At 70.2% G+C, this 56,647-nt stretch carries 53 protein-coding genes, 2 tRNA genes and 2 pseudogenes (2 of these 57 cut by a window edge); 23 read left to right on the forward strand and 34 right to left on the reverse strand.

All coding sequences use genetic code 11. The features are described 5' to 3' along the window. On the reverse strand, positions 1-20 hold the start of the coding sequence (gene leuC, locus AB0M36_RS34210; RefSeq protein WP_364166312.1) for a 3-isopropylmalate dehydratase large subunit. It extends 1,426 nt beyond the left edge of the window; the window shows 20 of its 1,446 coding nt (coding positions 1-20); its start codon is at positions 18-20; its stop codon lies off the left edge, out of view. Positions 21-69: 49 nt separating this feature from the next. Here leuC and AB0M36_RS34215 point away from each other — a divergent pair, with 49 nt between their 5' ends. Continuing rightward, positions 70-756: an IclR family transcriptional regulator gene (locus AB0M36_RS34215; protein WP_071807642.1), complete on the forward strand. Its 687-nt coding sequence runs from the start codon at positions 70-72 to the stop codon at positions 754-756. 8 nt (positions 757-764) lie between these two features. Here the strand turns inward: AB0M36_RS34215 and AB0M36_RS34220 are convergent, their stop codons facing one another. The 4 genes from AB0M36_RS34220 to AB0M36_RS34235 form a co-directional block, all read right to left on the reverse strand. Next, complete coding sequence (locus AB0M36_RS34220; protein ID WP_364166313.1) at positions 765-1,457, reverse strand: N-acyl homoserine lactonase family protein; 693 nt, start codon at positions 1,455-1,457, stop codon at positions 765-767. Positions 1,458-1,543: 86 nt separating this feature from the next. Further along, a tRNA-Glu gene (locus AB0M36_RS34225) sits at positions 1,544-1,616 on the reverse strand. 102 nt (positions 1,617-1,718) lie between these two features. Continuing rightward, positions 1,719-1,790 (reverse strand) — tRNA-Gln (locus AB0M36_RS34230). Between the two features lie 93 nt (positions 1,791-1,883). Further along, positions 1,884-2,585: a TetR/AcrR family transcriptional regulator C-terminal domain-containing protein gene (locus AB0M36_RS34235; RefSeq protein WP_364166314.1), complete on the reverse strand. Its 702-nt coding sequence runs from the start codon at positions 2,583-2,585 to the stop codon at positions 1,884-1,886. Positions 2,586-2,708: 123 nt separating this feature from the next. On the opposite strand from AB0M36_RS34235, the gene AB0M36_RS34240 reads away from it, so the two are divergent. Further along, positions 2,709-3,404: a DUF4386 domain-containing protein gene (locus AB0M36_RS34240; RefSeq protein WP_364166316.1), complete on the forward strand. Its 696-nt coding sequence runs from the start codon at positions 2,709-2,711 to the stop codon at positions 3,402-3,404. A gap of 43 nt (positions 3,405-3,447) precedes the next feature. Here the strand turns inward: AB0M36_RS34240 and AB0M36_RS34245 are convergent, their stop codons facing one another. Further along, complete coding sequence (locus tag AB0M36_RS34245) at positions 3,448-4,251, reverse strand: fumarylacetoacetate hydrolase family protein (protein ID WP_364166318.1); 804 nt, start codon at positions 4,249-4,251, stop codon at positions 3,448-3,450. Positions 4,252-4,394: 143 nt separating this feature from the next. Between AB0M36_RS34245 and AB0M36_RS34250 the strand changes: the two genes are divergently transcribed. The 3 genes from AB0M36_RS34250 to AB0M36_RS34260 all read left to right on the forward strand — a co-directional run bounded on the left by AB0M36_RS34250 (position 4,395) and on the right by AB0M36_RS34260 (position 6,505). After that, entirely contained in the window at positions 4,395-5,333 is a 939-nt protein-coding gene (locus AB0M36_RS34250; protein ID WP_364166320.1) for a 3-methyladenine DNA glycosylase, read from the forward strand. Between the two features lie 183 nt (positions 5,334-5,516). Then, entirely contained in the window at positions 5,517-5,834 is a 318-nt protein-coding gene (locus tag AB0M36_RS34255) for a hypothetical protein (RefSeq protein WP_364166322.1), read from the forward strand. 20 nt (positions 5,835-5,854) lie between these two features. Beyond that, positions 5,855-6,505 (forward strand): hypothetical protein, encoded by a 651-nt coding sequence (locus AB0M36_RS34260; RefSeq protein WP_364166324.1) that lies wholly within the window; start codon positions 5,855-5,857, stop codon positions 6,503-6,505. Positions 6,506-6,507: 2 nt separating this feature from the next. Here AB0M36_RS34260 and AB0M36_RS34265 read toward each other — a convergent pair whose 3' ends face one another. The 8 genes from AB0M36_RS34265 to AB0M36_RS34300 all read right to left on the reverse strand — a co-directional run bounded on the left by AB0M36_RS34265 (position 6,508) and on the right by AB0M36_RS34300 (position 13,608). Continuing rightward, positions 6,508-6,777 carry a hypothetical protein gene (locus AB0M36_RS34265; protein ID WP_364166326.1) on the reverse strand — a complete coding sequence of 90 codons (270 nt, stop codon included), beginning with the start codon at positions 6,775-6,777 and terminating at the stop codon, positions 6,508-6,510. Positions 6,778-7,032: 255 nt separating this feature from the next. Beyond that, a complete protein-coding gene (locus AB0M36_RS34270) occupies positions 7,033-7,227 on the reverse strand; it encodes a hypothetical protein (RefSeq protein ID WP_364166328.1) in 195 nt (64 codons plus the stop codon). A gap of 408 nt (positions 7,228-7,635) precedes the next feature. Then, on the reverse strand, positions 7,636-8,487 hold the full coding sequence (locus AB0M36_RS34275; RefSeq protein ID WP_364166330.1) for a helix-turn-helix transcriptional regulator: 852 nt from the start codon (positions 8,485-8,487) through the stop codon (positions 7,636-7,638). Continuing rightward, positions 8,484-8,714, reverse strand: a complete 231-nt coding sequence (locus AB0M36_RS34280) for a hypothetical protein (protein ID WP_364166332.1) — start codon at positions 8,712-8,714, stop codon at positions 8,484-8,486. Before AB0M36_RS34280 ends, AB0M36_RS34275 begins: the two co-directional genes overlap by 4 nt. Positions 8,715-8,858: 144 nt before the next feature. Next, complete coding sequence (locus AB0M36_RS34285; protein WP_364166334.1) at positions 8,859-11,366, reverse strand: ATP-binding protein; 2,508 nt, start codon at positions 11,364-11,366, stop codon at positions 8,859-8,861. A 94-nt stretch (positions 11,367-11,460) separates the two neighbouring features. Further along, positions 11,461-11,985, reverse strand: coding sequence for a response regulator (locus AB0M36_RS34290; protein WP_364166336.1), 525 nt, complete (start codon positions 11,983-11,985; stop codon positions 11,461-11,463). Between the two features lie 154 nt (positions 11,986-12,139). Further along, a complete protein-coding gene (gene arfB / locus AB0M36_RS34295; RefSeq protein ID WP_364166338.1) occupies positions 12,140-12,565 on the reverse strand; it encodes an alternative ribosome rescue aminoacyl-tRNA hydrolase ArfB in 426 nt (141 codons plus the stop codon). Positions 12,566-12,750: 185 nt separating this feature from the next. Beyond that, the gene (locus tag AB0M36_RS34300; protein ID WP_364166339.1) at positions 12,751-13,608 is read right to left on the reverse strand and encodes an EamA family transporter; all 858 of its coding nucleotides are present in this window, start codon (positions 13,606-13,608) and stop codon (positions 12,751-12,753) included. Between the two features lie 66 nt (positions 13,609-13,674). Here AB0M36_RS34300 and AB0M36_RS34305 point away from each other — a divergent pair, with 66 nt between their 5' ends. The 6 genes and pseudogenes from AB0M36_RS34305 to AB0M36_RS34330 form a co-directional block, all read left to right on the forward strand. Further along, the gene (locus tag AB0M36_RS34305) at positions 13,675-14,562 is read left to right on the forward strand and encodes a LysR family transcriptional regulator (RefSeq protein ID WP_364166341.1); all 888 of its coding nucleotides are present in this window, start codon (positions 13,675-13,677) and stop codon (positions 14,560-14,562) included. An 84-nt stretch (positions 14,563-14,646) separates the two neighbouring features. Next, positions 14,647-15,960 carry a pitrilysin family protein gene (locus AB0M36_RS34310; RefSeq protein ID WP_364166343.1) on the forward strand — a complete coding sequence of 438 codons (1,314 nt, stop codon included), beginning with the start codon at positions 14,647-14,649 and terminating at the stop codon, positions 15,958-15,960. Further along, the gene (locus tag AB0M36_RS34315) at positions 15,957-17,303 is read left to right on the forward strand and encodes a pitrilysin family protein (RefSeq protein WP_364166345.1); all 1,347 of its coding nucleotides are present in this window, start codon (positions 15,957-15,959) and stop codon (positions 17,301-17,303) included. The genes AB0M36_RS34310 and AB0M36_RS34315 overlap by 4 nt, the downstream gene beginning before the upstream one ends. Before the next feature lie 112 nt (positions 17,304-17,415). After that, the gene (locus tag AB0M36_RS34320) at positions 17,416-18,846 is read left to right on the forward strand and encodes a hypothetical protein (protein WP_364166347.1); all 1,431 of its coding nucleotides are present in this window, start codon (positions 17,416-17,418) and stop codon (positions 18,844-18,846) included. A gap of 72 nt (positions 18,847-18,918) precedes the next feature. Then, positions 18,919-19,911, forward strand: coding sequence for an endonuclease/exonuclease/phosphatase family protein (locus AB0M36_RS34325; RefSeq protein ID WP_364166409.1), 993 nt, complete (start codon positions 18,919-18,921; stop codon positions 19,909-19,911). Between the two features lie 77 nt (positions 19,912-19,988). Further along, positions 19,989-20,236, forward strand: a pseudogene (locus AB0M36_RS34330) (ABC transporter permease); the annotation flags it as partial. Positions 20,237-20,240: 4 nt separating this feature from the next. Here the strand turns inward: AB0M36_RS34330 and cimA are convergent. Beyond that, positions 20,241-21,827: a citramalate synthase gene (gene cimA / locus AB0M36_RS34335; protein WP_364166349.1), complete on the reverse strand. Its 1,587-nt coding sequence runs from the start codon at positions 21,825-21,827 to the stop codon at positions 20,241-20,243. Between the two features lie 224 nt (positions 21,828-22,051). Here cimA and AB0M36_RS34340 point away from each other — a divergent pair, with 224 nt between their 5' ends. Next, a complete protein-coding gene (locus tag AB0M36_RS34340) occupies positions 22,052-22,798 on the forward strand; it encodes a tyrosine-protein phosphatase (RefSeq protein WP_364166350.1) in 747 nt (248 codons plus the stop codon). Between the two features lie 4 nt (positions 22,799-22,802). On the opposite strand, the gene AB0M36_RS34345 is transcribed toward AB0M36_RS34340, so the two are convergent. After that, complete coding sequence (locus AB0M36_RS34345) at positions 22,803-23,900, reverse strand: branched-chain amino acid aminotransferase (protein WP_364166352.1); 1,098 nt, start codon at positions 23,898-23,900, stop codon at positions 22,803-22,805. A gap of 102 nt (positions 23,901-24,002) precedes the next feature. Beyond that, entirely contained in the window at positions 24,003-25,034 is a 1,032-nt protein-coding gene (locus AB0M36_RS34350; RefSeq protein ID WP_364166411.1) for a 3-isopropylmalate dehydrogenase, read from the reverse strand. A 351-nt stretch (positions 25,035-25,385) separates the two neighbouring features. Between AB0M36_RS34350 and AB0M36_RS34355 the strand changes: the two genes are divergently transcribed. Further along, positions 25,386-25,763 (forward strand): hypothetical protein, encoded by a 378-nt coding sequence (locus tag AB0M36_RS34355; protein ID WP_364166354.1) that lies wholly within the window; start codon positions 25,386-25,388, stop codon positions 25,761-25,763. An 8-nt stretch (positions 25,764-25,771) separates the two neighbouring features. Here AB0M36_RS34355 and serA read toward each other — a convergent pair whose 3' ends face one another. Further along, positions 25,772-27,373, reverse strand: coding sequence for a phosphoglycerate dehydrogenase (gene serA / locus AB0M36_RS34360; protein ID WP_364166356.1), 1,602 nt, complete (start codon positions 27,371-27,373; stop codon positions 25,772-25,774). Between the two features lie 77 nt (positions 27,374-27,450). Beyond that, positions 27,451-27,900: a hypothetical protein gene (locus tag AB0M36_RS34365; protein WP_364166358.1), complete on the reverse strand. Its 450-nt coding sequence runs from the start codon at positions 27,898-27,900 to the stop codon at positions 27,451-27,453. Positions 27,901-27,961: 61 nt separating this feature from the next. On the opposite strand from AB0M36_RS34365, the gene AB0M36_RS34370 reads away from it, so the two are divergent. The 4 genes from AB0M36_RS34370 to AB0M36_RS34385 are packed head-to-tail and all read left to right on the forward strand — an operon-like array spanning position 27,962 to position 31,816. After that, on the forward strand, positions 27,962-28,942 hold the full coding sequence (locus tag AB0M36_RS34370) for a YafY family protein (RefSeq protein WP_364166360.1): 981 nt from the start codon (positions 27,962-27,964) through the stop codon (positions 28,940-28,942). A 41-nt stretch (positions 28,943-28,983) separates the two neighbouring features. Next, a complete protein-coding gene (locus AB0M36_RS34375) occupies positions 28,984-29,670 on the forward strand; it encodes a class I SAM-dependent methyltransferase (protein ID WP_364166362.1) in 687 nt (228 codons plus the stop codon). Then, complete coding sequence (locus AB0M36_RS34380; protein WP_364166364.1) at positions 29,645-31,054, forward strand: hypothetical protein; 1,410 nt, start codon at positions 29,645-29,647, stop codon at positions 31,052-31,054. Before AB0M36_RS34375 ends, AB0M36_RS34380 begins: the two co-directional genes overlap by 26 nt. Continuing rightward, positions 31,055-31,816 carry a glycosyltransferase gene (locus tag AB0M36_RS34385; RefSeq protein ID WP_364166366.1) on the forward strand — a complete coding sequence of 254 codons (762 nt, stop codon included), beginning with the start codon at positions 31,055-31,057 and terminating at the stop codon, positions 31,814-31,816. It abuts the gene before it with no gap. Between the two features lie 33 nt (positions 31,817-31,849). Here the strand turns inward: AB0M36_RS34385 and ilvC are convergent, their stop codons facing one another. The 4 genes from ilvC to AB0M36_RS34405 all read right to left on the reverse strand — a co-directional run bounded on the left by ilvC (position 31,850) and on the right by AB0M36_RS34405 (position 37,766). After that, entirely contained in the window at positions 31,850-32,863 is a 1,014-nt protein-coding gene (gene ilvC, locus AB0M36_RS34390; protein WP_364166368.1) for a ketol-acid reductoisomerase, read from the reverse strand. A gap of 29 nt (positions 32,864-32,892) precedes the next feature. After that, entirely contained in the window at positions 32,893-33,408 is a 516-nt protein-coding gene (gene ilvN, locus AB0M36_RS34395) for an acetolactate synthase small subunit (RefSeq protein WP_364166412.1), read from the reverse strand. 2 nt (positions 33,409-33,410) lie between these two features. Then, entirely contained in the window at positions 33,411-35,243 is a 1,833-nt protein-coding gene (locus tag AB0M36_RS34400; RefSeq protein WP_364166370.1) for an acetolactate synthase large subunit, read from the reverse strand. Positions 35,244-35,405: 162 nt separating this feature from the next. Further along, positions 35,406-37,766, reverse strand: a complete 2,361-nt coding sequence (locus AB0M36_RS34405) for a bifunctional diguanylate cyclase/phosphodiesterase (protein WP_364166414.1) — start codon at positions 37,764-37,766, stop codon at positions 35,406-35,408. Between the two features lie 122 nt (positions 37,767-37,888). Between AB0M36_RS34405 and ilvD the strand changes: the two genes are divergently transcribed. Continuing rightward, positions 37,889-39,736 carry a dihydroxy-acid dehydratase gene (gene ilvD, locus AB0M36_RS34410; RefSeq protein WP_364166372.1) on the forward strand — a complete coding sequence of 616 codons (1,848 nt, stop codon included), beginning with the start codon at positions 37,889-37,891 and terminating at the stop codon, positions 39,734-39,736. 151 nt (positions 39,737-39,887) lie between these two features. Here ilvD and AB0M36_RS34415 read toward each other — a convergent pair whose 3' ends face one another. Then, positions 39,888-40,436, reverse strand: a complete 549-nt coding sequence (locus tag AB0M36_RS34415; protein ID WP_364166374.1) for a GNAT family N-acetyltransferase — start codon at positions 40,434-40,436, stop codon at positions 39,888-39,890. Positions 40,437-40,852: 416 nt separating this feature from the next. Between AB0M36_RS34415 and AB0M36_RS34420 the strand changes: the two genes are divergently transcribed. Further along, positions 40,853-41,323: a hemerythrin domain-containing protein gene (locus AB0M36_RS34420; protein WP_364166376.1), complete on the forward strand. Its 471-nt coding sequence runs from the start codon at positions 40,853-40,855 to the stop codon at positions 41,321-41,323. Positions 41,324-41,374: 51 nt separating this feature from the next. Here AB0M36_RS34420 and AB0M36_RS34425 read toward each other — a convergent pair. The 4 genes and pseudogenes from AB0M36_RS34425 to AB0M36_RS34440 all read right to left on the reverse strand — a co-directional run. Then, a pseudogene (locus AB0M36_RS34425) lies at positions 41,375-41,605 on the reverse strand (transposase); the annotation flags it as partial. A 179-nt stretch (positions 41,606-41,784) separates the two neighbouring features. Beyond that, positions 41,785-44,433, reverse strand: coding sequence for an EAL domain-containing protein (locus AB0M36_RS34430; protein ID WP_364166377.1), 2,649 nt, complete (start codon positions 44,431-44,433; stop codon positions 41,785-41,787). 149 nt (positions 44,434-44,582) lie between these two features. Beyond that, a complete protein-coding gene (locus AB0M36_RS34435) occupies positions 44,583-44,858 on the reverse strand; it encodes a MoaD/ThiS family protein (protein WP_364166379.1) in 276 nt (91 codons plus the stop codon). Further along, positions 44,858-45,943 carry an exo-alpha-sialidase gene (locus AB0M36_RS34440; RefSeq protein WP_364166380.1) on the reverse strand — a complete coding sequence of 362 codons (1,086 nt, stop codon included), beginning with the start codon at positions 45,941-45,943 and terminating at the stop codon, positions 44,858-44,860. Before AB0M36_RS34440 ends, AB0M36_RS34435 begins: the two co-directional genes overlap by 1 nt. 65 nt (positions 45,944-46,008) lie before the next feature. Between AB0M36_RS34440 and AB0M36_RS34445 the strand changes: the two genes are divergently transcribed. From AB0M36_RS34445 to AB0M36_RS34460, 4 genes are all read left to right on the forward strand, one after another. After that, complete coding sequence (locus AB0M36_RS34445) at positions 46,009-46,389, forward strand: PH domain-containing protein (RefSeq protein ID WP_364166382.1); 381 nt, start codon at positions 46,009-46,011, stop codon at positions 46,387-46,389. A 152-nt stretch (positions 46,390-46,541) separates the two neighbouring features. Further along, entirely contained in the window at positions 46,542-47,663 is a 1,122-nt protein-coding gene (locus AB0M36_RS34450; RefSeq protein ID WP_364166416.1) for a PQQ-dependent sugar dehydrogenase, read from the forward strand. 51 nt (positions 47,664-47,714) lie between these two features. After that, positions 47,715-49,301 carry a metallophosphoesterase gene (locus AB0M36_RS34455; protein WP_364166384.1) on the forward strand — a complete coding sequence of 529 codons (1,587 nt, stop codon included), beginning with the start codon at positions 47,715-47,717 and terminating at the stop codon, positions 49,299-49,301. Positions 49,302-49,420: 119 nt separating this feature from the next. After that, the gene (locus AB0M36_RS34460; protein ID WP_364166385.1) at positions 49,421-49,885 is read left to right on the forward strand and encodes an NUDIX hydrolase; all 465 of its coding nucleotides are present in this window, start codon (positions 49,421-49,423) and stop codon (positions 49,883-49,885) included. 14 nt (positions 49,886-49,899) lie between these two features. On the opposite strand, the gene AB0M36_RS34465 is transcribed toward AB0M36_RS34460, so the two are convergent. From AB0M36_RS34465 to AB0M36_RS34490, 6 genes are all read right to left on the reverse strand, one after another. Next, a complete protein-coding gene (locus tag AB0M36_RS34465; protein ID WP_364166387.1) occupies positions 49,900-50,562 on the reverse strand; it encodes a phosphotransferase in 663 nt (220 codons plus the stop codon). Positions 50,563-50,672: 110 nt separating this feature from the next. Beyond that, positions 50,673-51,650 (reverse strand): aminoglycoside phosphotransferase, encoded by a 978-nt coding sequence (locus AB0M36_RS34470; RefSeq protein ID WP_364166389.1) that lies wholly within the window; start codon positions 51,648-51,650, stop codon positions 50,673-50,675. Between the two features lie 238 nt (positions 51,651-51,888). Continuing rightward, complete coding sequence (gene gatB, locus AB0M36_RS34475; RefSeq protein WP_364166390.1) at positions 51,889-53,382, reverse strand: Asp-tRNA(Asn)/Glu-tRNA(Gln) amidotransferase subunit GatB; 1,494 nt, start codon at positions 53,380-53,382, stop codon at positions 51,889-51,891. A gap of 136 nt (positions 53,383-53,518) precedes the next feature. Then, positions 53,519-54,994 (reverse strand): Asp-tRNA(Asn)/Glu-tRNA(Gln) amidotransferase subunit GatA, encoded by a 1,476-nt coding sequence (gatA, locus tag AB0M36_RS34480; RefSeq protein WP_364166392.1) that lies wholly within the window; start codon positions 54,992-54,994, stop codon positions 53,519-53,521. Between the two features lie 5 nt (positions 54,995-54,999). Continuing rightward, complete coding sequence (gene gatC, locus AB0M36_RS34485; protein WP_364166394.1) at positions 55,000-55,299, reverse strand: Asp-tRNA(Asn)/Glu-tRNA(Gln) amidotransferase subunit GatC; 300 nt, start codon at positions 55,297-55,299, stop codon at positions 55,000-55,002. A gap of 153 nt (positions 55,300-55,452) precedes the next feature. After that, positions 55,453-56,647, reverse strand: the 3' portion of a protein-coding gene (locus AB0M36_RS34490) for an EAL domain-containing protein (protein ID WP_364166396.1). It continues 860 nt past the right edge of the window; only the last 1,195 of its 2,055 coding nucleotides appear in the window; the start codon falls outside the window, past its right edge; it ends in the stop codon at positions 55,453-55,455.

A 56,647-nucleotide genomic window follows, 5' to 3' on the forward strand; every position in this document is an offset into this window, starting at 1 on the left:
TTCGGAGTGACTCCCACCATCTGGACATCCTAAATTCTGGGAGGTATGTTTCGGCTTGTGGGACACAGTATGAGCGGTGTCGGCGTTCTCGACAAGGCAGTGGTCATCCTCGCGGCCTGTGTCGACGGCGCCAGCCTGGCCGAACTCGTCGAGCGCACGAAGCTTCCCCGGGCGACCGCGCACCGGCTCGCCCAAGCCCTGGAGATCCACCGGATGCTGGTCCGGGACACCCAGGGACGCTGGCGACCCGGACCGCGCCTGGGCGAACTGGCGAACGCGGCGCCCGACGTGCTGCTGACCGCGGCCGAGCCGTTGCTCTCAGCGCTGCGCGACGCGACGGGCGAGAGCGCGCAGCTCTATCTGCGCCGCGCAGACGAACGCATCTGCGTGGCGGCGGCGGAGCGGGCGAGCGGCCTGCGCGACACGGTGCCGGTCGGCTCGGTGCTGCCGATGGTGGCCGGGTCCGCGGCGCAGATCCTGCTCGCCTGGGAGCCCCCGGAGGCGGTCATGCCGCTGCTGCCGCGCTGCAAGTTCACCGGTCGCACCCTGGCCGAGGTCCGCCGCCGCGGCTGGGCGCAGAGCGTGGCCGAGCGCGAGCCCGGTGTGGCCAGCGTCTCGGCGCCGATCCGAGACAGGACCGGACGGGTGATCGCCGCGATCTCGATCAGCGGGCCGATCGAGCGCCTCGGCCGCCGGCCCGGCGAACGGCACGCGATGGCCGTGGTCCGCGCGGGCCAACGCCTCAGCGGCCTGTAGCGCGCGTTTCAGGGAGTCCACACCGCGTTGTCGTGAGCGAAGACGACCCGGGCCGGATCGAACTCCAGGAGCCGGGCCACCCAGCCCGGCGCGGCGGGCAGCGGTGGTTCCACGCCGTCGGCATGCGCCTTCCCAGCCAGCACGTCGCCGGTGAACGCGGTCGCGTGATCGTGGCTCTGCCCCGCGACCACCACGGTGCCGTCCCGGCGGCGCACGACCACCGAATGGTGCCCGGCGGTGTGCCCCGGAGTGGGAACGATCACCACCCCGGGCAGGATCTCCCCCTCGCCGTCCAGCTCGACGTAACGGGCTCCGGGCGAGTCGATCAGGTCAGGCAGGGTGTGGCCCTCGACCGTACGCGCCAGCCCCAGTTCCGTCCGCTGCGCATAGATCGGCCGGTCGGGCAGCTCCGGGTTGCCGCCACAGTGGTCGAAGTGGAGATGGCAGTTGACGATGTGCCGTACGTCATCAGGCCGGCGTCCCACGGCGGCGAGCGCCTCCACCAGCGGGATCCGTCGGGGCCGGTAGTGGGATTCGACAAAGGGATGCGAACCCATGCCGGTGTCGACGAGCAGCGCACCGGCGGGATGGTCGATCAGATAGCCGAGGCAGGGCTCGACCCGCGGCGAGCCGGTGCCGGTCTCGGAGGCGGGTCGGACGAAATAGCCGAAGTTGACGCGGCGCACCTGAAGATCGGTCACACTGACAGTGTTCCGCGTCTAACAGCGGGAAGAGCACGCTCAAAGCGAAACGGCCCGTGTCCACAGACACGAGCCGTTTGATGCTGTAGTCCCGAAGGGATTCGAACCCTCGCTACCGCCTTGAGAGGGCGGCGTCCTAGGCCGCTAGACGACGGGACCAGGTCTTGCCTTGTTGCTCTTGCTCAAATCTTCCCGCTCCAGCAACGGTGCCGAACTCTATCAGAAGTCCAGCGCCGCCGATCTCGCGGGGAGATCGTTGCGCTGGGGTACCAGGACTCGAACCTAGACTAACTGAACCAGAATCAGTCGGGCTGCCAATTACCCCATACCCCATCGGTACGGCTCGCCGTACCGAGTAGGAACTCTACCCGAGGCCGTGGTGCCCACCAAATCGGGCCGGCATTTCGCGTTTCGGTGACGCCACGGCTACGCGTCGGAGAGGTCCGCGGTCGAACTCCAACCCCGCAGCCGGAGCCGGTCGAACCCATCCAGGAGAAGGTCCAACGCGAACTCGAACTCGAACTGGTCGTCACAGCCCAGCCCGACGACGGACCCTTCGTCGTGGTCCGTTCTCAACGCGATCGCCACAATGTGGGGATACCTGGCGGACATCTGGCGGAGAGCGGCCGCCTGCACGTGCGGCTCCATGCTCGGGGCCTCGAACAGCTCCTGGGTGAACCCGAACATGCGGCTACCCAGGGCGTGCATCACGTGATGGGTGAGGTCGACGGAGAAGCCGCCGTCCCGGAACATCCCGATCATCGAATCCTGGTAGTCCAGCACGGCCGGCGTCGGCGTGGTGCGCGTCTCGAGCACGCGCGAAGCCCACGGATGGCGCAGGAGCGCTCGTCGCGCCGAGAGGATCCGCTGCCGGACGGCGGCCTTCCAGTCGACGCCGGGATCCGGCGGGCCGATCTCGCCGACGATGACGTCGACCATGCCGTCGAGGAGTTCTTCCTTGTTGGCGACGTGCTTGTAGAGCGCCATCGGCACGACGCCGAGGTCCTGCGAGAGCTTGCGCATGCTGAGTGAGTCGATCCCGGCGTCGTCGGCGAGCGCCACGGCGGCGCTGAGCACCCGGGCCCGACTCAGCGGGGCGCGGCGGGGGGTCCCCGTCTGGTGAGCCATCGATCCACCTTCCACTGCGACAGCCGCCGGCCGAGTTCTCCGCTTGACAGGCGTACAGCGTACACCTATGGTCATCGACCTCAGGTGTACGCCGTACACCTGAGGTGACGAGAGAGAGTCGACATGAGCTCAACGAGGACGACCGCGGTGGTCACCGGCGTGCTGTTCCTGATCACGGAGATCGCCGCGATAGCCGGGCTGGCGCTGTACCAGCCGGTCCTGAACGACGCGAACTACATCACCGGCGCCGGCGCCGACAGCCGCGTGCTGATGGGCGGGCTGTCCGAGCTGATCCTCATCGCCGCGGTCATCGGCACGGGGGTCGCGCTCTATCCCGTCGTGAAGAGGCAGAACCACAGTCTGGCCCTCGGCTACGTCTGCGCGCGCCTTCTCGAAGCCGCCATCATCGCCGTCGGCACCATCAGCGTTCTCTCGGTCGTGACGTTGCGACAGGACCTCGCGGGAGCCGCCTCCACAGACGACTCCACACTGGTCACCGTCGGCAAGTCGCTCCTCGCCATCCACGAGTGGACGTTCCTGCTCGGCCCCAACTTCGTGCTGGGCGCCAACAGCCTGCTGCTCGCCTGCCTGATGTACCGCTCCCGGCTCGTCCCGCGGGGCATCGCCGTGCTGGGACTCGTCGGCGGCCCGCTGATCGTCACATCGGCCACGGCGGTGATGTTCGGCCTCTACGACCAGCTCTCCGCGTGGGGTTCGATCGCCGCGCTCCCCGTCTTCGCGTGGGAGGTCAGCCTCGCCGTGTACCTGATCCTCAAGGGGTTCAAGCCATCTGGTGTCACAGCACCCGGCACCCGGTGAGCAGCCCGTGGCCGCCCACCGCGGGGCGGCCACGGAGCGGGGACTAGTCCAGTGCGACGACCGGGTTGCGCAGCTCCCCGATGCCCTGCACGCTCACCGACACCGTGTCGCCGGCGACGAGCGGACCCACCCCGGCGGGCGTGCCGGTGAGGATCACATCACCGGGCAGCAGGGTCATGACGTGGGACACGTACGAGACCAGCGCCGGCACGTCGAAGACCATGTCCTTGGTGCGGCCGAGCTGGCGTACCTCCATCTCCTCGGGGTTGGTGCCCACCTCGCACCGAACCTCCAGGTCGCTCACGTCCAGCTCGGTCTCGATCCACGGACCCAACGGGCAGAAGGAGTCAAAACCCTTGGCCCGGGTCCACTGGGGGTCGCTGCGCTGCAGGTCACGCGCCGTGACGTCGTTGCCGACGGTGTAGCCGAAGATGGCCTTCTCGGCGCCGGCGCGGTCCACCCGGCGGGCACCGCTGGCACCGATCACGACGGCCAGCTCGCCCTCGTGCTCGACCTGCCGGGTGACCGACGGGATCCGGATCGCGTCGTTGGGGCCGATCACCGAGGTCGACGGCTTGATGAAGATCAGCGGCTCCTTGGGCACCTCGTTGCCCATCTCGGCCGCGTGGTCGGCGTAGTTGCGCCCGACGCCGATCACCTTGCTGGAGAAGATCGGGGCCAGCAGCCGAACGTCGGCGATCGCCCAGCGCTGCCCGGTGAAGCGGACGTTCTGGAACGGGATGCTGTCGATCTCGGCGATCGTCAGGCCCCGGGCGCCCGGCTGCGCCTCACCCTCGACGACGCCGAAGGACACGCCACCGGCATGAACAAAACGAGCGAAACGCACGGATAACCCCATCCATCGAAAGCTTGCACGCAGCACCGAGGCTACGCCCCGCCTCCGGGGGCAAACCCCCGCGCGTCGGACCTGGCTCACACCCGGCGACGCCGAGGCTCGATCCGACTGGACTTGCTGGATACGCTGGTGTGATGGGGATCAGCGAGAGCCACGCGCTGACCACCGTGCTGCCCAGCATCAGCTGGATTCCCCTGTCCCGGGCACACGCCGAACGCGCCGACGAGATGACGGCCGGCCACCGCGCCCGCCGGGCCGCCGGCGAAAAGCACGCCATAGAGGATTTCCTCTACGACTACTACGGCACCCGCCCGGCTCAGCTCCGCCGCTGGCACCCCGGCGTCGGCACCGGCCTCGCCCCCGCGCCCGACGGCCTCCCCGAGCAGGCCACCTGGAAGTTCTACACCACCCGCCCCGACGGCGTGGTCACGCTGGACGTCGAGGCCTACATGCAGGCCCGAGGCGAAAGCGTCCGCTACATCCACGGCCTGCTCACCGCGACGGCGTCCCGCCCGGCGTTCTCCGGCTGCTTCGGCCTGCACGAGTGGGCCATGGTCTACCGCCAGCCGGAACACCGCCACTCCCTGCCGCTGCGCCTCGGCCAGGCCGAGACCGACCGCGTGGTGGAGGAACACCCGATCCGCTGCACCCACTTCGACGCGTTCCGCTTCTTCACCCCCGAAGCGGTCGGCCTCAACCGCCTCCAACCGACCCGCGCCACCCAGGTCGACTTCGACCAGCCCGGCTGCCTGCACGCCGCGATGGACTGCCACAAGTGGGCAAGCAAACTCGGCCCCGCCGTTCCCGGCGCGCTCGCCCTGGACTGCTTCGCCCTGGCCGGCGACATCCGCCTGCTCGACATGCAGGCCAGCCCCTACGACCTCAGTTCCTACGGCCAACCCCCGGTGAAGATCGAAACCCCGGAGGGCAAGGCCGAATACGTCACCCGCCAGCGAGAGTTCGCCCGCCGCGCGGCGGGGCTCCGCGCCCGCCTTATCCGCGTCTGCGACGAACTGCTCGGCCCGGCGCTCGCGGCCGAAAACCGCGAGGCCGTAGCACCCCACAACATCTGATTCCGTACGCCCGACGAGGCACCCCAACCGCACCACCGGCCCGCCGCCCTCAGGGCAAGACCACCCGTTTTCCTCCTCAAGTGCCGCAAGAGTCACCACACGCCGACTGAACGAGCCACCCCTACGACCGGCGATGCGATGGATGCGGAGCACGAGCACCGGAATCATCACAGGGTGCATGGGGTGACTTTGATCCGGTTCGCGTTCTTCGCGTCGGCCGGGCTGCAGACAACGGCGCTCTTCCTCGATCGCCGCCTGGTGCCCTACTGTGGCACCTTCGCGATGGCCGCCCTGCTCGCGATGGCCCTGTCCAGCCCGAATCCGGCAGGCGTACGCCGATGGACCCGCCACGCCGCCATCGCCGGCCTGTCACTGCTCACCCTGATCGCCCTCCTCTCGGGCTCGCGCACGGTGTCCTCCAGGTCGGCGACGAGGACCTCTACGCCGACGGATACGGCTGGCCCACCGAATTCGCCGCGGGCGACGGCGGCGCCGCCATGATCGAGCCAACGCTGTTGACCATGGCCGCGGCGGCGCTGGCGGCCGCCGTTTTGGGCCGAGCCGACCGCCTGCTCACGTGGCGGCACGTCCCCGCCGGCCTCCTCGCCCTCTTTCTCCTCCTGCGGATCGGCTACCAGGCGCTGCAACCGCCGCTATCCGAATGGGAGGCGCCGCCGGACGTCCGGGTCCGCTTCATGGCGCTGATCCCGATCGCCCTGGTCCTCGCCGCCCTCGGGCTGGCGATGAACGCCGGGCTGGCATCGCGCGGCAGGCTGCGTTCGGCCGGTGCCGGCCTGGCCGTGGTCATGGCCTTGACGCTGTTCAGCCTGACCGAGGTCGCGAACAACGAGATGCTCAAACCACGCTTCGACGCCGCCGCGCAGCATGAGTGGGAGACCACGATCCATGTCCCTCGGCTCCAACTCACGGACGTGACCTACGTTGCTCCTGGGACCCCCAACCTCTTCCATAGCCTCCCACCGAAGCCTGTCCGGGACACAAGCATCGATGCCGTGGCGGCGCCCCCATCGGGATTAACCAGTCCCTGGGAAGGCACCATCGACTGGCAGCGCTCCCGCCCGGCACTGGTGGCCGCCCTCATCCTCGCCGGCCTGGCCGCGCTGGTCACCTCGTTGTTCCGAGTCGGCCGAGACCACTGTCCCCTTAATTGAGGTCAGCCTTCCGGCTCGTCGGCGTGGCACCGCGGACCCGGCGACTGCCAGCTCACCGGGTCCGTACTCGGTCTCCCGCTATGTGCGGTAACGATCACCTGGGTCGCCTCGGCCGTGCCCCGGACACGGTTGACGACGGCGTCGCAAATCCGCAACCGGTCGGCCTTTGTTGTGCGCTCGGCCCACGCACCGACCTGCACCTCGGTGCCGTTCCACGACCACGACACCACATCGGCCGCGTCAATATCCGATTTGAGAACGCCCTCGAGCATCTTTCGATGAGCCACCTCGAGGTGCGAAGCCTCAACACCCGGACCACCAACACTCGACGGGCGCGGTCGCCCCGACGTATCAGCGCGATCCGAGGTACAGGCACCGAGAGATGTCCCGCAGCGACTCCACCCACCGCCACCGTGACCACCTGCGATCGGCTTGTCATGAACTCATTCTGAGCTGACTCCGAGAACTTCGTTGATCGCGGCGCCGCCCTCCCCGTTGAGACGTCAGTATTTTCCGCGCCTCTCGTATCAAGCCACGGGCCGCGGCTGGTCGGTCCACCCGGGGAAGCGCTCGTACAGATCGGGCGGCGGCCCGCCTGTCTCGTCTGCCCAGTCGTCGATCGCCTCGATCAGGTATGAGCCGAGCAGGACCGACAGGCCGTGCGGAACGTCTTGGTACTGCTCGCCCAGCTCCACTTTGGCGACGGCGCAGGGCCATGGCACGCCACAGGCCTTGCAGTCCCACGTGGGCCGCTCACCCTGATGCTCCGTACGAGGAACTAACACAATCCACCCCGTCCCGCTCGGCGTTCCTGCGCCGGAGTGAGCGCGCCCGCGCGGCCAACTTGGCGCAGCGGCACCGTCGGATCTGCCCATCGCGGCAATCCAGGCGCGGGGTCGCTGACAGAGGTCCGAGCACGACACACCTCGCGCCGCCGGCCTACTTCCAAACGCGCCTCGATGCACGGCCAGGGCAGGCCGCAAACGCAACGCGACCGACTCATGGATTGCCACCACTTGCGTGGACGTCTCGCGTGCATAGTGGCTCCTATTCGTCAACCCCTGTCAGTCAATGGGTTAGACGCTAGGTAGGGCCAATGTAAGCGGTCCACGATGTTGCGAAAGGTTGCGTCAGGCCAACTCCCGCGCAACGCGAGTGATGAGTTCTCTTGCTGGCTTTCCGTACCTGGCGACGCCGTGCAAGTTGTCGAACATCCGCAGATACAGCTCAACCTCGCTCGGCCGGGTGACCTCGATGCTGGCGGTCGGAGTTTCCAAAGACACCAGGGAGTCGTCATAGATCCAGAACCCCGCTGACGGCACGGCGCCCCGTTCGGTCATCAGCGGGATCACGCCGAGGGCGACGCTAGGCAGCGACATCAACGTCAGCAGGCGGTCGAGCTGGTTAGCCTGGGTCTCCGCGTCGCCGAACCAAGTCCTCAACGCCTGCTCTTCCAGGATCACGGCGAACCTCTTGCCACGCTGGTAGAGCGCCTTCTGGCGCTCCATCCGCACGGCGACAGCTTCTTCCAGGTCGTTCGGAGCATCGAGAAATCCGGTCCAGAAGGAGATCATGGCCGCGCAGTAGTCAGGGGTCTGAAACAAACCCGGTATTACGTTGTGCTCGTAGATTCGCCAATGGGTCGTCCGCTGGTACAACTCCACCGTGTTGGCGCCGACGACTCGCTTCATGCCGTCCCGAGCCGCCCTCCGGTGCTCGAGGTAAGCAGAGTCCAGAACCCGCAGCGTTGCCAGCAGATCAGAGACCTCAGCCTCGGCACCGCACGCCTGACACCACTCTCGGATGTCGGCGGCGGTCGGCCGTTGGACGCCGCTCTCCAGCTTGCTGACCCGGGTGTAGTGCTGCCCGGTGGCAGCGGCGAGTGCCCGCCCCGTGAGGCCGGCTTCTTTCCGGATCTCCCGTAGGCGGGCACCCAGCGCCTGAAGCGCGGCCTTGGCGGAGCTACCCGGGTTTGTAGTCACGGTGAGGCGTCGAGATCTTCCACACCGCCTCGAAAGCGGACCGACAAAGGTGCAGGTCTCGCCGAGCGCTTCGCGTCGGTGACCACGAAACCCTGAACCAGCCAGCTACCCCGGTCCGTCCGGTACAACGTGGGTGAGTTGGTCGGGTTGGAGTTCGGGTCCTTCGCGACGAAAGTCAGGCGCACGGCCAGCTCCCTGTCTCGGGGTTGCCAGGTGTTGCGCGCCATTTCATCGTGGTCGCCCTCTCGCTGGCGGTCAAGGTAGAACCGAACCCGATGGAGAGCGTCGTCGATCGTGCCGGGGTGAGGTTGGGGCTTGCTGATGCGCCTGCACGCCCGTCAGCTCAGGTCGACGGGCGTGGGCAGCCCCGGTCAGGCTGCGGCAGAGGTGTGGGGTAGTCGGACGATGATGCTGGTGCCTCCGTCTGGGATGTCGTCGAGGGTGACGGTGCCGTGGTGGGCTTCGGCGATGGCGCGCACGATGCTCAGGCCGAGTCCGTTGCCGGCGACCGCGCTGTGGCGGGCGTTGGAGGCGCGGTAGAAGCGGTCGAAGAGGTGGGGGTGTTCGCCGGGCGGTACGCCGATGCCGGTGTCGGTGATGGTGATGGCCACCGCGTGTTCGTCGTATGTGAGTGTGAGGGTGGTGTTGCCGCCGTCGGGGCTGTATTTGACGGCGTTGGACAGCAGGTTGTCCATGAGCTGCCGCAGGCGTTGCGGGTCACCGGTGGTGACGAGCCGCTCGGGGAGGTCGGCGGTCACGGTGACGCCGTTGGCGTCGGCGGGGGCCTGGACCCGGTGGAGGGCCTGGCCGGCGATGACGGAGAGGTCGATCTGGCGGAGGCTGACGCTCAGGTGCCCGGATTCCAGGCCGGCGAGGTCGAGCAGGTCGTCGACGATGGCGCGCAGGGTGTCGGTGGCGCGGGCGATCGCTTCGTGCAGCCGGCGGGTGTCGTCGGTGTGGGGCTCGTCGTCGGTCAGCAGCATGTCGATGTAGGACGAGATGACGGTCAGCGGGGTGCGCATCTCGTGCCCGACCAGCGACAGGAAGTCGTCCTTGCCGCGGGTGACCTCCTGGGCGAGTTGGGCGCTGCGCCGGCTGGCGAGGAACTGTCCGAGTTGCTCGCCGATCCCAGCGAGCAGCGTCGTCAGTGACGTCCGGTCGTGTTCGGGGCTGGCGGCGAAACAGGTCAGGACGCCGACGACGTGACCGTCCGCGGAGATGGGGGCGGCCATCATGGTGTGCAGGCCGGCTTCGGCGCACATTCGCACCCACGGCGCGGTGGCCGCACCGTTCAGATAGGGAGTGTCGGCCATGTTGGGGATCCACAGGGGTTGGGCGGTGGCCCAGGCGGTGCCGCTGACACCGACGCCCTTGTCGACCGGCCGGCTGAGGAACTCGCCGAAGGCGGCGCCCAGGGTGCTGTGGTGGCCGGCCAGGCGCACGGCGTCGGTCAGCTCGTCGTGCAGCCAGAGCTCGATGTGGGGCCAGCCCAGCGCGACGGCCACGGCCCGGGTGATGTCATCGGCGGAGCTGTCCACGTCGCCGGTGTAGGCCAGGGCGGTGGCCACCGCGAGCTGGCAGTCGCGGAACCGTTCGACGCGGCGTCGTTCGGTGATGTCGCGACAGGCGCTGACGGCTCCGGCCTGGGTGTCGTCGGCGGTGATGATCGGTTGGGCGTTGGTGAGCATGGTCCGGACCGGTTCGCCGGGAACGGCGATCAGAATTTCGTGGTCGCGGACGTGCTCACCGTCCAGTGCGCGCATCAGCGGCGCCTGTTCCCAGGGCAGGGATGTGCCGTCGGGACGGAACAGGTGCCCGGGGGCGACGGCGAGCAGCGCCGCCAATGGGGCGTTCTCGGGCAGGCCGTGCAGGCGGCGCATGGCCCGATTGGCGACCTGGAGACGGCCGTGGGAATCCATCGCGGCGACCGGTGCGGTGAGGCTGTCCAGCAGGGCCGTAAGGAAGCCGCGTTGGCGGCCGGCGTCGCGTTCGGCGTGTGACTGGCGGGTGAGGTCGGTGAGGAACACACCGATGAGGGGCCCGTAGCGCCCGCGCAGCGTCGACGCGACGGCGCGGGCCGGGATTTGGTGGCCGTCGCGGTGGCGGATCGGGATTCGCCCGGTCCATCCGCTCTGCGGGCCGGTCGAGGCGATCAGGTCGGGCAGGCTTCGGTGGAAGCTGTCGTGGTCGGCGTCACGCAGCAGCAGTTCGGCTGCCCGGCGGCCGTTGACCTCGGTGGCGGACCAGCCCAGCAGGCGCTGCGCGGCCGGGTTCCAGCCGCGTACGCGTCCATCGACGTCGATGGCGACAAAGGCTTCCTGCACGCCGTCGAGGACCGCGGCGGCGTCCAGCCCGGCCATCGCGTCCGCGTTGGTGTAGACCCCGTCTGGCGGTAGGCCGGCGAGCAGGGTGGAGATCTCCACCAGCAGCTCCAGTTGCTCACCCGTCCAGGCTCGGGGCACCACGTCGACGACCAGCAGCGAGCCGACGGTGCGGTCGGCGGCGTCGCGCAGCGGGACCCCGGCGAACGCCCGCGCGTCGTACTCCATCGCCAGGGCATGTGAGCGCAGGTCGGGGTCGGCGCTCATGTCGTCCACACTCACCGGATGATCGGCGCTCACGATGTACTTGCACACCGAGTACGCCACGGGCACCGGCTCCCCGGTGGTGAACACCTGCGGCAGGCCGAAGGAGCCGACGAAGTGCTCCTCCACGACGTCCGTCACCGCCACGATTGCCATTGGCGCACCGGTCACCCGGGCCGCAAGCCGGGCAATGGCATCCAGCGGCATCGCGAGCCCCGGCAGCAACCGCCGTGCCCGCCTCGCCGCCGCGAGTCGTTGCGGCTGTTCCAGGATCGATGTATCCACTTTCGGCATGCCAACCACCCACCCGGTACGGCAGGGACCTGACCGGTCCCTGAGCCTCAAACATCGAAGGACGGATGCACCGAGGTCTAGGGCAGCATTCGCTCTACCATGGTCCCCGCATCCCAGGGCCCATGAGGTTGAATCCGGCATAACCCCCCAGTCGGGGCGGCCCACCGGCGAAGCCGTTCCCGTCAGGAGCGACGGAGCCGGGCGTCGCTACATCTTTGCCCGATCTTGTATGGCTTGGTTCTGCGCCCGGGTGGGGACACGACTCGGCGGTCGTAAGGGAGTGGGCGTGCTGTATCAGGTCGGCGTTCTGCAGCGGTTTGGTCATGTAGTCGTCCGCGCCGGCTTGCAGGGCGGTGGCGGCGTCGGGGTACAGCGCCGCGGACAGTAACAAGATCGGGGTGTCGGCGGTGCGCGGGTCGGCGCGCAGCGCCCGGCAGGTGGCCGGCCCGTCGTCCTCGGGCAGGTTGAGCACCACCAGGTCCGGAGGCATGTCGGTGGCGAGGCGTATCACCTCGGCGCTGTCGCCGGCGGTGTGGACCGTGTCGCCGGCGCGCTCGAAGAGCTTCGCGAACAGGGCGCGAAGCTCTGGGACTGATTCACCGAGCAGAACGGTCGGCATCACGGCACACCCCTGGGGGAAGAGTCACGGTCGCTCTTCGTAGGCCCGGGTGGCGAGCCACCTCAAGGGGTGGGATGTCATTGCGCGGGATATATCCACCCTACGCCCATTGGCACCACTTCGTAACCACTTGCGTACGTGGTGGTGGCCCGTGTCAGTCCATCTCTCCGCGCCGGCCCCGTTTGATCTGGGCTCGGCGCTTCTTCTCGCCGATGCGGCGTTCGACCGCCCCCCGGGATGGCTTGGTCGGGCGGCGCTGGCGGGGCGGGGGTGCGATGGCCTCGCCGACTCGCGCCGCGAGACGAGCCTCGGCCGCTTCGCGGTTGCGAAGCTGAGACCGGTGCTCCGACGCGGTGATGGTCAGGACTCCGTCGATCAAGCGGCCGCCGAGCCGCTCCACCGCCCGTTCCTTCAGCGTGGGCGACAGAACGTCGGACGCCAGCAGATTCCACGACAGCTCGACTCGCGAGTCCGTCGTGTTCACGCCCTGACCGCCGGGGCCGCTCGAGCGGGAGAACCGCCACGACAGCTCGGCGGCGGGGATCACCAGCCGCTCGTTCACCAGGACGTCATCAGGCACGCCACAGCATCGCATCACCCGGCGAAACCCGCCATGCAGTTTGATCAAGGCGGGTCAGCGCCCGGGCGGTCAGGAAAACAGGCGGTCAGAAGAAGCGGGCGGTCAGAAGAAGCGGGCGGTCAGAAGAAGCGGGCGGTCAGAAGAAGCGGGCGGTCAGGAAAACAGGCGGTCAGAGAAGCGGGCGGTCAGGAGAAGGCGGTGGAGCCGATGCTGGCGAGCACCACCACGACCATCGCCGTGGCACTGACCCAGCTCAGCGGCTGGGCCAGGAGCAGCCAGCCGGCCAGCGCCGCGACCGCCGGCTCCAGGCTGAGCAGAATGCCGAACGCCCGCTCGGGCAGGCGGCGCAACGCCGACATTTCCAGCGTGTACGGGATCACCGACGCCAGCAACCCGGTGCCGAGCGCGACCAGCAGCAGATGGGGCGACGTCAGTGCCTTCTCCGCGCCGATCGCCCCACCCGGCAGCAGCACCAGCGCGCCGACCGCCATCGCTACCGCGAGCCCGCCCTGGCCCTGGACCGCCGCGCCGGCCCGGCTGCTCGCCAGGATGTAGAGGGCCCAGAACGCCGCCGCGATCAGGACGAGGATCACACCGATCGGGTCCAGGCCGGCGGCGCCGTCGGCGAAGCCGAGCATTGCCACGCCGGCCGCCGCCACGAGGACCCAGCCGATGTCGCGGGCTCGCCGGGACAGGACGGCGGCGAGGGTGAGGGGGCCCAGGAACTCGATGGTGACGGCCGGGCCCAGCGGGATGCGCGCGATGGCCGCATAGAAGAAGCCGTTCATCCCCGCCAGGGAGAGTCCCAGCAGCAGGACGGCGCGCCACTGGTGAGCCTGCCAGGCGCGGACCGCGGGCCGCGCCAGGGCGAGCAGCAACCCGGCGGCGAGGCCGAGTCGCAGCAGCGTCGCGCCCGCGCTGCCGGTCACCGGGAAGAGGCCGGCGGCCAGGGCCGCGCCCACCTGGAGCGAGACGCAGGATCCCAGCACCATGAGTACGGCGGGGCCGGGGCGGGTGGCGAGGGGCGGGGCGGCGATTGTCACCTCCTCACGATCACCAACGGAGGACTGGTTCGTCCAGCGAATGTTTCTGAGCGATAATCGTCAGATATGTTGGATGTTCACCGGCTCCGGTTGCTGCGCGAGCTCGACCGACTCGGCACCCTCGCCGCGGTCGCCCAGGCGCTGAACTACAGCCCGTCCGCCATCTCTCAGCAGCTCAGCCTGCTGGAGAGCGAAACCGGCGCGACGCTGCTCGAGCGCGTCGGGCGCGGCGTGCGCCTGACCGGGCAGGCGCGCATCCTGGTCCGGCACACCGAGGCGATCCTGGAACGGATGGAGCTCGCCGAGGCGGAGCTGGCGAGCAGCATGATCGAGGTCACAGGCACGCTGCGGGTGGCTTCCTTCCAGTCGGTGCTGCTGTCACTGGTGCCGGCCACGCTGTCGCGTCTCGCCGCCGAGCATCCCGGCCTGCGGGTCGAGTTCACCCAGGCGGAGGCCGGATCCGCCTTCGCCGGCCTGCTCGCCCGGGACTTCGACGTGGTGCTCGGCGAGGACTATCCGGGCCTTCCCGAGCCGCGGCTGCCCGGCGTGGACGAGGAGGTGCTGCTGCACGACGAGATGCGCGTCGCGGTGCCGACGAGCGGGCCCTGGCACCGTGCCCGGCTTGCCGACCTGGCGGACGCGCCCTTCGTGTTCGATCCCGACACGGTCACCCCGGGCCGGTGGGCGCGGCAGGTCTGTCGCAGCGCGGGCTTCGAGCCCGACGTCCGGTTCTCCAGCGGAGACCTTCTGCTCCAGCTCCGCCTGGTCGAGACCGGGCACGCCGTCGCGTTCGTACCCGATCTGCTCTGGACTGACCGGGCACCCGGTGACCTGGAGCTGCATCACCTGCCCGGGCGGCCACGGCGCCGGCTTTTCACCGGGGTGCGCAGCGGTTCGTCGGGCCAGCCGGCGATCCGCGCCTTCCGCGACGCCCTCCAGGAAGCCCGCGGGTGACCCGCGCCGGTGGGAGACGGGGACGCAACGGGCGAACGAAAGGCGCGGCGACCGGGATACTGGAACCCGATACAGGGAGGTTGTGTGTCTGCTCAGCCCGCGCCGGTCGCCGGAACCGGTTATCCGTGGCCCATCGAAACCGCACGCCTGGACAACGGCCTGCGCGTCGTCGTCAGCGAGGACCACACCGCGCCGGTGGTCTGCGTCAATCTCTGGTACGACGTCGGCTCCCGCCACGAGCCCGCGGGCCAGACGGGCTTCGCGCATCTCTTCGAGCATCTGATGTTCGAGGGGTCGGTGCATGTCGGCAAGACCGAGCACATGCGTCACGTGCAGGGCGCGGGCGGCTCGCTCAACGCCACCACCAATCCTGACCGGACGAACTACTTCGAGACGCTGCCGGCCGAGCACCTCGAGCTCGCCCTCTGGCTGGAGGCGGACCGGATGGGCGGCCTGGTGCCGGCGCTGACCCAGGAAACCCTCGACAACCAGCGCGAGGTGGTCAAGAACGAGCGACGCCAACGGTACGACAACGTGCCGTACGGCGACGCGTGGCTGCGCCTGTTGCCGTTGTTGTACCCGCCGGGGCACCCGTACCACCACGCGACGATCGGCTCCATGGAGGACCTGAACGCCGCGAGCCTGGAGACGTTCCAGGCCTTCCACGCGCGGTACTACGCGCCGAACAACGCGGTGCTCACCGTCGTCGGCGACGTCGTGCCGGCCGACGTCATCGCCCTCGCGGACAAGTACTTCGGCATGATCGAGGCCGTGGCGGGCATCCCGCCGGCGCCGTCGGCTCATCTTCCGGGCCCGGCCACCTCGCCGGCGCGCGAGACGGTCACCGGCACCGTTCCGGCTCCGCGGGTGTATCTGTCACACCGGACCCATCCCTTCGGCACGGCGGGATACGACGCGATCACCGTTCTGGCCACGGTGCTGGGCAGCGGCCGGGGCAGCCGGCTGTACCAGCGGCTCGCCGACGGTGCCCGGATCGCCCAGCCCGATTACGTCGGTGCGTACGGTGTGGATCTGGCGCACGCGCCGGCACCACTGATCGTCACCGCGACGGCGAAGGACGGCGTGGACGCGCAGGCGCTGAAGGCGGGCGTGGCTGACGTGCTGGACAGCATGGCCACCGAGCCGGTCACCGACGCCGAGCTGGAGCGGGCCAAGGCGCTGTTGACCACCTCGTGGTGGCGGCAGATGTCCACGGTAGGCGGCCGGGCGGACGTCCTCGGCCGGTACGCGACCCAGTTCGGTGACGCGGCGACGGCCGGCTACCGGCTGCCGCAGTGGCAGGCGGTGACCGCCGGCGACATCGCCGACGCCGCCCGCACGCTCGACCCGCAGTCCCGGGTCACCCTGACCTATCTTCCGGAAGGGACCGCAGCATGAGCCTCATCGCGACCCGGCCCGAGCCCGGCAGCGCCCGCCCCTACTCTTTCCCGGCGATCCACCGCGCGTCGGTCGCCGGCGGCGAGGTCGTCGCCGCGCACCTGCCGGGCCACCTGCTGGCGACCGCCGCCCTGCTGCTCGACGCCGGCGCGGCCCGGGAGGATCACGGCCGCGAGGGTACGGCCGCGGTGCTCGCCAAGTGCCTCGAGGAGGGTACGCACCACCGCGACTCGGCCGCGTACGCGCTGGCGCTGGAGGGTCTCGGCGCGGAGCTCAGCGTCTCCGTCGACTGGGATTCGTTCCGCGTCGGCGTGTCCGTACCCGTGGATCTGTTGCCGAGGACCGTGGCCCTCATGGCGGAGGCGACGCGCACTCCCCGGCTGGATCCGGACGACGTCGCCCGCGTCCGCGACGATGAGGCCACCTCGCTGCGGATGGAGTGGGCGCAGCCCGGTCCGCGGGCGGACGCGGCACTGCGGGCCGACCTCTTCGGCGCCGGCGAGCGGTACGGCCGCCCCCTGTACGGCGATCCCACCTCGATGGCGGCGGTCACCGTCGAGGACGTGCGGGCGTTCCACGGCAGCTGGCTGACCCGCCCCGGCGTCCTGCTGGTCGCGGGCGACCTGGACAAGCTGGATCTGCATGAGCTGGGCGCTGCGGCCTTCGCCGGCACGTCGGGCTCGCCCCTGTCCCCCGAGCCCGCGTTGGACGTGCCGATCGCCGCGACCCGGCGCGTGCTGCTGGTCGGCCGCCCCGGCTCGGTGCAGTCGACGCTGCGGCTGGGCCACCGGGCCCCGGAGCGGGCGCACCCCGACTACGTGCCGATCAGCCTGGCGGCGACGGTGCTCGGCGGGGCGTTCACGTCGCGGCTCAACCACCTGATCCGCGAGGTGAAGGGTTACACGTACGGCATCCGCGCGGACTTCGCGATGACCCGCCGGTTCGGCCGGTTCGGGGTCAGCTCGTCGGTGCAGACCGCCGTCACCGCGCCGGCGCTGGCGGACACCGTCGGCGAGATCACCCGCACGCGCGCCGACGGTGTCACCGAGGAGGAGTTGGCCGTCGCGCGGACGTGGCGGGCCGGTTCGCTGTCGGTCGACATGCAGACGCCGGGCGCGATCGCGAATGCCCTGGCCACGCTGGTGGTGCACGGCCTGCCCGACGACTACTACGCGACGCTGCGTCAGCGCCTGCTGGACGCGACGGTCGCCGAGGTGTCGGCCGCCGCCGCGGAGCATCTCCATCCGGAGGGCCTGACCCTGGTCGTGGAGGGCGACAGTGCGCTCATCCGCGACGAGCTGGCCGCGACCGGGATCGGCGAGATCCTGGACGTCGAGATCTGACCTGGGAGAAAGGGCCGGCGGCGGCCCTTTCTCTTGCCAGCGCGTGCCGGAGGGGGTTTCAATGGCCACCTGCTCCTCGGTAGAGAGCGCTCTCAGAAGTGGGGACCCGGTCATGCCCACGAACCTCACCGCCTCGTCCGCGCAATTCTCCCGCCGCCGCGCCCGCCGCCTGCCGACCCCTGCGGAAGCCCCCGGCCAGCGGGGGCCCGTGCCCGCCTCGGCCGACTCCTGCCCGCTGCGGCATCTCGCCGACCCGGCCCTGGCCGAGCCGATCGGGCGGGCCTACCACTACCTGGACCTGGTGCAGGACGCGTACGTCAAGGGCGGCGAGCCGCGGCTGCTGCAGAGCTACAACAACGAGAGCGAGCTGATGACCACCGCGTTCGTCTACGACAACGCGCTGGCCATCCTCGCCTACCTCGCCAGTCCGACCGTGGCCAACGTGCGCCGGGCCCGGCTTGTCGGCGACGCCCTGCTGTGGGCCCAGGCCAACGACGAGACCTACGCCGACGGGCGGGTACGCCAGGCGTACGCGGCGGGCCCGATGCTGTTCTACGGCAGAGGTCCGTCGTTTCCCGGCCTGAGGCGCGACGACGGCAAGGCGGCGTTCCTGTGGCCGTTCGGCTTCGGCGGCTCGTCGACGGGCGACATGGCCTGGGTAGCGCTGGCGCTGGCGCAGCTGTACGTGGACACGCGCATCACCAAGTACCTCGACGGCGCCGTCGCGCTCGGGCACTGGATCGGCGCCCGGCGGTCGCCGTACCGCTACGGCGGCTATCACGGCGGCCTGCGCCCGGACGGTGAGACGCCGCAGCGGTGGACGTCGACCGAGCACAACATCGACGCGTACGCGCTCTTCGCCCTGCTGGCCAAGCTGACCCGGGACCGGCGCTGGAAGGGCCTGGCGGCGGTCGCCGCCGCCTTCGTCCACGAGATGTGGAATCCGGCCGGCGGGCACTTCTGGACCGGCACCCGCGAGGAGGATCCGGACGTCATCAATGCCGCCAACGTGCCCGAGGACGTGCAGAGCTGGGCCCTGCTCGGCCTCGGCGACCACCGCTACGACCGGGCCGTCGACTGGGCCACCGGCAACCTGGCCACCACCGACGGCGCGGTCGCCGGCGTGACGTACAGCAGCCAGGCGAAGGTCGCCACCGGCACGGTCTCCGGCAGCGCGCTGCCCACCCACCGCGACGCGGTGTGGCTGGAAGGCAACGGTCACGTCGCCCTGGCCCTGCTCAGGCGGGGCGCGCCCGGAGACGCCGCGCGCGCCGGCCGGCTGCTGAGGGCCATGATGACGGCTCAGGAGACGCTGGGCGCGGGGCAGACGGTCGGCCTGACCCGTGACCCGTGCGGCGGTCGGCTCTCCAACCCCGGCGAGGGCGGCACCTGGACCGGCACTCCCCTGCCCGCCGCCGCCGGCGTCGTGGCCGCCACCAGCGCCTTCGACACCGGTTTCGCCTTCGGTTATTTCAGCCGGCAGCACGTGGGAACCACGGCATGGCTCCTGATGGCCGGGCAGAACTTCAACCCGTTCCAGTGACCACGGAATGTGACGTACCACCTGATCATTCGGTCTAGGTAGCCGCCGCCGGATACCGTCGCGGCCATGACCATGACGACCTCGGCGCCCGCCATCGCGAAGCCGTCCAAGCGTCGGGCCGCATGGCTGGTGCTCCTGTGGCTGCTGGTGCTGCCCGGCGCCGTCTGGGCCGTGCTACGGGTGGGCGGCTGGGAGCGGGGGCTGCTGGTGCAGCTCTTCGCCTTCACGCCGTACGTCGCGGCGTGGTCGGTCGTACCGGTGGTCGCGGCGCTCGCCACCCGGCGGTGGCTGGCCGCGGCGGTCGCGGCGTTGACCTTCGTGCTGCTTGCCGCGATGGTGCTCCCGCGGGCCTTCGCCGACGGCGATCGCGGCCCGCAGACCGGGGTGAAGATGCGCGTCATGACCTCGAACATGCTCTTCGGCGGCGCGGACGCGGCGCAGATCGTCCGGTTCGTCCGGGACAACGACGTGGCGGTGCTCGCGCTGCAGGAGTTCAGCCCGACCGCGCAGACCCGGCTCGCCGAGGCCGGCCTGGGGCAGCTCCTGCCCTATTCGTCGCTGGGCGCCGAATTCGGCGCGGGAGGCTCCGGGCTCTACTCCCGCTTCCCGATCACCAGTCCCGACGTGCGCGTCAACGGTGGATTCTTCAACCAGGCGTACGGCACCATCCAGCCGCCCGGCGCCGCCCCGCTCACGGTCGAGTCGGCGCACCCCCTGGCGCCGTTCTCGGTGGACGTCGTCGATCGCTGGCGCGCCGACCTCGAGGCGGAGCCGCGCGCCGAGCCGAAGGGCATGCCGCGCATCCTGCTCGGCGATTTCAACGCGACGCTCGACCACCAGCCGCTGCGTGAGCTGATCGACAGCGGCTACCGGGACGCGGCGGACGCCACGGGCAACGGCCTGATCGGCACCTGGGGCCCGTACGACGGGGACCTCATCCCCCCGGTGACCATCGACCATGTCCTGGTGGACAACCGCCTCGGCGTCACCGACGCGGATGTGCACGACATCGACGGCAGCGACCACCGGGCGATCATCGCCGAGGTGGTTCTCCCGGCGGCCTGACCCCGAGCAGGGCTTCGACGCCCCGGGAGTAGGTCTCGGCCGGCAGCGCCACCGGATCGATGAGGTGTTGCAGCCCGACGCCGATGTCGAGGGTGCTGGTCTTCGTCTCGCTGATGTTCTCGCCGATCAACTTTCCGGCGGAGCGGCTGCCCGGCTGGCTCCAGGCCGTCCATCACCTGCTGCCGTTTCAGTATCTGGCCCAGGCCGTCCGGGAGAGCCTGACGTCGCGGCGGCCGGAATCGCCGCGCTGCCCTATGCCGTGCTCGGCGCCTGGAGCGTCGCCGGCCTGGCCGTCACCCTGCGCGTGATGACCAGGCGGGCGTGACCGCTCAGGCCGGCGCGGTCGCGCGGGCGAGGCCGAAGGTGAGCGCGTCGGTGAGGGCCTGCCAACTCGCCTCCACCACGTTCTCGTGCACACCCACCGTGGTCCAGTCCCGGCGACCGTCGCTGGTCTCGACCAGGACCCGGGTGACGGCGTTCGTGCCGTGCGAGCCCTCGAGGATGCGGACCTTGTAGTCGGCCAGCTCGAAGTTCTCCAGCTCCGGGTAGTGCTTCGACAGCGCCGTGCGCAGCGCCTCGTCGAGGGCGTTGACCGGGCCGTTGCCCTCCGCGGTGGCGATCACGCGCTCGCCGCGTACCCGGACCTTGACGGTGGCCTCCGAGACCACCGCGCCGTCCTCGCGGTGCTCGACCTGCACCCGGTAGGACTCCAGGCTGAACGGCCGCGCGAGGGCGGCACCCGGCAGAGCGTCGCGGACCAGCAGCTCGAAGGACGCGTCCGCGGCCTCGAAGGACCACCCGACCGCCTCCAGATCCTTGACCTGGCGGGTCACTTCCGTGAGGGTGTCCGGGTGGCCGGCCAGGTCCAGCCCGAGCTCACGGCTCTTGAGCTCGATGCTGGCCCGGCCGGCCATCTCCGTTACCAGGATCCGCATGTCGTTGCCCACCACCGACGGGTCGACGTGGTTGTAGAGCAGCGGATCCACCTTGATCGCGCTCGCGTGCAGCCCCGCCTTGTGGGCGAATGCCGCGGCCCCGACGTAGGCCTGGTGGGTGTCGGGGGCGATGTTGGCGATCTCGGCGAGCGCGGTGGAGACCCGCGTCGCCTTCTCGAGGCATCCGTCCGGTAGGACCTTCAGCCCGAGCTTGAGTTGCAGGTTGCTGACGACGGCGAAGAGGTCGGCGTTGCCGGGCCGCTCGCCGTAGCCGTTGGCGGTGCACTGGAAGTGGCGTACGCCCGCCTCGACGGCGGCGATGGTGTTGGCGACCGCGCAGGCCGTGTCGTTCTGGCAGTGGATGCCGAGCCGGTCGGCGGGCACCCCGGTGCGCTCGACCACGGCCTGGACTGCGGCGGTGACCATCGATGGCAGCATGCCCCCGTTGGTGTCACACATGACGATCCGCTCGGCGCCGGCGTCGAATGCCGTGCGAACCACCGAAGCGGTGTAGGCCGGGTCGTGCCGGAAGCCGTCGAAGAAGTGTTCGCAGTCGACGAAGGCGCGGCGGCCGTTCGCGACCAGGTGGGCGACGGTGTCGCGGACCATCGCCAGGTTCTCCTCGCCGGTCGTGCGCAGGGCCCGCTCGACGTGGCGCAGGTCGGACTTGGCGACCACGCAGACCACCGGGGTCTCGGCGTCGAGCAGGGCCCGCACCTGCGGGTCCTCGGCGACGTCCACGCCGGCCTTGCGGGTGGCGCCGAACGCGACCAGCACCGCGTGCCGCAGGTCCAGCTCGGTGCGCGCCCGGCGGAAGAACTCCGTGTCCTTGGGCATCGCCCCGGGCCAGCCGCCCTCGATGAAACCGACCCCGAACTCGTCGAGCAGCCGCGCCACGGCGAGCTTGTCGGCGACCGAGTAGCTGATGCCCTCGCGCTGCCCGCCATCGCGCAGTGTCGTGTCGAACACCTGGTAGGTCATGGGGAGCTTCCTTTCGCACAAGACGGGTCGACCCAACAAAAAGACCCCCCGCGGATGCGGGAGGTCTGCGCGTCGGCGATGCGTCAGCCGGCGCGCTAGGTGCGAATAATCAGCACGGGAAGGTGGGTCACGTACGGAAGCATGCCACCGATTCTCACACCCGCGGGTCCGAAGTCCAGATTCCGGGACGGTTGTCGCCTCAGCGGGTGACGTAAATTGGAGGGGTGACCGTCGATCCGTACCCCCGGACCTTGTCCTTCTCCGCCAGCTACAACTTCCGTGACGTCGGCGGGTATGCCGGTCTCGACGGGAGAACGGTGCGCTGGCGGCGCCTGTTCCGCTCCGACTCCCTGCACCGGCTCAAGGGCGACGACCTGGCGGCGTTCGGCAAACTCGGCGTCCGGACGGTCATCGACCTGCGCCGCCTCTTCGAGATCGAGGAGCACGGCCGGGTGCCGGAGGCGGAGGGTCTCGCTTACCACAACCTGATTCTCGAGCACGTCGACTGGGAGTCGGTGCCGGAGCCGGCGGGCACCGCGCACGACCGCTGGCTCGCCGACCGCTACCTGAACTTCGCGGAGGACGGCCGGGAGGGGCTGGCCTCGGCACTCGGCTTGATCGCCGACCCCGACTCGGCGCCGGTGGTCGTGCACTGCATGGCGGGCAAGGACCGCACGGGTGTGGTCTGCGCGCTGACGCTGGCGCTGCTCGGCGTCCCCGACGCGGTCATCGCGGAGGACTATGCGCTCACCGAGGTGGCGATGGCGTCGCTCACCGAGTACCTGAGGCGGACCAGGCCCGACATGGTCCAGGACAAGTACCACATGTTCGACTGCCCGCAGGACGCCATGCACATGTTCCTCGACGACCTGCGGGACCGGCACGGCTCGGTGGAGAAGTACGTGCGCGAGATCGGCCTGAGCGCCGCACAGGTGGCCGCGATGCGCGACCACCTGTTGGAGCCGTCCTGAGGCGTCAGAGAATCTTGTGGACCCAGCCGAACGGGTCCTCGGCGCGGCCGCGCTGGATGTCCGTGAGCTGCTGGCGCAGCGCCATCGTGACCTCGCCCGGGCCGCCGTCGGCCACGGTGAACTCGCCCTCCGGCGACCGGACGGTGCCGATCGGCGTGATCACGGCGGCGGTCCCGCAGGCGAACACCTCCCGGATGCGGCCGGAGGCGGCGCCCTCGCGCCACTCGTCGATGCTGACCGGCCGCTCGCTCACGGCGCGGCCGGAGTGGGCGGCCAGCTTCAGCACCGAGTCGCGGGTGATGCCGGGCAGGATCGTGCCACCCAGCGGCGGCGTCACCAGGGAGCCGTCGTCCATCACGAAGATGACGTTCATGCCGCCGAGCTCGTCGACGTACTTACGCTCGACGGCGTCGAGGTAGACGACCTGGTCGCAGCCGTGCTCGATCGCCTCGGCCTGCGCGGAGAGTCCCGCCGCGTAGTTTCCGCCGCACTTCGCGGCGCCGGTGCCACCCGGGGCCGCCCGGGTGTAGTCGGGCGTGGCCCACACCGTCACCGGCTTGACGCCGCCGCTGAAGTAGGCGCCCACCGGGGAGGCGATGACGAGGAAGAGGTATTCCATCGCCGGGCGCACACCCAGGAAGACCTCGCTCGCGTACGCGAAGGGGCGCAGGTAGAGGCTGCCCTCGTCGCTGGTCGGAATCCACTTCTGGTCGATAGCGATGATCTGCCGCAGCGACTCGAGGAACATGGCCTGCGGCACCTGCGGCATCGCCATGCGCTGCGCCGACTGGGCGAACCGCGCGGCGTTGGCGTCCGGCCGGAACATCGTGACGCCACCGTCCGACGTCGGGTACGCCTTCAGACCCTCGAAGATCTCCTGCGCGTAGTGCAGCACGGCCGACGCCGGGTCCATCGGGATCGGCGCGCGGGCCTCGACGCGGGGCTCGTACCACCCCTTGCCCTCCGCGTAGCGCACGGTGACCATGTGGTCGGTGAAGATGCGACCGAAACCCGGGTTGGCCAGCAACGTCGCGCGGTCCGCGTCGCTGACGGGCGCCGGGTTCGGACGGATCTCGAAGTCGAGGTTGTCACCACCACCCATGGGGGCTGACCTGCTTTCTTACGCGAGCGACAAGGTATGAGCCGAGGGAGACCCCCCAGTGCTTCAGCGAACATACCTCGAACGCTCGTTAAAGCCGACCACTCAGGCGGTCGCGGCCGCGGCAACTCGCTCTCCGACCTCGGCCGTACGCAGCGGCGCCCCCGGCGTCCGGGCGGCGACCTCGGCCGCGACGGCCTCGGATACCCGCCGTGCCGCCTCCGCGTGGCCGAGGTGCTCCAGCAGCAGCGCGGCGGAGAGGATGGCGGCGGCGGGGTCGGCGATGCCCTGGCCGGCGATGTCGGGCGCGGAGCCGTGCACCGGCTCGAACGTCGACGGGAACGCCCGCTCCGGGTTGACCGAGCCGCTGGCGGCCATCCCGATCCCGCCGGTCACTGCGGCGGCGATGTCGGTGAGGATGTCGCCGAAGAGGTTGTCGGTCACGATGACGTCGTAACGCTGCGGGTTGCTCACCATGAACATGCTCGCGGCGTCGATGTGCTGGTATTCCGTCGTGACGCCGGGGAACTCGTCGGCGACCGCCTGGAAGGTGCGGGCCCAGAGGCCGCCGGCGTGGGTCAGCACGTTCGTCTTGTGCACCAGCGTGAGATGGCGGCGCTCGCGGCGCTGCGCCCGGGCGAACGCGTCCCGGATGACCCGCTCGACGCCGTGCCGGGTGTTTAGGCTCTCCTCGGTGGCGATCTCGGCGGGGGTGTCCCGGTGCAGGACCCCGCCGGCGCCGACGTAGAGGCCCTCGGTGCCCTCGCGGACGACGACCATGTCGATCTCGCCGGCCTTGATGCCGGCGAGCGGGCTGACGGTGCCGGGCCAGAGCCGCGAGGGACGCAGGTTGACGTACTGGTCGAAGTCGAATCGGAGCCTGAGCAGCAGGCCGCGCTCGAGCACGCCCGGCGGCACGCTCGGGTCGCCGATCGCGCCGAGCAGGATGGCGTCATGGCCGGCCAGCTCGTCGCGCACCGACGACGGGAGGACCTCGCCGGTGCGGTGGTATAGCCGGGCGCCGAGGTCGTATTCCTGGTAGGCGACGCCGGGGAGGACGGCCTCGATCACCGTGCGGGCCTGCGCGGTCACCTCGGTCCCGATGCCGTCGCCGGCCACCACCGCGATCCGCGCCACCGCCACGTCCACTCCCTCATCCGTTTGACGAACCGGGGCCGAGCCTAACCGGCCGTCCCGTTCTCCGGTACGCAACTCCCATGATGTGGATGAGGTGTGGCACGACGCGAACAGCCCCCGCCGATCGCGGCAACGATCGCGGGGGCTGTCACGACGAAAACGCTGGCTCGCGCCCGCCGGGGTGCACAACCGCGCGGAACGGCCACCGGCATGTCACCCGAAGACACGCCCGCGACGCCCGCGCGGCAAGGACCAACGCTAGCGATGCGGACTAATGTCGCGCAAGACGCATCCCCCGCGTGTCGCCCCGACAACGGGATCGAACGCCCACCGGTATGGCACCATGCGCCGGTGAGTTTCGACCTCGTGGTGTGGGCCATGGACAACGCGGACATGCCGGACGACGTGCGTGCCGCCAACGAGCGGTGTGCGCGCGGCGAGCACCCGCTACGCCCCGCCGACCCCCGCGTCGTCGCCTTCTATGACGCGCTGACCAGCGATTATCCCGACCGCGGCCCGCGTGCGGCCCTGGACGGCTCGCCGTGGGCGAGCGCGCCGCTGCACGCCGCCGCGGACCATATACAGATGCGCCTGGACGAGAGCTGCCCGGACGAGGTCCTCGAACGGATCGAACGCCTCGCCGGCGAACTCAACCTCGACCTGCTCGACCTGCAGGACGGCACCGTCTACCCCCCGCCGGTGAAGGCGCGCGCCGCCGTGCCCCGCTGAGGCCGGACTCAGTCCTCGTCCCGCAGATCCGCGATGCTGCCCCGGGACGACCCGATGGCGGCGGCCACCGTGGACAGCAGCTCCGCGTCGACCGACGAGTCGACCGTCAGCGCCATCAGCGCCTCGCCGCCGACCTCCCGGCGTGCCACCTGCATCGCCGCGATGTTCACTCCGGCCTCGCCGAGGATCGAGCCGATCGCGCCGACGATGCCCGGGCGGTCCGCGTAGCGGAAGAAGAGCAGCACCCCGCCGGCGTCCAGCTCCAGGTCGAACTCGTCGACCCGGGTCAGCTTGCGGGCCTCGCGGCCGCCGGTCGTGATCAGGGTGCCCGAGACGGTCACGAGACGGCCGTCGGGCAACGCCCCGCGTACGGTGACGAGGTTGTGATGCTCGGGGTCCTCGCCGGACACGACCAGCTCGACGTCGACGCCGCGGTCCGCCGCGAGCTGCGGGGCGTTGACGTAGGTGACCTGCTCCTCGACGACCGACGCGAAGAGCCCCTTGGTCGCGGCGAGTTTGAGCACCGTGACGTCGTGCGACACGATCTCGCCGCGCACCTCGACGGCCACGCTCGCCGCCACGCCACCGGCCACCGCGGTGAAGACCTTGCCGAGCCGCTCGGCCAGACCGAGCAGCGGCCGCACGTCCTCGTCGACGACGCCGCCCGCCTGCACGTTGACGGCGTCCGGCACGAACTCGCCCCGCAACGCCAGTTTGACGCTGCGCGCCACGGACAGGCCCGCCTTGTCCTGCGCCTCGGCCGTCGACGCGCCCAGGTGCGGCGTGACCACGACGTTGTCGAAGGCGAACAGCGGCGAGGACGTGGTCGGCTCAGTCGCGAAGACGTCGAGCCCGGCGCCCGCCACCCGACCCTCGGCCAGGGCATCGGCCAGGGCACGCTCGTCGACCAGTCCACCCCGGGCGGCGTTGACGATGCGGACGCCCGGCTTGACGAGCGCCAGCTCCTTCTCGCCGATCAGACCCACGGTCTCCGGAGTGCGGGGTAGGTGCACCGAGATGAAGTCGCTCTCCCGCAGCAGCTCGTCGAGCGTGACCAGGTGCACGCCGAGCTGGGCGGCCCGTGCCGGCTGGACATACGGGTCGTACGCGATCAGCCGCGTGTCGAAGGCGGCCATGCGCTGCGCGAACAGCACGCCGATGCGACCCAGCCCCACCACCCCGACGGTCTTGCCGTGCACCTCGACGCCGGTATATCTGGCTCGCTGCCACTCGCCCCGCTTGAGCGCCGCCCCGGCGGCGGCGGTGTGGCGCGCGACGGCGAGCAGCAGCGCAACCGCCTGCTCGGCGGCCGAAACGATGTTGGAGGTCGGCGCGTTGACCACCATGACGCCGCGCGCGGTGGCGGCGGGCACATCGACGTTGTCGAGGCCCACCCCGGCGCGGGCGACGACTTTGAGCCGCGGCGCGGCGGCGACGGCCTCGGCGTCGATCCGCGTCGCGCTGCGCACGATGACGGCCTCGGCGTCGGCGAGCCCGGCGAGCAGGGCGGCCCGGTCGGTGCCGTCGACCCGCCGGACGTCGAAGTCGTGGGCGAGCACCTCGAGGGCGGCGGGGGCGAGTTCCTCAGCGATCAATACGACGGGAGTCATGCGTCTCCATCTCGCGGACCTCCCGCGATCGTATGTGGACGCCGGGCGCACCGTCATGTCGATCTATGTGACCGGCCTCACACCCGGACGTACTCCATGATCCAGTTCGTCTCCCAGGTCTCGCCCCCGTCGGCCGAGAACTCCTGCTCCCACCGGGCCGAGGTGGGCGTGATCTCGGACCAGATGAAATGGGCCTTGATCGGCTTTCCGTCATGGGTGTCGTCACCGTAGAAGTCGCCGCGGCCGCCCGCGAAGGTGCCGTGCACCGGCGGGTACAGCAGCCCGGTGCGGCTGCTCGACCAGTAGATCGACCACCGCTGACGTTCGACGTCGAACAGGCGCACGCTCAGGCCGCGGCTGGGAAGCGTCGGAAAGACGATCTCTTCGGTGGTGCCTCCACCGTCGAAGATCGGCCGGCAGGTCGCCGAGCCGGGGAAGGTCTCCCAGTCGTCGGCGCCGGCGAGGAGGGTCTTGAGCCTGCGGTTGGAGACCGTCCAGGACCCGGTGAGGAAGTCGAAGTCGTTCATGACGTCGATCTTGGTGGGATACCCCTGACATCCAGTGTCAGGGGTCTGGCAGACTTCCGCGATGCGAGCGAGCCGCCTGGTGTCCCTGCTGTTGTTACTGCAGAACCGGGGACGGCTGAGCGCCTCGCGGCTCGCCACGGAACTGGGCGTCACCGCCCGGACCATCTACCGTGACGTCGAGGCTCTCGCCGCGGCGGGCGTGCCGATCTACGCCGAGCACGGACCGACCGGCGGCTACGAGCTGATGGACGGCTACCGCACCCGGCTGACCGGGCTGACCGCCGACGAGGCCGAGTCGCTGTTCCTGACCGGGCTGCCCCAACCGGCCGCCGAACTCGGCCTCGGCGCCCAGGTGGCCGCCGCCGAGCTCAAACTGACGGCAGCGCTGCCGACGTCGTACCGGGACGCGTCGACGCGCATCCGGCACCGGTTCCACCTCGACGCGCCCGGCTGGTTTCGGGAACCCGATCCGGTGCCACACCTGCTCGCCGTCGCCGAAGCGCTCTGGCGGGACCAGGCCGTCGAGGTCCGTTACCGCCGCTGGGCGCCCCGGCCCGGCGAGGTGACGCGGCGGCTGCACCCGCTGGGACTCGTTCTCAAGGCGGGCACCTGGTATCTCGTCGCCACCGGCGAGCGTGGCCAACCCCGCGCCTACCGGGTGTCATCCATCCTGGACGTGCGGCCGTTGCCGGAGTCCGTCACGCGGCCGGACGGTTTCGACCTCGCCACCTACTGGCAGCGACACGTCGAGGAATACGAGAGCGCGCGAAACGCCGAGGTCGCCACCGTGCGGCTGACCGCCCGCGGCGTCGCGGCCCTTCCCGACGTACTCGGCCCGAAGGCGGCGCGGATGGCGCTTCGGACTCTGACTCCCGCCGACCCGGACGGCTGGCAGCAGGCCACCATCCCGCTCGAGAGCGTGTCCCACGCCGCCATGACCCTGCTGCGGCTGGGCCCGGACGTACGGGTGCTCTCCCCGGCCACCCTGGTCGCGCACCTGAGGAACACCATCAGGGCGATGGCCGATCTCTACGTCGCATGATGGGAGAATGGCAGGCACCAAACGCTATCGATGGGACGCCGTTGCCTGACATCCGTGCGACGCCCGAGAAATGGTCGCTGGGCGATCTGTTGGCGCTCCAGTCGCTGCAACCGCTCATCTCGCAGTACATCCCGTGGACGTCCTGGTCGATGCGACCCGCCGCGTTGGCCAGCGTGGTCAACGACCTGGTGCTGCGGGAACGGCGCACGGTCGTCGAGCTGGGCGCCGGTTCGTCCACGCTGGTGCTGGCCCGGGCGGTGCGACTGACCGAGGGCCGGCTGGTCAGCGTCGAGCACGACGCCGGCTTCGCCGAGGCGATGAACCGGCGGTTGCGGGCCGCGGGCCTGGACGATCGAGCCACCGTCCGGCACGTGCCGCTGACGGCCATCCCCGCCGCGAGCGTCCAGGCCGGACGCCATCGCGCGCCCAGCGAGTGGTACGACCTCGAGACGTTGCGCGCCGCCGTACCGAAAAATATCGACCTGCTGGTGGTGGACGGCCCGCCGGCGGGCGAGCAAGCCGACGTTCTGGTGCGCGAGCCGGCGGTGCGGGTTCTGCGGGACCGGCTCGCCGCCTCCTTCTCCATCTATCTGGACGACGCGGAGCGGGAGCCGGAACGAGAGATCCTCGCGATGTGGGAGAGCCAGCTGGGGATCCCGTTCACCATTGTGGAGCGGATATCCGTTGGCGTAGGAAGTACGGATGGTGGTTTCACGCCCACGCTCTGAATCCGTCGTGCGGGACCCCTGCCTGCACTTCGACATCCAGGTCACCGAGCCCACCGAACTCCGCTGGACGTGCGGCTCGCGGCTGCACATGGAGAAGACGATCTTCACCCGGGCGACGGACATCGACCATCCCGCCCTCGGGACGCTGTCGACCCTCGGGGAGACCGAGGATCTGCACGACACGCAACTGTCCACCGTCGGCCCGGTCCGGGTGGAGATCGACCTCGAACCGCACCGCGGGCCGCGCCACGGCACCCTGCCCGGGACGGCCGAACAGCAGCGGCGCGTCGTCGGCATGCTCACCCGGTGGGCCTGGGGCGAGGACGCGGCCGACCTCACCGACCTGGTGTTGCAAGCGCCCACGCCGGACAACTCCTCGGACCGGCCGCCGCTGTCCGACCGGCTGCGGGAGCACGGCTGGGACGCCACCGACATGTGGCTGCTCACGTCCCTCGCGCCCAAGATGATGGAGCACCGCACGCCGTGGTGCCTGCGGGCCGTCCGCGTGGTCTACGGCAGCGCCGGCACGCTGATGGTGTGGCACCCGATCGCGGAGGACCACAACTGGAATCCGAACGAGCCGCTGCCACCCGGCAAGCGGTATCTGGTCCCGTTGCCGGAATGCCGACGGCGGCACGGCCAGCTCACCGCCATCGCCGGCACCGACGGCACGGCCGAGGCAGGGCGCCTGGTGCAGGACATCATGCAGCACCACGACTGGACCGAATGGCAGCTGACCCAGCGGGTGGAGCGCTGGGAGCGGCAGTTCTTCGCCCTCGCCCGGGACGGCGCCTTCGAGGCCCATCTGGACGCCCGCCATCTCGGCGTGGCGCTCGACGAGACGCATCAACTGCTGGGGATGCTGCGCCGGATCAACCGGGACATGGCCCGGCGCGGGCGGCTGGGCTGGCTGCCCCAGCCCGAGGCCGCCCCGATCGAGGAGTCGGTGACGTCGCTGCGAATCGAGGTGCAGCGCCGGACCACCCGGGTGGAGTCCCGGCTGGATCAGCTCAACGGCAGTCTGCGCGAGGGGTGGACGCTGCTGTCCAGCGCGGCCGGCGGCGCCCGGCTCCAACTGGACCGGGAGACCTCGGAACGGACCCAGGGCTTCCAGAACGCCGCCGGTCTGGTCGCCGCGCTGGTGCTCGTCCCCGGCCTGGTGCTCAGCCTCTACGGCGCGGAGGTCAAGGGCCTGCCCGGCATGGACGGCTCGTTCGGGCTGGTCGCCATGGCCGCGTACGCCGCCGTCGGCGCGCTGTCCACCTTCTCGACCCTGCGCGCGATGGCCTACCGCAGGCGCATGGTCGCGGTGCTGATCCTGGTCGGGGGCTTCTTCGCGTTGGTGCTGACCACAGTGCTGCTGATCACGTTGGGATGGGACTAGATGACGGACGTCGCTTTCCTCACCGGAGCCACCCGGCCCGAGCTGCTCCGGGGCTTGCACGAGTCGCTCAGCGCGCAGGACCTCGACTGGACGTGGTGCGTGCAACTGGACGGCGACGCGATCGGCTGGGAGCCGTCCGAGGCCGACCGCGACGGCTGGCTCCACGACCCACGGGTGCAGCTGGAACGCAATCCGAAGCCGCTCGGCTCCGGGACCACCCGCAATCTCGCCCTGATCCGCGGTTCCGCGCCCTACGTGCTCTGTGTGGACGACGACGACCTGCTCTATCCCGGTGCGATCGCCTCGCTGCTGGAGGTGGCCGAGAAGCAGCGGAAGTGCCTCGGGGTGTGGGGGCGTACCGATGTGATGCACGATTCGGCGGTCCCGCCCGACGCGGCGACGGCCGAGGTGTTCAAGTCATGGCCGGAGCCCGGCCTGATTCCCGCCGGCACCATCGGCGCGCAGTTTCAGGCAACAGGCAGGTTCGCGGTGCATGTCGGCGCGTTGCTGTGGCGGCGTACGCATCTGGTCGCCTTCGGCGGCTACGGCGCGCTGCCCCGGTCGATCGACACGCACCCGTTCATCTCGGCCGAGGCGCTGTTTCCCTGCTGGTACGAAGACGTGCCGGTGTACCGCTATCTGATCCACCCGGGCCAGATGACGAAAACGCCGTACTACCAGGCGATCAAGACGCGGGTGCAGGGCCACACGTTCCAGCGGGCCGAGCTGCTGCGCCAGTTGCTCCAGGCGCGGGAGGAGTAGCCGGGGCGGCCGAACGGGCCGCCCCGGGCCGCCTCAGGCCGTCTCGGTGATCGGCCGGTCCACCCAGCTCATCATGCCGCGCAGCTTCTTGCCGGTGATCTCGATCGGGTGCTCGGCACCCTCCTTGCGGAACTGCTGCAGGCGCTGGCCTCCGGCCTCGTCGTCCGCGATCAGCGTCTTGGTGAACTCACCCGACTGGATCTCGGCGAGGATCTTCTTCATCTCCTCCTTGACCGACGCGTTGATCACGCGCGGGCCGCTGACATAGTCGCCGAACTCCGCGGTGTCGGAGACGCTGTAGCGCATGCGGGAGATGCCGCCCTCGTACATGAGGTCCACGATCAGCTTGAGCTCGTGCAGGCACTCGAAGTAGGCGATCTCCGGCGCGTACCCGGCCTCGGTGAGCACCTCGAAGCCGGTCTGCACCAGCGCCGCCGTGCCGCCGCAGAGCACGGCCTGCTCGCCGAAGAGGTCGGTCTCGGTCTCTTCCTTGAACGTGGTCTTGATGACCCCGGCGCGGGTGCTGCCGATCGCCTTCGCATACGACAGGGCGAGCGCCTGCCCGCCACCGGTGGCGTCCTGCTCCACCGCGATCAGGGCCGGCACGCCCTTGCCGTCGACGTACTGCCGGCGGACCAGGTGGCCGGGGCCCTTCGGGGCGACCATCGCGACGTCCACGTCGGCCGGAGGCTTGATCAGCTCGAAGCGGATGTTGAGGCCGTGGCCGAAGAAGAGGGCCTTGCCGGCGGTCAGGTTCGGCTGGATCGACTCGGTGTAGATCTTGCGCTGCGCGGTGTCCGGCGCCAGCACCATGATCACGTCGGCCCAGGCGGACGCCTCGGCCGGGGTGGCCACCCGCAGCCCCTGCTCCTCGGCCTTGGCCCGGCTCTTCGAGCCCTCCTGCAGGCCGACCACCACGTCGACGCCCGAGTCGCGCAGCGACAGCGAGTGGGCGTGGCCCTGGCTGCCGTACCCGATGACGGCGACCTTGCGGCCCTGAATGATGGACAGGTCGGCGTCGTCGTCGTAGAACGTTTCGGCGGTCATTGCTTTCCCTTTCACAAGAAATCTCAAAGTCAGGCGGCGCGCAGCGCCGGGCCGGTGGTGATGGAACGGGAACCGCGGCCGATGGCCACGAGGCCGGACTGCACCATCTCCTTGATGCCGAACGGCTCGAGGTCACGCAGCAGCGCGTCGAGTTTGTCGGGATTGCCGGTCGCCTCGATCGTGAGGGTGTCCGGAGCGACGTCGATCACCTTCGCCCTGAACAGCTCGACCGTCTCGAGAACCTGCCCGCGGATGGCGCGGTCTGCGCGCACCTTGACGAGCAGAAGCTCGCGCTGGACCGACTGCTGCGGGTCCAGCTCGACGATCTTCAGGACGTTCACCAGCTTGTTGAGCTGCTTGGTCACCTGCTCCAGGGGTGAGGAGTCGGCGTTGACCACGATCGTGATGCGGGAGACGTCCGGGTTCTCCGTCTCGCCCACCGCCAGAGAGTCGATGTTGAATCCCCGCCGTGAGAAGAGGCCACTCACCCGGGCGAGCACGCCGGGCTTGTTCTCGACCAGCACGGAGAGCGTGTGCTTGTTCATAGTCACAGGTCGTCCTCGTCGAAGGCCGGGCGCACGTCCCGGGCGAACATGATCTCGTCGTTGCTCGTGCCGGCCGCCACCATCGGCCACACCATCGCGTCCTTGCCGACGGTGAAGTCGATGACCACCGGGCGATCGTCGATCTCCATGGCGGCCTTGATGGTGGCGTCCACATCGGCCTTGGTCTCGCACCGCAGGCCGACGCAGCCGAGCGCCTCGGCCAGCTTCACGAAGTCGGGGATGCGGTGCTTGTGGGTGCCCAGCTCGGTGTTGGAGTAGCGGCCCTCGTAGAACAGCGTCTGCCACTGCCGGACCATGCCGAGGTTGCCGTTGTTGATCACCGCGACCTTGATCGGGATGCCCTCGAGCGCGCAGGTCGCCAGCTCCTGGTTGGTCATCTGGAAGCAGCCGTCGCCGTCGATCGCCCAGACCTGCAGGTCGGGCTTGCCGACCTTCGCGCCCATCGCCGCCGGGACCGCGTAGCCCATGGTGCCGGCGCCGCCCGAGTTGAGCCAGGTGGCCGGGTTCTCATACTTGATGAACTGCGACGCCCACATCTGGTGCTGGCCGACGCCCGCCACGTAGACCGCGTCCGGGCCGACCAGCTCGCCGATCCGCTCGATCACGTACTGCGGGGCGAGGGTGCCGTCGGTGGGCTCGTCGTAGCCCAGCGGGTAACGCTTGCGCAGGTCGTTGAGCTGCGCCCACCACGGCTCGTACGCGGACGCGCCATCCGCCGTGCCGGAGACCGCGGCGATCAGCTCGTCGATCACGTGCCGGGCGTCGCCCACGATCGGCACGTCGGCGTGCCGGTTCTTGCCGATCTCGGCCGGGTCGATGTCGGCGTGCACGACCTTGGCGTCCGGGGCGAACGAGTCCAGCTTGCCGGTGACCCGGTCGTCGAAGCGCGCCCCGAGGGTGACCAGCAGGTCGGCCTTCTGCAACGCGAACACGGCGGGCACCGTGCCGTGCATGCCGGGCATGCCCAGGTGCTGCGGGTGCGAGTCCGGGAAGGCGCCGAGCGCCATCAGCGTGGTGACCACCGGGATGCCGGTCAGCTCGGCGAGCTTGCGCAGCCCGTCGGTGGCGCCGGCCTTGAGCACGCCGCCGCCCACGTACAGCACCGGGCGCTTGGCCGCCGCGATCAGCCGGGCCGCCTCCCGGATCTGCTTGCCGTGCGGGTGCAGCGTGGGCCGGTAACCGGGCAGGTCCAGCGTCGGCGGCCAGGAGAAGATGGTCTGCGCCTGCAGGATGTCCTTGGGGATGTCGACGAGCACCGGGCCGGGCCGGCCGGTCGACGCCAGGTGGAAGGCCTCGGCCATCACCCGCGGAATCTCCTCGGCCGTCTGGATCAGGAAGTTGTGCTTCGTGATCGGCAGGGTGATGCCCTGGATGTCCGCCTCCTGGAAGGCGTCCGTGCCGATCGCGGGCCGCGGCACCTGACCGGTGATGGCCACCATCGGCACCGAGTCCATGTAGGCGTCGGCGATCGGGGTGACCAGGTTGGTCGCGCCCGGGCCGGAGGTGGCGACGCAGACGCCGACCTTGCCGGTGGCCTGCGCGTAGCCGGTGGCGGCGTGCCCCGCACCCTGCTCGTGGCGCACCAGGATGTGCCGCACCTTGGAGTCGTAGAGCGGGTCGTACGCCGGCAGGATGGCGCCGCCGGGAATGCCGAACGCCACGTCGACGCCGAGGGCCTCGAGCGATCGCACGAGCGAGCCGGCCCCGGTGACGGGGGTCGGCGAGACCGCGGTGGCGGCCGGCGCGCCGGCTGCGGCGGCGACGGTGGCCGGGGTGGCACGGTGGGCGAGGGTCTCGGGCGTGGGTCTCGTCATGGCGATTCAGACCTTCGTTCGGGTTCGGGCGTCGTTCTCGCTTACTGGAATCAGTGCAACAAAAAAGGTCCTCGTGCTAAGCACGGGACCTGGCGCACTGCCCAAAGGGATCGGGGGCAGCGCGCTCAACTAAGTACTACGAGAAACGACGAACACATGCGGCTAAGACTGCCCCATCTCACGAGGTGCGTCAACTGATCTCACATCCTGGTCACCCGAAAAGGCCGGGTCGGTCGGCAGCACCGCCCGAACCTGCCGCATTCCGGGGCCCAGCATGACGATCTGGCTCCGGGCCGGGGCGCTCGGCGCGATCGCCGCCGGCCGGTTCCGGGGCGCGGGCACCGGCCGCGAGCACGACCGTCCGGCGCGCAGCTGCGCCTCCAGGTGCTCCGCCGGCACTCCCCAGCCGAAGAGGGAACCCTGGCCCAGCCGGCACCCGGCCGCCTCGACGACCTCGCGCTGGGCGGGCGTGCCGATGCCCTCGGCGAGCACCTCGAGGCCGAGCCGGTGCCCCAGCCGCACCACCACGTCGACCAGCGGCGCCGCCGTGCCGGTCCGCGACTCCGGCTCCGCGACCAGCGCGTGGTCGATCTTCAGGATGTCGACCGGAAGGTTGCGCAGCTGCCCGAGAGACGAGTAACCGGCGCCGAAGTCGTCGAGCGCGATGCGGACGCCGGTGGACCGCAGCTCGACGAGGCGGCGGATCAACTCGTCCATGTCCGTCGCCACGGCGTGCTCGGTGACCTCGAGCACCAGGCGCTGCGGCGGCACGCCGTACTTGTCCAGCACCGCCGCCACCTGGCCGGCGTAGTCGGCGGCGTGCAGCTCCTTGGGCGACAGGTTCACCGAGACCCACACGTCGTGCCCGGCGGTCAGCCACTGGGCCAACTGGCCGCACGCCTGGTCGAGCACCCAGGCGCCGAGCATGCCGATGAGACCGGACTCCTCGGCGACGGGGATGAACTCGTCGGGACGCACGGCGCCGAGGTCGGGGTGGTGCCAGCGCAGCAACGCCTCCGCGCCCACCGGACGCACCGAGGGCAGCGCGACCACCGGCTGGAAGACCAGCCGCAACTGGTCGCGCTCGATCGCGTGACGCAGCTCGTTCTCCAGCACGCTGTGCCGGCGCAGCAGTTCGTCGTAGCGCTTCTGATAGCGCTCGACCCGGTTCTTGCCGCGCTGCTTGGCGTAGCGCAGGGCGAGATCGGCGTCGCGCATCAGCTCGCCGGTGTCGCCGGGCGTGAGGGAACCCGCGACGCCGACGCTCGCCGACAGGAACACCGAGCCGTCCTCCGTCTCGTACGGTTCGCAGAGCACCGCGAGCAGCCGCCGACCCACCGCCATCGCCTCGTCGGGGGTGGCCCGCATCAGCACCGCGAACTCGTCGCCGCCCAGCCGCGCCGCCACGTCCCCGTGGCCCAGGTGGGCGCGCAGCCGCTCGCCGACCTCGGCCAGGACCGCGTCGCCGACGTCGTGCCCCCGCATGTCGTTGACGTTCTTGAAGCCGTCGAGATCGAGCCCGACCAGGGTGCGGGGCCGACCCGGCACGGCCGGCTCGCGCAGCGCCCGGACCAGGCCCCGGCGGTTGGCCAGACCCGTCAGCGGGTCGGTGTGCGCCAGCTCGCGGAAGTGCGCCTCCCGCTGGCGCAGCTGAAGCGTGTAGCTGCGCACGTCGCCGAGCGCCAGATATTGCCGCCCGACCAGCGCGAAGCCCTCGACGCTGGCGCCGAGGAAGCCGAATCCGGCGAACTCCCCGCCGGCCAGGATGTGACACGTGCCCGCGATCACCATGGCGGCCATCGGGACGAACGCGTACCCGGTGCCGCGATGGAGGACGTCACCGGAGACGGTGACCGGGCGGTCCGCGACCTTGACCGCGTGCGCCACCACGACCAGCCCGGCCGGCAGCAGCAGCGCGCCGAGCAGGACCACGATGGGCCCGCCCTGGCAGATGCCTCCGGGAATCGCGGTGGCCGAGATCGCGACCAGCGTCACTCCCGCGGCGACCCGGACCGTGACATGCCGCGGCCGGTGCGCGTGCACGGCCAGGATCGTGGTCAGCCCGGTGGCGATCGTGGCGACCCCGGCGCCCAGCAGCACCGACAGGCAGCGCACCGGCGTCAGCGAGCCGAGGATGCGGGTGGGATCCGACACGAGCGTCCAGCCGACGAACCAGAGCGCGGCCGCGATGACGAGCCCGTCCAGCAGGTGCCGCAGCGCGGCCCGGCGGCACTCGGCGGCGCCCGGAAGCATCAGGGTGCCGGTCAGCAGGGTCAGCGTCCCCAGCGCCATCGCCACCGCGACGGCCTGACCCAGGGTCCGCACGTGCTCGCGCATCTCGTCGTGCGCCATGAAGAGGGCGCTGACCAGCCCGGCGAGCGCCGCACCCGTGGCGACGGCCCCACCCGCGGCGAGCAGGAGGTGAGCACGCCGGGCGGCACCGGTATGCCGACGGCCGGAGTTTCCTAGCAGCGCGACGGCCGGGACCGCGACCAGGAGGCTCGCCAGCCCGGCCAGCTCCACGCCGGACGGTGAGTGCACTCCGAACACTCTGCCGTACGCGCAGCGATTTCTCTATCCCGAGGGATGGACATGCGCGGCTCCGGTTCACCCTCGGTCCTTACCGACGGTGGCAGTATGTAGTGATGCCTGAGCTGCGCTCCCGGACCTCGACCCACGGTCGGACAATGGCCGGCGCGCGCGCCCTGTGGCGCGCCACCGGCATGACCGACGACGACTTCGGCAAGCCCATCGTGGCGATTGCCAACAGCTTCACCCAGTTCGTACCCGGGCACGTGCATCTGAAGGACATGGGCGGTCTGGTCGCCGACTCGATCGCCGCGGCGGGCGGGGTGGGCCGCGAGTTCAACACCATCGCGGTCGACGACGGCATCGCGATGGGTCACGGCGGCATGCTCTACTCGCTGCCCAGCCGCGAGCTGATCGCCGACGCGGTCGAATACATGGTCAACGCGCACTGCGCCGACGCCCTGGTCTGCATCTCGAACTGCGACAAGATCACCCCGGGCATGCTGATCGCCGCCCTGCGGCTCAACATCCCCACCGTGTTCGTCTCCGGCGGCCCGATGGAGGCCGGCAAGACGGTCGCCATCGAGGGCGTGGTGCACGAGAAGCTCGACCTGGTCGACGCGATGAGCGCCAGCGCCAACGAGAACGTGACCGACGCCCAGCTCGACACCATCGAACGCTCGGCCTGCCCCACCTGCGGCTCCTGCTCCGGCATGTTCACCGCCAACTCGATGAACTGCCTCACCGAGGCGATCGGCCTGGCCCTGCCGGGCAACGGCTCGACGCTGGCCACGCACGCCGCCCGCAAGGCTCTGTTCGAGCGCGCCGGCTCGCTGATCGTCGAGATCGCCAAGCAGTACTACGAGAACGACGACGCCTCGGTCCTGCCGCGCGCGATCGCCTCACGGGATGCCTTCGAGAACGCGGTCGCCCTGGACGTGGCGATGGGCGGCTCGACCAACACGGTGCTCCACCTGCTGGCCGCGGCCCGCGAGGCCGGACTCGACTTCAGCGTGGCGGACATCGACGGCATCTCCCGCCGCGTGCCCTGCCTGTCCAAGGTTGCCCCGAACAGCCCGAAGTACCACATGGAGGACGTACACCGCGCCGGCGGCATCCCCGCCCTGCTCGGCGAACTCCACCGGGCCGGACTCCTCCGCGACAAGGTCCGCGCGGTCCACGCCCCAACCCTGACCGCCTGGCTGGACAACTGGGACATCCGCGGTAAATCACCCCTCCCCGAGGCACTCGAACTCTTCCACGCCGCACCGGGCGGCGTCCGCACCACCCAGCCGTTCTCCACCACCAACCGCTGGTCGACCCTCGACACGGACCCGGCCGGAGGCTGCATCCGCTCCCTGGAACACGCCTACACCGTCGACGGCGGCCTGGCCATCCTCTTCGGCAACCTCGCCCCCGACGGCTGCGTGGTGAAAACCGCCGGCGTCGCCGAGGAACTCTGGAAATTCACCGGCCCGGCCCGCGTCTACGAAAGCCAGGACGCCGCCGTCGACGGCATCCTCGGCAAACAGGTCATCGAAGGCGACGTGGTGGTGATCCGCTACGAAGGCCCCCGAGGCGGCCCCGGCATGCAGGAAATGCTCTACCCGACGTCGTTCCTCAAGGGCCGCGGCCTCGGCAAAGCCTGCGCCCTGATCACCGACGGCAGATTCTCCGGCGGCACCTCCGGCCTGTCGATCGGCCACATCTCCCCCGAGGCGGCCTCCGGCGGCCTGATCTCCCTGATCGAGACCGGCGACGAAATCATCATCGACATCCCGGGCCGCTCGATCACGCTCAACGTGCCGGACGAGGAATTGGCGCAACGCCGCCACGAGCAGGAACGCCGGCCGAAGCCGTACACGCCGGTCGACCGCCAACGCCCGGTCTCGGCGGCCCTCCGGGCCTACGCCTCGATGGCCACGAGCGCCAGCGACGGGGCTTACCGGTTGGTGCCGGAATAGGTTTCTTTTATCAGTACGCCCGCACGGCTGGCCAGAAGCAGCACCGGCCGGCCCGGTCGCACCCGGAGGTCCGCGGGCGGTCGGGCTGGTCGCGCGTCCGCCGGGCAAATCCGGTGGTCCCGCAGCTCGGGCTGGTTCGTTGCGAGATCGGTCAGCGGGCGACTTGGGCCGTTTCGAGATCTGTCGCGATCATTGAGAAGACGGCCAGGTCATGCGCCTCCCCGTCGTCCCAGTCGGCCATCCGCAGCGTGCCCTCCCGCTGAAACCCGGCCTTTTCCGCGACCCGCAGAGAAGCGACGTTGTCGACGCGGGCGCGCAACTGGACCCGGCGCATCCCGCCGCTGGTGAGCGCCCATCGTCCGACCGCCCCGGCCGCCTCGGTGGCATAGCCTCGACCACGCCGATCGGCCCGCACGCCGTATCCGACTTCGCTGCGTCCCGCCTCCCAGTCGACGTCCCGCAAGCCGATACTGCCGACGATCTCGCCGCTAGCTTGTTCCACTATCGCCAGGTTCACACCCTGACCATCCAAGCGCTTCTGGTGCACCCGCTCCGCCAGCCACTCGTCCACGTCGCCAACGACCTCAGGGGAGCTCGGCGGCAGCGCCGTCCGGTCCTCGGCCGCCAAGAACGCCGCCACCTGGTCGGCGTCCCACAACCCAAACTCACGAATCTCCAACGCACCGGAGATGATCTTCACTGGAGGAAACATGGCGAGCAGCGTAAGCCCCCACCCCCGCGGTCTTACGTCGCTGTTCCCGCCATGTGGGTCATACGCATGCCGGCACACGGAAGCAAGCTAGCGAGCTCCCTCGCCACGGATCACCGGTGCTAGCCCCACGAAAGCCAAAGCGCACCCACGGAACACGCCCCCCGCGCCGGCTAAGCCCGGACATCCCACGAGCACCACGACCCCGAGTCGGGTAAGCCCGCGCGCCCCCAGAGCTCAGTTCAGAATGCCCGGTTCAAGCTCACCACCCCTTGCCCCCGTGGACGGAGGCTTGGCGTTAGGGTGGGCTACAGCGTCGCGTGCCGGTGGCAGACCGTGTCAGGCATGGAGGCGCAGGACCGAAGGGAGCACGACGATGATGATCGTCGTCCCTTCGCCCTTCACTCGTGAGTGAGGGCGAGAAGACCAGGCTGGTTGCCTGGAGTCGAGAGCTGCGCAGCGTCCATGACAGGCTGCGCCAAGCGCTGACCGTCACCCAGCAGGCCCTCGCTGACGGCGAGCCGGTCGAGCCAGCTACCCGGGACCTACTGCTGTTCTGTCACGGGTTCTGCACCGCGCTCACGGCACACCACGAGGGCGAGGATCGTCACCTGTTTCCCGCGATCGCCGAGCAGTACCCTCAGCTGCGCGACACGCTGCACTACCTACGGCAGGACCATTCGATGATCGCTCACCTGTTGGCCGGGATGCAGGCTGCCGTAGCCCGTGCCGCCGCGCCTGCCGAGCTGCACCGGCATCTGGAGGGTGTGGCAGCGATCATGGAGTCACACTTCAGGTACGAGGAACGTCAGCTGCTGACCGTCCTGGAGACACTGGCACTGGACGCCGATCCGCACGCAGTGCTGGGACCTCTGTGACCGCCGGGAGTCGCAGGTGCGCCGCCGTCCCACCGCCCCTTTGGGATCAGCTCAGCATGAGGTCATCAGCTTGCGAAGGCAGATGACGGAGCAGGCAAGGCTGAGCATGGCTTGATGGATGTCGGCGCGGCGTTCGGACCGGATGCGCAGGCGTTTGAAGGCGTGCAGCCAGGCGAAGGTGCGCTCGACGGCCCAGCGCAGCCGGCCGAGTCCGGAGCCGTAGAGCCCGCCGCGGCGGACGATGACCGGGGTGACGCGGCGCCGGCGCGGCAGCCGGCGGTACTTGTCCGGCCGAACCCGCACGTCCCATGAAGAGCTTCGGCCCTGGTGGCGTGCATCCGGTGTTGCTTTCGGCCACGGCTGCGTCCGTACCCGAAAGAAGGTTCTTGATCGGTCGAAGCGTTTCTGGATCGGTCTGAGCGGTTGTGGATTGGTGGAAGGCGGGAGCGGGCCAAAAGATCTCAGGCTCGGTGGCTGTCCAGATAGGCCTCCATGCGCTCGGCGGGGGCGGGCCGGGCCAGCGCGAAGCCCTGTCCGTAGTGGCAGCCCGCCTGCCGGGCGAGGTCGATCTGCTCCTGGGATTCGAGGCCCTTGGCGACGATCTCGAGGCCGAGTCGCCGGCCGAGGCTCACCACGACGTCGAGGACGGCTGGGGTGGTGGGGTGTTCGCTCGGCTGGTTGACCAGGGATTGGTCGAGTTTGAGCATGTCGACGGGGAGTCGGCGCAGGTGGGCCAGGGATGCCTGGCCGGCGCCGAAGTCGTCGAGGCCTGCGCGGACGCCGAGCGTGCGGAGGCCGGCGAGCGAGGCCACGATGGCCGGGACGTCTTCGGCGATCCAGGTTTCCTGCACTTCGACGACGAGGCGTTCCGGGGCGATGTCGTGGCGGTCCAGGATCGCCGCGATGCGCTCGGGGAAGCGGGCGGTGAGCAGTTCGCGGGGGGCGACGTTCACCGACAGCCAGAAGTCGCTGCCGCCGGCGGTCCAGCCGGTGAGGCGCCGGCATGCCTCGTCGAGGACCCATTCGTCGAGCTCGGCCGCGCAGCCGACAGCTCGGGCGATCGGGAGCAATTCCGCTGGTAGAACCGTGCCGAGCTTTGGGTGGCGCCAGCGCAGCAATGCTTCGACGCCGACGGGCTGGCCGTCGCGGAGGGACACCACCGGCTGGAAGACGAGGTCGAGCTCGCCGCGGTCGGCGGCGCCGAGCAGCTCGCGTTCGAGGTCCATGCGGCGGTGCAACTGGATCTCGACGTCGGTGTCATACCACTCGACGCGGTCCTTGCCGAGCTGGCGGGCTCGGCTGCGGGCCAGGTCGGCGTGGCGCAGGACCTCCTCGGAGTCCTTGCCGCCGGCGAGTTCGGCGAGGCCGACGCTGGTGTGCAGTTCGACGATCATGCCGGGCAGCTCGTAGGGCTCCATCACCGACGTGACGATGCGGGTGGCCAGCGCGTATGCGAGCACCGCGCCGTCCGGCGTGAGGACGGCGAACTCGTCGCCGCCGAGCCGGGCCGCCACGTCGTCCTCGCCGAGCAGGCAGCGGATGCGCCGGCTGACTTCGATCAGGATGGCGTCGCCCGTCTCCCGGCCGCGGCTGTCGTTGATCTCGGCCAGGCCGTGCAGGTCGATGACGAGCAGCGTGCCCTGCTGGCCCGGGCGACGCCGGAACTCGAGGAGATCGCGCATGAGGGCGCGGCGGTTGGCGAGACCGGTGAGCTGGTCGGTGTAGGAGAGGCGGTGCAGGGTGCGCTCGAGATGGCGGCGTTCGCCGACGTCACGGACGTGGACGACCAGCGCGGCCACCTCGGGCACCGAACGCTGGTCGGCGACGGTGGACTCGGTGTCGCGCCAGATGCCGTAACCGTCCAGCAGCCGGGCGTTGATCAGGGTGGGCGGCCCGTCGGCATGTTCGCCGGCGATCAGGGCCTCGATGTCGGCCTGCGCACCGGGGACGTCGTCGGGGTGGATGAGCTGGAGGAACGTTCGGCCGACCACCTCGGCGTCGGCGAGCCCGAACAGCCGCGCGGCGGCCGGCGACTGCCACCGGATGGTCAGCCGTTCGTCGAGCACGAGGGTGAGATCGGTGGCGCCGGCGACCAGTGAACGGAAGTGCGCCTCTTTCACCCGCAGCTGGGCCGTGTAACGCCGGATGTCGCTGACCACCAGCAGTTCGCGCATCGTGAGTACGGCGACCATCGAGACGCCGAGGGCGATCGCCGTGGTGTTGAAGGTGCCGACCACGAGGAGATGGATCAGCGCGGCCACGACGCCGACCGCGGCCGGCACGGCGAGCAGGGGGTAGCTCGACAGATACTGGTCGGTCTCCCGGGATTCGAGGCGCTCCGGCAGGTTACGTCGGGATCCGCCGTCGGCGGCCAGGGTCAGGCCGGCCACGATGACCAGGCCGAACAGCGGAACGAGCCGACCCGCGGGGCCGCCGTTCAGCACGAGGTTGACGATCGTGCAGAGGGCGATCAGCACGCCGATGACACCGAATCCGCAGCGCAGGGCGGCGGGGCGGTGCAGCCGGGCGCGCAGCACGATGACCGTGACGATGGAGACCCCGGCCGCGGCGATGAGCGTGTTGACCAGGGCCGCCCAGGGGGTCCGGTGCAGCGGCGTCACGAGGTACGCGGCGAAGCCCAGGCTCACGCCGAGCCCGAGCCCGTCGAAAACCCGCCGTAGTCGCACCGCCACCGTGGCGGCGGCCCCGGGCAGCAGCATCGTGCCCAGCACGGAGAACCCGGCGGCGGTGGCGAGCACGAGCGCCGCGCAGATGACGACCGCGGGCGGTTTCCACAGCAGCAGCCCGCAGGTGATCGCCGTGGCCAGCGATGCCATGCCGATGAAGCCGGCTCCGCGGCACGCCGCGTAGACGCCCTCCTCGTGGTGAATGGCGAGCGCGGTGTGCCACAGGACCGCCGTGGTGAAGAGCGCGGCCACCCCGACACCCACGACGAGGGCGATGAGAGGCGGCGCGAGCCCGGCCACCCCGGCGACCAGGACGAGCGCGCCGACAGTCGGGGCGAGCAGGAACGGCACCCGGGCGCCGGCCCGGGTGGCGGGGCGTGCGAGGGGTGGCACTGCCACGTCGGCGGAATCCTCTACGGACATCGTGGGGTGGGTAGGGCAGGGCTCGGCGCGGGGAACGCCGCTCCCATATCGGTAACGATCGTCCCTCGGACAGGTTACGTGCGGGGCGTCTGCCCGCACACCGTCAGATCGTCGGGTATGGACCTGCCGCTCCCGACGAGCCGTGACAGTCATCCCCCGGCGACCGACGGAAGCACCTGGATCTCCGCGGTTGCCGGCACCGGCGTCTCCAGCCCACCCGAGCGACGGCAGTCCTCACCGTCCACATAGATGTTCACATAGCGCCGCAAGGTGCCGCTCTCGTCGCGGACCCGTCGTTCCAGGCGCGGCCATCGCTGCGCCACCTCGTCGAGCACCGCGCGAAGGGACCCGTCGGCGACCACGTCCAACCGGGCGGCACCGCCGGAATCCGTCCGCAGCACACCCGGCACCAGCAGGGTAGGCATCAGACCCGCACCGCCCGCACACACAGCACGTCGGGCAGGTGGGCAGCGACCGTCGACCAGCTCTCGCCCTCGTCACGGCTGGCGAACACATCCCCCGCGCGCGTGCCGAAATAGACGCCGGCCGGGGTGGCGTTGTCGACGCACATCGCGTCACGCAGCACGACCGGGTAGTAGCGGCCGTCCGGCAGGCCGTCGTGCTGCGGCTCCCAGGTCGCACCGGCATCGGTCGAGCGGAAGACCCGGCACATCAGGTCGACGGGGTGGCGCTCGCCGTCGGCGGTCAGCGGGAAATTCCAGATGATGCCAGGTGACGACGGGTGGGCCACCATCGCGAAACCGAAGTCGGCGGGCAGCGTGTCGGCGATGGACTGCCAGCTGGCTCCGCCGTCGGTCGAGCGGTAGACCCCGTGGTGGTTCTGGGCGTAGAAGTGGTCGGGATTCGCGCCGTCGCGGGCCACCTTGTGCACGCACTGGCCGAACTCGGGCCACGGGTCGGGCAGGAAGTAGGCCTTGATGCCCTCGTTGGCGGGCGCCCAGGTCTCCCCGCCGTCGGCCGTGCGATAGACGCCGCCGGTGGACATCGCCACCAGCATTCGTCGCGGGTCAGCGGGGTGCGGAAGGATGGTGTGGATCGCCTGGCCGCCGAAGCCGGCACCCCACTCGGGGCGGTGCGGGTGGTCCCACAGGCCGCGGATCAGCTGGTAGGTCTGGCCGCCGTCCTCGGAGCGCCACAGCGCGGACGGCTGGGTGCCCGCGTAGACGACGCCGGGCTGGTCGGGACCCGCGGGAACGATCTGCCACACCCGCTCCACCGCGGCGCCGGCGTCGGACGGGAAAGCGAGCGGGGCGGCGTCAGGCTCCTGCCAGGTGGTGCCGAGGTCGTCGCTGACGGCCACGCTGGGGCCGAAGTGGGAGCTTTCGACCCCGGCCAGCACGCGTGGGGACGGCCCTCGGGTGTCGAAGGCTACGGAATAGACGGCTTGCATTCCGAAGTGCGCAGAGCTGACCTGCCAGCTCTGCCGGTCGTCGTCGCTGACGGCCAGGAACAGGCCTTTCTGGGTGCCGATGGCGAGCAGTTCGGTCATGCGTAGCAGTATGAGCGCCGGGTCCGACAAAAAACGTCCGTCCGCCGGGTGGGAGGATGACGAACGTGAGTCGAAAGCCCGTCCTAGCCGTCCGCAGGTCCGGCGCCCTCTTCCTGGCCGCCTTGACCGCGTTCGTCGGCACCGTGCCCATCGCCACCGTCCGCTGGCAGTTCGTCCCGCTCCTGCTGATCCCGCTGGCGATCGCGATCTGGACGTGGCGGGCGGGCACCGACGTGGACACCGAGGGACTGCGGGTGCGCGCGCTGATCGGCTCGACCACGGTCCCGTGGTCGCGGGTGGCCGAGCTCGCACCGGACCCGCGCGGACGCGTCTCGGCCCTGCTCACCGACGGCATGATGGTGCCGCTCACCGGGGTCACCACGGGCAACCTGGCAGCAGTGCTCAAGGCCGGCGGCCAAGAGGTCAGCCCTCCGGCACCTGACTGATCAGCGGCGCGCCGGCCGGCAGCTCGGCGATCCATACCATCCCGTCACCAAACCGGTCAGGGCCGCAGCGTCCGGCCCGCCCGCGGCTACCCTGGTCTGGTGAACGAGGAGGTCGTGTGATCGTGCGCAGTCGCCGCGTCCGCGCGTGTGCCGTGACGCTCGGCCTCGCGCTGACCCTCACCACCGCGTGCAGCTTCGGTCCGCCGGATCCGGACGTGGCCGGCGCACCACCCAACCTGCCCACCCCGTCGGCCTCCTCGGCCGCGCGGGGCGGCGGCGAGCGCGAGGTGGCGGTCACCGTGCTGGCCAAGGGGCTGGAGGTGCCGTGGGACATGGCGTTCCTGCCCGACGGGTCGGCGCTGGTCACCGAGCGCGACACCGCGCGCATCCTCAAGGTCGGTCCGGAGTCGGACGCCGGCGGCCTCAAGGTCACCGAGGTGCAGCGGCTCTCGGAGGCCTCCGCGGGTGGCGACGGCGGCTTGCTCGGCATCGCCGTCTCGCCCGGCTATGCGACGGATCAGACCGTCTATGTGTATTACTCGACGGCGAAGGACAACCGGGTCGCGAAGCTGAAGCTGAAAGGCAAGCCGCAGCCGATCCTCACCGGCATCCCCCACTCCCGCGACGACAACGGCGGACAGCTCGAGTTCGGCCCGGACGGCCGGCTCTATGTGACGACCGCCGACGGCACCGGCGCCCAGGCGCAGAACCCGAAGAACCTGGGCGGCAAGATCCTGAGGATCACCGCCGAGGGTAAGCCCGCACCGGGCAACCCGGTGAAGAATTCACCGGTCTGGTCGTCGGGCCACCGCAACGTGCAGGGCATCGCCTGGGACTCCGGCAAACGGATGTATGCGAGCGAGTCCAAGCAGAGCAAGACCGGCGAGCTGAACGTGATCCAGAAGGGCAGGAACTACGGCTGGCCGACCGTCGACGGCAACGGCACCGACGCCAAGTTCACGAATCCCCTGGTGAACTGGCCGATCGCGGAGTCGTCCTGTGCCGGCGTCGCGGTGCTGGAGCGAATGATCGCCACGGCCTGCCCGCAGGGCAAGCGGCTGTGGATGGTCGACGTGACCGGCAACGGCACGGTATTCGGCCAGCCCACGGCGCTGCTCGCCAACGAGTTCGGCCGGTTGCGCGCGGTAACCGCGGCGCCGGACGGTTCGCTGTGGGTCGCCACGTCGAACCAGGAGGACGGCGGCGACCCGAAACCGGATGACGACCGCATCATCCGACTTGTCTTCTCCGATGGTGGCGCGGGCCGCAGCTGACTGGCGTTACCGTTTGACGACCGGCACACGGGGGCAGGTGAGCCGTTGACCATGAAGAAAAAACTTTTCCAGCTGACCGCCGCCGCGGTGCGAGCGTGGCGGCATTCCTTGACCCGCCGACTCCGCGTATGGGCGGCCGTGCTCATCGTGAGCCTCACCGGCGTCGTCGTCGGCACGATGCTGCTGGCCCAGTCGGAAATCCCGGTGGGCCCGTTCCGCGCGGACATGTCGATCAGCCCGTCGATCAAGGGCGGCACCGAGGTCGACATTCCGCCCCTGGGCTCACTGCATCTCGACAGCCACGCCGGCCCGATCCACCTGAAGGTCAACCTCGGCGCGCTGGACCAGCAGCGCACCGAGGCGCTGATCGAGGACCCGACCGTGATCAGCGTGGTCGGCCAGTCGGCGGTCGACGACGTGACCCGCGGCGTACTGCAGCTGAGCCTGCGCGCGTTGGGCGCGGCGATCGCCTGTGCGCTGATCCTGTCGGCGCTGGTCTTCCGCAACGTCCGCCGGGTGGCCTCGGCGGGGGTGATCGCGCTGATCGTGACCGGCGGCAGCATGGGCCTGGCCGCGGGCACCGTCCGGCCGGACTCGATCGGCGAGCCGAAGTACGAGGGCCTGCTGGTCAACGCCCCGGCCGTGGTCGGCGACGCGCGCCGGATCGCGGACAACTACGGCCGCTACGCCGATCAGCTCGCGGAGCTGGTGAGCAACGTCAGTCGCATCTACACCACGGTCTCCAGCCTCCCGGTGGAGCCGTCCGGCAACACCACCCGCATCCTGCACGTCTCCGACCTGCACCTGAACCCGGCCGTCTGGAACGTCATCAAGACGGTGGTGAAGGCCTGGGACATCGACGCGGTGGTGGACACGGGCGACATCGTCGACTGGGGCAGCAGCGCCGAGACGACCTATGTGTCCAGCATCAGCCAGATCGGCGTGCCGTACATCTACGTGCGCGGCAACCACGATTCGGCGGCCATCCAGGCGGCGGTGGCCCGCCAGAGCAACGCAACGGTCCTGGACAACTCCACCACCACGATCAACGGCCTGACCATCGCGGGCATCGGCGACCCGCAATTCACTCCGGACAAGAGTGAAACCCCGCCCGCCGAGGCCGCGGACAACCCGGCGGTCGACGTTTTCCCGCTCAGCGGCGAGCGGCTGGCCGCGACGATCAGGCAGTCGAAGACCAAGGTAGGTGTCGCCCTGGTCCACAACCCGGCGATGGCACCACCCTTGTCCGGCGTGGTGCCGGTAGTGCTGGCGGGCCACACCCACCGACGCGAAGTGCGCATGCTCGCGCCCCCCAACCCACCGCAGGACGGCGCCTCCCCCTCCCCCGCACCGTCGGCGGCGACACCCGCTTCGCCGACCCGCCTGCTCGTGGAGGGCTCCACGGGCGGCGCCGGCCTGCGCGGTCTGCAAAAGGAGGAGGCGACACCGCTACAGATGTCGGTCCTGTACTTCGACGAAAACCAGACGCTGAAGGCCTACGACGACATCCAACTGGGCGGCACCGGCGAGTCCAACGTCGAAATGCAGCGCAACGTCATCGGCGTCGACCCCGAACCCACCACCCACCCCTCGGTCATCAACGGCGTCACCCCAGGCATCACCCCAAGCCGCCGATAGTACGGCCGCGGCAAGGCGCAAGGGAACACAGGCGAGCCCGCTGCCGTCCCGGCCATGTGCCGCCCGCATCCGGGCTGACCTGCCAAACCTGCGCCCCACCGTCGGGAGGGACTCCTGACGTGTTCCGGAGAATCAAGCCGGCCGTCCCCCCGCAACACCTGGTGTCGTACGTCGTGCCGATCGATCCCACGGACGGCAGCATTCTGCTGGTCGATCACATCAACGCCGGCTTGTGGCTCCCGCCCGGCGGCCATGTCGAGGTGGACGAGCATCCGACGCGAACCGCCCAGCGTGAGGCACACGAGGAACTCGGCCTCGTCGCCGAACAACAGGCCCTCGACGAGCAGCCGATGTTCCTGACGGTCACGCGGACCGTGGGAATGGACGCGGGGCACACCGACGTGAGCTTGTGGTTCCCGCTCAGCTGCCGGCGCGGGCAAGCCCTCAGGCCCGATCGGAACGAGTTCCACCGGGTGCGATGCTGGACGCCGGCCGAACTCACAGCGGCCGCCCCGTCCCGATTCGACCCGCATTTCCTACGCTTCCTCGGCAAGCTCGAGCAGCACCGGTCACCACAGCCCTGATCAGGCGGATCCGGTCAGGTCTTTTCCAGGCCGGCGATCAGGGCGACCGTGGCGTCGAGTCGCTCCCCATCGCCGCCGGCAAGTGCCGGGTCTGCCCGCCGCCGCGCAACCGCCTCTTCCAGGGCCGACAGAGGATCTCCGCCGACGCGGTCCAGGAAGGCACGCACCAGCGACGCGGCCGCCGGAGCCATGGGCTGGGTCTCATCGACGGCGACCTCCGCCAGGATGACCGCGGTCATGGCGACATCGAGGTCCGGACGCCCCTCGACGGCGTTACGCCAGTCGATGACGACAGGCCCTCGTGGCGTCAGGATGACGTTCTCGGGATGCAGATCCAGGTGCAGGACGCGGACGCCACCGTGGGAGTTCAGGCGGGGAGGCAGCGCGTGCAGGCGGTGATGCAGGTCGGCCAGCAGGGATGCCGCGCCTGCGACGTCGAGTTCACCCGCCGCGAATGCTGACAGCATCGTGTGCCCGTAGAGCCGCTCCATGATGAGGTCGGCACCGCGAGCTTCGTAGACCGCCGGCGTGGGGAAACCATGACCGGCCACGTACGCCATGAGCGTCGCCTCGGCCCCTACGTCGCCGCCGTCGCGGTAGCGCCGAAGCACCCGCCGCGCGTCGATGGCGAAAACGTCGGCGTCGCGGCCCGACCCTAGGCAAGTCAGAGCTTCCATCATGCGACGGTAATGGATCGTTCTTTCCGGTTCCGGTTCCGGTTCCGGTTCCGGTTCCGGTTCCGGGAGCTCGGGGGCCGTCGCGGTCTTCGCTCGGCTGTTCCCATCGGTCAAACGGCGGCGAGAGCCTTGGCGATGTTCCTTTCGGCGAGGTCGAGCATCCATTGGCGCTCGGGAAAGTCGGTGTCCGCGATCCGCAATGGACCCTCGATGAGAGACAGCACCTGGGCGTACCGGTAAAGCCGCAGCCTGTGCGGATCGAGATCGACCGGTCGCAGCATCGGGTAGGCGTCGCCGAACCGCAGTTGGAGCCAGGCGTGCTCCCATTCCACGTCGAAGTACGCCAGGCCTTCGATGTCGATGATCAGGGGCTCGCCGGCGGGGCTGACAAGCACGTGATCCGGTCCGAGTTCGCCGTGGATCAGCCCGTACGCCCGCCGCTCCGCCACCGCACCGCGAAGATGACGCACATGCCCGGCGATCCGGTCGTGAGCCTCGGCAATCCGTCCGTCATGCGCCGCAGCTCCCCGAAGCTGGCCCAACGCCCGGTCCACGATCACATCCTCCACCCGCCGGCGTTGGCTCGCCTCCCCACGGGCAACCGCGGCAAGCTTGCCGTACTCGGCGCCAACCGTGGTGTGCAGACGCCGCAAGCCATCACCAAGCGCGGACAGCGGCCCAACGGCAGCACCGGGGTCGCGTTCCATCACTGCTTCAAGCGTGTCGACGCCGGCATCCTCCACAAGCGCGACGTCGGCATCGAAGTAGCGGCTGCCCCGAACAAGCGCCAGCACCTGCGGAGTGCCCACACCGGCGGCGACAAGCGCCGCATGACTGACAGCGAACAGTTCCGCACCGGACGCATCGGTGAACGGATCGTCGGGAACGGTCAGCGAGGGCGGCCAGTAGTTCTCGCCGGCCGACCACACGTAGAGGATCGCGGTCGAGTGGTCGTCGAGCCGGAGTCGGTAGACCCCCTTCTTGCTGCCACCGGTCAGCCGATCCAGCGCGATGGGCCGACGGCCGCCGCCGAACTGGTCCGTCACTAGGTCTCGAACGTCGTCCGGCTGCAGGAATGTGCGCTGCATACTCGCCCTCCTTGCTGGGACCACCGAGAGGCTGGAGACCACCGAGAGCCTGGACCAGCGCCCGGCCGATCCGAATCAGCGCCGCCTCCAGAGCCGGCCCACCCGAATCAGCGCCGTCCCGAGAGCCCGGCCGACCCGAATCAGCGCCGTCCCGAGAGCCCGGCCGACCCGAATCAAAGCCGCCCCGAGAGCCGGCCCCGCTGAGGAGCAGAGCCGGAGCGCTCGGGAAGCGGGCCGGTCAGCTCAGGCGGGCGAGGATGAGCTCTCGGACGGTCTTCGCGTCGGCCTGGCCGCGGGTTGTCTTCATGACCGCGCCGACCAGGGCGCCCGCCGCGGCTACCTTTCCGTCGCGGATCTTGTCGGCGATGTCGGGGTTGGCGGCGATGGCCTCGTCGACCGCGGTCTGCAGGGCGCCGGTGTCCGAGACGACCTCGAGGCCGTGGGCCTTCATGACCTCGGCGGGGTCGCCCTCGCCGGCCACGACGCCCTCGAGGACCGTGCGGGCGAGCTTGTCGTTGAGCTTGCCGCCGTCGACCAGGGCCTGGAGCTGGGCGACCTGGGCCGGGCTGGCGCCGACCAGGGCCAGGTCGATGCCGGTCTCGTTGGCGCGGCGGGCGAGCTCGCCCATCCACCACTTGCGGGCGCCGGCCGGGCTGGCGCCGGCGGCGATCGTCTCCTCGATGAGCTCGACGGCGCCGGCGTTGGCGACCGACTGCATGTCGAGCTCGCTGATGCCCCAGTCCTCGCGGAGGCGGGCGCGCTTGGCGCTCGGACGCTCGGGAAGAGCGGCCTTCAGCTCCGCCACCCAGGCCGGGTCCGGCGCGATCGGGACGAGGTCGGGCTCGGGGAAGTAGCGGTAGTCCGTAGCCGTCTCCTTGGAGCGCCCCGGGCGGGTGTCGCCGGTGTCCTCCTGGAAGTGGCGGGTCTCCTGCAGGATCCTGCCGCCGTCGTCGAGGATCCCGGCCTGGCGGATGACCTCGGAGCGGACCGCCCGCTCGACCGAACGCAGCGAGTTGACGTTCTTGGTCTCCGTGCGGGTTCCCCACTCCTCACCCGGCTTGTTCAGCGAGGTGTTGACGTCGCACCGCAGCGAGCCCTGCTCCATACGGACGTCGGAGACGCCGAGCGAGCGGATGATGTCGCGCAGCTCCGTCACGTAGGCGCGGGCAACCTCGGGAGCCCGGGCGCCAAGGCCCGGCACCGGCTTGGTGACGATCTCGACGAGCGGGATGCCGGCTCGGTTGTAGTCCACCAGCGACTCGGTGGCGCCGTGGATGCGTCCGGTGGCGCCGCCGACGTGCAGCGTCTTGCCGGTGTCCTCCTCGAGGTGGACCCGCTCGATGCCGATGCGCACGGTCTCGCCGTCGATCTCGACGTCGACGTAGCCGTCGACGCACAGCGGCTCGTCATACTGCGAGGTCTGGAAGTTCTTCGGCATGTCCGGGTAGAAGTAGTTCTTCCGGGCCATGCGGCACCAGCTCGCGATGTCGCAGTTGAGTGCCAGGCCGATCCGGATGGTGGCCTCGATGCCGGCGCGGTTGGCGACCGGAAGCGCGCCCGGCAGGGCCAGACAGACGGGGCAGACCTGGGTGTTGGGCTCCGCGCCGAACTCGGTCGGGCAGCCGCAGAACATCTTCGTGTTCGTGCCGAGCTCGACGTGCGTCTCCAGGCCGATCACCGGCTCGTAGCGGGCGGTCGCGTCCTCGTACGAGGGAAGCACAGTCGTACTCATTCGGGAGACTCCAGGTGGCTGCGGGGCATCCTGACGGAACCAAGCCTAGTGGGCGGGAGCGGCGGGAATCCCGCCGGTTTTCTTACGATCCGATGGTGCTCCGGCAGAGCCGAGAACCCGGCCGGAGCACCGCATGTCACAGCTCGGGCGGGGTGAGCGTGCCGACCGCGGACTCGAGCGCCGCGGCCACCCGGTACATCCGGTCGTCCGCCATCGTCGGCGCCATGATCTGGAAGCCGACCGGAAGCCCCTCGGACAACCCGCACGGCACCGAGATGGCCGGGCCGCCGTACAGGTTGGAGGGGATCGTGTAAAGGTCGGAGAGGTACATCTGGTACGGGTCGGAGGTGCGCGACCCGAACGGGAACGCCACGAACGGCGTGGTCGGCGAGATCAGCACATCAACCCGCTCGAACGCCGAGGTGAAGTCCCGCGTGATCAGCGTGCGAACCTTCTGCGCCTGGCCGTAGTACGCGTCGTAGTAACCGCTCGAGAGCGCATATGTGCCGAGGATGATGCGCCGCTTGACCTCCGGGCCGAAGCCCTCGTCGCGGGTCAGCGACATGACCTCCTCGAGCGAGCGGTTGCCGTCGTCGCCCGAGCGCAGGCCGTAGCGCACGCCGTCGAAACGGGCCAGGTTGGACGACGCCTCACTCGGAGCGATGAGGTAATAAGCCGGCAGCGCGTACTCGAAGTGCGGACAGGAGACCTCGACGACCTCGGCACCGAGCTTGACCAGGGCCTCGACCGACTCACGGAACGCGGCGACGACGCCGGGCTCGGCTCCCTCTCCCGCGAACTCCTTGACCACACCGAGCTTGACGCCGGTCAGGTCGCCGGTCGCGCCGAGGCGGGCCGCGCCGACGACGTCGGGCACCGGCTGCGGGATCGACGTCGAGTCGCGCACGTCGTGGCCGCCGATGACGGCGTGCAGCAGCGCCGCGTCCTCGACTGTCCGGGCGCAGGGGCCTGGCGTGTCCAGCGAGGAGGAGAAGGCGATGAGGCCGTAACGGGACGTGCCACCGTACGTCGGCTTGGCGCCGACCGTGCCGGTGACCGCGCCGGGCTGGCGGATCGATCCGCCGGTGTCGGTGCCGATCGCGAGCGGCGCCTCGAAGGCGGCGAGCGAGGCCGCGCTGCCGCCGCCGGAACCGCCGGGGATGCGCCCGAGGTCCCACGGGTTGTTCGTGGGTCCATAGGCGGAATACTCCGTGGAGGAACCCATCGCGAACTCGTCCATGTTGGTTTTGCCCAGCATGACGGTGCCCGCGGCGCGGAGCCGCTCGACGAGCGTCGCGTCGTAGGGCGGCTTCCAGCCCTCGAGGATCTTCGAGGCGGCGGTGGTCGGCACGCCCTTGGTGGTGACGATGTCCTTGACCGCGACTGGCACACCGGCCAGCGGTCCGAGCTGCTCGCCTCGACCGCGGCGCGCGTCGACGTCGGCCGCGGCGGCAAGCGCACCCTCGCGGTCAACGTGCAGGAACGCGTGGACGCGGTCGTCGACGGCGGCGATCCGGTCGAGGTGCGCGGTGGCGACCTCGACGGCGGAGGACTCGCCGCTCGCGATGAGGCCGGCGATCTGCGCCGCGGTCATCCGGGTGACGTCGCTCACGGCGCTCACTCCTCCTCGTTCAGGATGCGCGGCACGCGGAAGCGGCCCTCGGCGCTGTCCGGCGCGCCGGACAGCACGGCCTCCTGCGTCAGGGAGGGCTGCACGACGTCGTCGCGGTAGACGTTGGTCAGCGGGACGGAGTGCGAAGTGGGCGGGATGTCCTCGGCCGCGACGTCACCGATCCGGGCGACGGACTGGAGGATGACATCGAGCTGACCGGCGAACTGGTCCAGCTCCTCCTCGGTCACGGCGAGCCGCGACAGGCGCGCGAGATGCGCGACCTCTTCGCGGGAGATGGCGGCCATCGTGCCCCCTGGTTTCCGTCGGTGATGCTGACCGGGAAAGTCTATTTGCCCGGGCGAGCGGTTTGTCGGGCGGCTCCCCCGTCTGTGGACAACGAGCGGACTGTGGATAACGCGCTCGGCCCGACGACGAGCCGGAAGACTGGGGCAATGCTTCTAGGTCGCAGCCAAAGCGCCCGGTTCCCGACCGGGCCGAAGCGGGCGATACCGCGCCAGCCACTCGACGAAATCCGCGGCGGGCATCGGACGTGCGTGAAACCAGCCCTGAGCCGCGTGGCAGCCATGAGCGGCGAGCACGCGCCAGGTGCGCTCGTCCTCCACGCCCTCGGCGACGACCCGCAGCCCCAGCGAGCCGGCCAGCGCGATGACCGACCGCACGATCGCCGCGTCGCCGGGGTCGGTGGCCATGCCCAGCACGAAAGATCGGTCGATCTTCACCTCGGACAACGGCAGCCGGCGCACATGCTGCAGGGAGGAATAACCGGTGCCGAAATCGTCCAGCGAGATCGCCACCCCCATCCGATCGAGCCGGGTGATGGTGTCGAGGACCCGGTGCGGGTCGGCCATCAGCGCGCTCTCGGTGATCTCGAGCTGCAGCAGGTCGGCCGGCACGGCGTACCGGAGCAGGAGGTCTTTGATCTCCTCGGCGATGTCCGTGGCGTGCAGGTCGCGGACGCTGACGTTGACGGAGGCCCGGACCGGACGACCGCCGGCCCGCCAGGCCGCGAGCTGGCCGATGACCTCGCGCAGCACCCGGCTGGTGAGCAGCCGCATCACCGGCGTCTGCTCGGCGACGCGCAGCAGCTCCTCCGGGCCGACGACACCGCGCACAGGGTGCCGCCAGCGCAGCAGCGCCTCCACGCCGACAACCTCACCGCTCGCGATGGCGATCTGCGGCTGGTAATAGAGCAGCAGACCCTCGGCCGGCTCCTGTTTCAGGGCGTGCCGCAGGTCGGCGAGCAGGGTCAGGTCGGGCGTGTGATGCTCGGCGTCGCGCGCATATACCGCCATCTGCGCGCCGCGCTGCTTGGCGTCATACATCGCAGCCTCAGCCTGGCGCAGCAGCGCCGCGCAATCGCCGCCACGCTCGGACTGCACCGCGATGCCGATCGACGCGCTGACGTCGATGACCAGGCCGTCCAGAGCGAAAGGCGATCCGAGCGCTTCGGCCAGGTGCGAGGCGATCCGCCGGGCCGCTGCCGGCCCGTCGACCCGGGTGGCCAGCACCGCGAATTCGTCGCCCCCGAGCCGGACCACAAGATCATGCGGGGGTACGGCCGCGGCCAGGCGCTGTGCCACCTGGACCAGCAGCCGGTCACCGTGGGTATGTCCCAGTGCGTCGTTGACGGTA

It is taken from the genome of Actinoplanes sp. NPDC051346, from assembly GCF_040682215.1.
Lineage (GTDB): Bacteria > Actinomycetota > Actinomycetes > Mycobacteriales > Micromonosporaceae > Actinoplanes.

Excerpts from the sequence above, each read along its gene's own strand:
- cimA (WP_364166349.1), bottom strand. The coding sequence starts at position 21,827 with ATGACCTACCAGGTGTTCGACACGACACTGCGCGATGGCGGGCAGCGC.
- AB0M36_RS34305 (WP_364166341.1), top strand. The coding sequence starts at position 13,675 with ATGTTGGATGTTCACCGGCTCCGGTTGCTGCGCGAGCTCGACCGACTC.
- AB0M36_RS34435 (WP_364166379.1), bottom strand. The coding sequence starts at position 44,858 with ATGCCTACCCTGCTGGTGCCGGGTGTGCTGCGGACGGATTCCGGCGGT.
- AB0M36_RS34260 (WP_364166324.1), top strand. The coding sequence starts at position 5,855 with ATGGCCGCGGCGGCGCTGGCGGCCGCCGTTTTGGGCCGAGCCGACCGC.
- ilvN (WP_364166412.1), bottom strand. The coding sequence starts at position 33,408 with ATGAACAAGCACACGCTCTCCGTGCTGGTCGAGAACAAGCCCGGCGTG.
- AB0M36_RS34325 (WP_364166409.1), top strand. The coding sequence starts at position 18,919 with ATGACGACCTCGGCGCCCGCCATCGCGAAGCCGTCCAAGCGTCGGGCC.
- AB0M36_RS34385 (WP_364166366.1), top strand. The coding sequence starts at position 31,055 with ATGACGGACGTCGCTTTCCTCACCGGAGCCACCCGGCCCGAGCTGCTC.
- AB0M36_RS34250 (WP_364166320.1), top strand. The coding sequence starts at position 4,395 with ATGGGGATCAGCGAGAGCCACGCGCTGACCACCGTGCTGCCCAGCATC.
- AB0M36_RS34400 (WP_364166370.1), bottom strand. The coding sequence starts at position 35,243 with ATGACGAGACCCACGCCCGAGACCCTCGCCCACCGTGCCACCCCGGCC.
- AB0M36_RS34370 (WP_364166360.1), top strand. The coding sequence starts at position 27,962 with ATGCGAGCGAGCCGCCTGGTGTCCCTGCTGTTGTTACTGCAGAACCGG.
- AB0M36_RS34280 (WP_364166332.1), bottom strand. The coding sequence starts at position 8,714 with ATGGCGCGCAACACCTGGCAACCCCGAGACAGGGAGCTGGCCGTGCGC.
- AB0M36_RS34465 (WP_364166387.1), bottom strand. The coding sequence starts at position 50,562 with ATGGAAGCTCTGACTTGCCTAGGGTCGGGCCGCGACGCCGACGTTTTC.
- AB0M36_RS34215 (WP_071807642.1), top strand. The coding sequence starts at position 70 with ATGAGCGGTGTCGGCGTTCTCGACAAGGCAGTGGTCATCCTCGCGGCC.
- AB0M36_RS34240 (WP_364166316.1), top strand. The coding sequence starts at position 2,709 with ATGAGCTCAACGAGGACGACCGCGGTGGTCACCGGCGTGCTGTTCCTG.
- gatC (WP_364166394.1), bottom strand. The coding sequence starts at position 55,299 with ATGGCCGCCATCTCCCGCGAAGAGGTCGCGCATCTCGCGCGCCTGTCG.
- serA (WP_364166356.1), bottom strand. The coding sequence starts at position 27,373 with ATGACTCCCGTCGTATTGATCGCTGAGGAACTCGCCCCCGCCGCCCTC.
- AB0M36_RS34430 (WP_364166377.1), bottom strand. The coding sequence starts at position 44,433 with ATGTCCGTAGAGGATTCCGCCGACGTGGCAGTGCCACCCCTCGCACGC.
- gatB (WP_364166390.1), bottom strand. The coding sequence starts at position 53,382 with ATGAGTACGACTGTGCTTCCCTCGTACGAGGACGCGACCGCCCGCTAC.
- AB0M36_RS34365 (WP_364166358.1), bottom strand. The coding sequence starts at position 27,900 with ATGAACGACTTCGACTTCCTCACCGGGTCCTGGACGGTCTCCAACCGC.
- AB0M36_RS34265 (WP_364166326.1), bottom strand. The coding sequence starts at position 6,777 with ATGCTCGAGGGCGTTCTCAAATCGGATATTGACGCGGCCGATGTGGTG.
- AB0M36_RS34290 (WP_364166336.1), bottom strand. The coding sequence starts at position 11,985 with ATGCCGACCGTTCTGCTCGGTGAATCAGTCCCAGAGCTTCGCGCCCTG.
- AB0M36_RS34345 (WP_364166352.1), bottom strand. The coding sequence starts at position 23,900 with ATGGGTGGTGGTGACAACCTCGACTTCGAGATCCGTCCGAACCCGGCG.
- AB0M36_RS34320 (WP_364166347.1), top strand. The coding sequence starts at position 17,416 with ATGCCCACGAACCTCACCGCCTCGTCCGCGCAATTCTCCCGCCGCCGC.
- AB0M36_RS34470 (WP_364166389.1), bottom strand. The coding sequence starts at position 51,650 with ATGCAGCGCACATTCCTGCAGCCGGACGACGTTCGAGACCTAGTGACG.
- ilvC (WP_364166368.1), bottom strand. The coding sequence starts at position 32,863 with ATGACCGCCGAAACGTTCTACGACGACGACGCCGACCTGTCCATCATT.
- AB0M36_RS34315 (WP_364166345.1), top strand. The coding sequence starts at position 15,957 with ATGAGCCTCATCGCGACCCGGCCCGAGCCCGGCAGCGCCCGCCCCTAC.
- AB0M36_RS34380 (WP_364166364.1), top strand. The coding sequence starts at position 29,645 with ATGGTGGTTTCACGCCCACGCTCTGAATCCGTCGTGCGGGACCCCTGC.
- AB0M36_RS34235 (WP_364166314.1), bottom strand. The coding sequence starts at position 2,585 with ATGGCTCACCAGACGGGGACCCCCCGCCGCGCCCCGCTGAGTCGGGCC.
- AB0M36_RS34455 (WP_364166384.1), top strand. The coding sequence starts at position 47,715 with ATGAAGAAAAAACTTTTCCAGCTGACCGCCGCCGCGGTGCGAGCGTGG.
- ilvD (WP_364166372.1), top strand. The coding sequence starts at position 37,889 with ATGCCTGAGCTGCGCTCCCGGACCTCGACCCACGGTCGGACAATGGCC.
- AB0M36_RS34285 (WP_364166334.1), bottom strand. The coding sequence starts at position 11,366 with ATGCCGAAAGTGGATACATCGATCCTGGAACAGCCGCAACGACTCGCG.
- AB0M36_RS34440 (WP_364166380.1), bottom strand. The coding sequence starts at position 45,943 with ATGACCGAACTGCTCGCCATCGGCACCCAGAAAGGCCTGTTCCTGGCC.